Annotated in this window: 47 protein-coding genes and 1 tRNA gene; 17 read left to right on the top strand and 31 right to left on the bottom strand. The window is 42.8% G+C overall.

The window, feature by feature from the left end; translation table 11 throughout:
- Window positions 1-108: 108 nt before the first annotated feature.
- From INF29_RS06320 to INF29_RS06345, 5 genes are read right to left on the bottom strand one after another with little or no spacing between them, the layout of a single operon-like run.
- A complete protein-coding gene (locus INF29_RS06320) occupies window positions 109-1,965 on the bottom strand; it encodes a DUF3991 and toprim domain-containing protein (RefSeq protein ID WP_243184110.1) in 1,857 nt (618 codons plus the stop codon).
- Window positions 1,966-1,977: 12 nt separating this feature from the next.
- On the bottom strand, window positions 1,978-2,838 hold the full coding sequence (locus INF29_RS06330; protein ID WP_193485331.1) for an amidoligase family protein: 861 nt from the start codon (window positions 2,836-2,838) through the stop codon (window positions 1,978-1,980).
- A 12-nt stretch (window positions 2,839-2,850) separates the two neighbouring features.
- Window positions 2,851-4,212 carry a MobP3 family relaxase gene (gene mobP3 / locus INF29_RS06335; protein WP_193485333.1) on the bottom strand — a complete coding sequence of 454 codons (1,362 nt, stop codon included), beginning with the start codon at window positions 4,210-4,212 and terminating at the stop codon, window positions 2,851-2,853.
- An 8-nt stretch (window positions 4,213-4,220) separates the two neighbouring features.
- Window positions 4,221-4,784, bottom strand: a complete 564-nt coding sequence (locus INF29_RS06340; RefSeq protein ID WP_193485335.1) for a hypothetical protein — start codon at window positions 4,782-4,784, stop codon at window positions 4,221-4,223.
- Complete coding sequence (locus INF29_RS06345; RefSeq protein WP_193485337.1) at window positions 4,781-5,191, bottom strand: hypothetical protein; 411 nt, start codon at window positions 5,189-5,191, stop codon at window positions 4,781-4,783. The genes INF29_RS06340 and INF29_RS06345 overlap by 4 nt, the downstream gene beginning before the upstream one ends.
- A 531-nt stretch (window positions 5,192-5,722) precedes the next feature.
- Here INF29_RS06345 and INF29_RS06350 point away from each other — a divergent pair.
- A complete protein-coding gene (locus tag INF29_RS06350) occupies window positions 5,723-6,337 on the top strand; it encodes a hypothetical protein (protein ID WP_193485339.1) in 615 nt (204 codons plus the stop codon).
- Window positions 6,338-6,370: 33 nt separating this feature from the next.
- On the opposite strand, the gene INF29_RS06355 is transcribed toward INF29_RS06350, so the two are convergent.
- Entirely contained in the window at window positions 6,371-7,237 is an 867-nt protein-coding gene (locus INF29_RS06355; protein WP_193485341.1) for a hypothetical protein, read from the bottom strand.
- A 16-nt stretch (window positions 7,238-7,253) separates the two neighbouring features.
- Window positions 7,254-7,724, bottom strand: coding sequence for an RNA polymerase sigma factor (locus INF29_RS06360; RefSeq protein WP_193485342.1), 471 nt, complete (start codon window positions 7,722-7,724; stop codon window positions 7,254-7,256).
- 147 nt (window positions 7,725-7,871) lie between these two features.
- Here INF29_RS06360 and INF29_RS06365 point away from each other — a divergent pair, with 147 nt between their 5' ends.
- Window positions 7,872-8,090 carry a helix-turn-helix domain-containing protein gene (locus INF29_RS06365; RefSeq protein WP_054330012.1) on the top strand — a complete coding sequence of 73 codons (219 nt, stop codon included), beginning with the start codon at window positions 7,872-7,874 and terminating at the stop codon, window positions 8,088-8,090.
- A gap of 118 nt (window positions 8,091-8,208) precedes the next feature.
- Window positions 8,209-9,375, top strand: coding sequence for a site-specific integrase (locus INF29_RS06370; RefSeq protein ID WP_193485343.1), 1,167 nt, complete (start codon window positions 8,209-8,211; stop codon window positions 9,373-9,375).
- 62 nt (window positions 9,376-9,437) lie between these two features.
- On the opposite strand, the gene INF29_RS06375 is transcribed toward INF29_RS06370, so the two are convergent.
- A tRNA-Ser gene (locus tag INF29_RS06375) sits at window positions 9,438-9,525 on the bottom strand.
- Between the two features lie 452 nt (window positions 9,526-9,977).
- On the opposite strand from INF29_RS06375, the gene INF29_RS06380 reads away from it, so the two are divergent.
- From INF29_RS06380 to INF29_RS06390, 3 genes are all read left to right on the top strand, one after another.
- On the top strand, window positions 9,978-11,906 hold the full coding sequence (locus INF29_RS06380) for a DNA gyrase/topoisomerase IV subunit B (RefSeq protein ID WP_330608299.1): 1,929 nt from the start codon (window positions 9,978-9,980) through the stop codon (window positions 11,904-11,906).
- Between the two features lie 16 nt (window positions 11,907-11,922).
- Complete coding sequence (locus tag INF29_RS06385; RefSeq protein WP_193485347.1) at window positions 11,923-14,142, top strand: DNA gyrase/topoisomerase IV subunit A; 2,220 nt, start codon at window positions 11,923-11,925, stop codon at window positions 14,140-14,142.
- 473 nt (window positions 14,143-14,615) lie between these two features.
- Window positions 14,616-15,728 (top strand): aminotransferase class I/II-fold pyridoxal phosphate-dependent enzyme, encoded by a 1,113-nt coding sequence (locus INF29_RS06390; protein WP_072849419.1) that lies wholly within the window; start codon window positions 14,616-14,618, stop codon window positions 15,726-15,728.
- A 120-nt stretch (window positions 15,729-15,848) separates the two neighbouring features.
- On the opposite strand, the gene INF29_RS06395 is transcribed toward INF29_RS06390, so the two are convergent.
- Window positions 15,849-16,976, bottom strand: coding sequence for a YkvI family membrane protein (locus INF29_RS06395; RefSeq protein ID WP_193485349.1), 1,128 nt, complete (start codon window positions 16,974-16,976; stop codon window positions 15,849-15,851).
- A 321-nt stretch (window positions 16,977-17,297) separates the two neighbouring features.
- Here INF29_RS06395 and INF29_RS06400 point away from each other — a divergent pair, with 321 nt between their 5' ends.
- On the top strand, window positions 17,298-18,638 hold the full coding sequence (locus INF29_RS06400) for an aspartate aminotransferase family protein (RefSeq protein ID WP_072849423.1): 1,341 nt from the start codon (window positions 17,298-17,300) through the stop codon (window positions 18,636-18,638).
- A gap of 606 nt (window positions 18,639-19,244) precedes the next feature.
- Here the strand turns inward: INF29_RS06400 and INF29_RS06405 are convergent.
- The 4 genes from INF29_RS06405 to INF29_RS06420 all read right to left on the bottom strand — a co-directional run bounded on the left by INF29_RS06405 (window position 19,245) and on the right by INF29_RS06420 (window position 23,762).
- Window positions 19,245-20,525 carry an L-cysteine desulfidase family protein gene (locus INF29_RS06405; RefSeq protein ID WP_193485351.1) on the bottom strand — a complete coding sequence of 427 codons (1,281 nt, stop codon included), beginning with the start codon at window positions 20,523-20,525 and terminating at the stop codon, window positions 19,245-19,247.
- 308 nt (window positions 20,526-20,833) lie between these two features.
- The gene (locus INF29_RS06410; protein ID WP_162609867.1) at window positions 20,834-22,258 is read right to left on the bottom strand and encodes a sigma-54 interaction domain-containing protein; all 1,425 of its coding nucleotides are present in this window, start codon (window positions 22,256-22,258) and stop codon (window positions 20,834-20,836) included.
- A 129-nt stretch (window positions 22,259-22,387) separates the two neighbouring features.
- Window positions 22,388-23,491, bottom strand: coding sequence for an iron-containing alcohol dehydrogenase family protein (locus tag INF29_RS06415; RefSeq protein WP_193485356.1), 1,104 nt, complete (start codon window positions 23,489-23,491; stop codon window positions 22,388-22,390).
- A 16-nt stretch (window positions 23,492-23,507) separates the two neighbouring features.
- Window positions 23,508-23,762, bottom strand: a complete 255-nt coding sequence (locus tag INF29_RS06420; protein WP_022254616.1) for a hypothetical protein — start codon at window positions 23,760-23,762, stop codon at window positions 23,508-23,510.
- 121 nt (window positions 23,763-23,883) lie between these two features.
- Between INF29_RS06420 and INF29_RS06425 the strand changes: the two genes are divergently transcribed.
- Entirely contained in the window at window positions 23,884-24,681 is a 798-nt protein-coding gene (locus INF29_RS06425) for a 3'-5' exonuclease (RefSeq protein ID WP_193485358.1), read from the top strand.
- A 385-nt stretch (window positions 24,682-25,066) separates the two neighbouring features.
- Complete coding sequence (locus INF29_RS06430) at window positions 25,067-26,341, top strand: adenylosuccinate synthase (RefSeq protein ID WP_193485361.1); 1,275 nt, start codon at window positions 25,067-25,069, stop codon at window positions 26,339-26,341.
- A 241-nt stretch (window positions 26,342-26,582) separates the two neighbouring features.
- Here the strand turns inward: INF29_RS06430 and holA are convergent, their stop codons facing one another.
- The 6 genes from holA to INF29_RS06460 form a co-directional block, all read right to left on the bottom strand.
- Window positions 26,583-27,590, bottom strand: a complete 1,008-nt coding sequence (gene holA / locus INF29_RS06435) for a DNA polymerase III subunit delta (RefSeq protein ID WP_191344325.1) — start codon at window positions 27,588-27,590, stop codon at window positions 26,583-26,585.
- Window positions 27,547-29,784 (bottom strand): DNA internalization-related competence protein ComEC/Rec2, encoded by a 2,238-nt coding sequence (locus tag INF29_RS06440; protein WP_193485363.1) that lies wholly within the window; start codon window positions 29,782-29,784, stop codon window positions 27,547-27,549. The genes holA and INF29_RS06440 overlap by 44 nt, the downstream gene beginning before the upstream one ends.
- A 119-nt stretch (window positions 29,785-29,903) precedes the next feature.
- Window positions 29,904-30,872 (bottom strand): GerMN domain-containing protein, encoded by a 969-nt coding sequence (locus INF29_RS06445; protein WP_087989684.1) that lies wholly within the window; start codon window positions 30,870-30,872, stop codon window positions 29,904-29,906.
- A 51-nt stretch (window positions 30,873-30,923) separates the two neighbouring features.
- A complete protein-coding gene (locus tag INF29_RS15050) occupies window positions 30,924-32,396 on the bottom strand; it encodes a sensor histidine kinase (protein WP_193485366.1) in 1,473 nt (490 codons plus the stop codon).
- Window positions 32,344-33,033 (bottom strand): response regulator transcription factor, encoded by a 690-nt coding sequence (locus INF29_RS06455; RefSeq protein ID WP_072849439.1) that lies wholly within the window; start codon window positions 33,031-33,033, stop codon window positions 32,344-32,346. The genes INF29_RS15050 and INF29_RS06455 overlap by 53 nt, the downstream gene beginning before the upstream one ends.
- Window positions 33,034-33,058: 25 nt before the next feature.
- Window positions 33,059-33,394 (bottom strand): ComEA family DNA-binding protein, encoded by a 336-nt coding sequence (locus INF29_RS06460; protein ID WP_072849441.1) that lies wholly within the window; start codon window positions 33,392-33,394, stop codon window positions 33,059-33,061.
- 153 nt (window positions 33,395-33,547) lie between these two features.
- Between INF29_RS06460 and INF29_RS06465 the strand changes: the two genes are divergently transcribed.
- Window positions 33,548-34,975 (top strand): D-alanyl-D-alanine carboxypeptidase family protein, encoded by a 1,428-nt coding sequence (locus INF29_RS06465; RefSeq protein WP_193485370.1) that lies wholly within the window; start codon window positions 33,548-33,550, stop codon window positions 34,973-34,975.
- 216 nt (window positions 34,976-35,191) lie between these two features.
- Here the strand turns inward: INF29_RS06465 and INF29_RS06470 are convergent, their stop codons facing one another.
- The 3 genes from INF29_RS06470 to sigG form a co-directional block, all read right to left on the bottom strand.
- Complete coding sequence (locus INF29_RS06470) at window positions 35,192-35,797, bottom strand: DUF5662 family protein (protein ID WP_072852964.1); 606 nt, start codon at window positions 35,795-35,797, stop codon at window positions 35,192-35,194.
- Between the two features lie 67 nt (window positions 35,798-35,864).
- Entirely contained in the window at window positions 35,865-36,407 is a 543-nt protein-coding gene (locus tag INF29_RS06475; protein WP_072852966.1) for a hydrolase, read from the bottom strand.
- A 117-nt stretch (window positions 36,408-36,524) separates the two neighbouring features.
- Window positions 36,525-37,301, bottom strand: coding sequence for an RNA polymerase sporulation sigma factor SigG (gene sigG, locus INF29_RS06480; RefSeq protein ID WP_022254463.1), 777 nt, complete (start codon window positions 37,299-37,301; stop codon window positions 36,525-36,527).
- Window positions 37,302-37,458: 157 nt separating this feature from the next.
- Here sigG and INF29_RS06485 point away from each other — a divergent pair, with 157 nt between their 5' ends.
- Window positions 37,459-37,626 carry a hypothetical protein gene (locus tag INF29_RS06485; RefSeq protein ID WP_022254464.1) on the top strand — a complete coding sequence of 56 codons (168 nt, stop codon included), beginning with the start codon at window positions 37,459-37,461 and terminating at the stop codon, window positions 37,624-37,626.
- A gap of 49 nt (window positions 37,627-37,675) precedes the next feature.
- On the opposite strand, the gene sigE is transcribed toward INF29_RS06485, so the two are convergent.
- The 5 genes from sigE to INF29_RS06510 form a co-directional block, all read right to left on the bottom strand.
- Window positions 37,676-38,407: an RNA polymerase sporulation sigma factor SigE gene (sigE, locus tag INF29_RS06490; RefSeq protein ID WP_072852968.1), complete on the bottom strand. Its 732-nt coding sequence runs from the start codon at window positions 38,405-38,407 to the stop codon at window positions 37,676-37,678.
- Window positions 38,404-39,267, bottom strand: coding sequence for a sigma-E processing peptidase SpoIIGA (locus INF29_RS06495; protein WP_193485372.1), 864 nt, complete (start codon window positions 39,265-39,267; stop codon window positions 38,404-38,406). Before INF29_RS06495 ends, sigE begins: the two co-directional genes overlap by 4 nt.
- 108 nt (window positions 39,268-39,375) lie before the next feature.
- Entirely contained in the window at window positions 39,376-40,164 is a 789-nt protein-coding gene (locus INF29_RS06500; protein WP_193485374.1) for a nitroreductase family protein, read from the bottom strand.
- Window positions 40,165-40,180: 16 nt separating this feature from the next.
- Complete coding sequence (locus INF29_RS06505) at window positions 40,181-40,726, bottom strand: putative ABC transporter permease (RefSeq protein WP_193485376.1); 546 nt, start codon at window positions 40,724-40,726, stop codon at window positions 40,181-40,183.
- 168 nt (window positions 40,727-40,894) lie between these two features.
- Complete coding sequence (locus INF29_RS06510; protein WP_193485379.1) at window positions 40,895-41,266, bottom strand: hypothetical protein; 372 nt, start codon at window positions 41,264-41,266, stop codon at window positions 40,895-40,897.
- A 136-nt stretch (window positions 41,267-41,402) separates the two neighbouring features.
- On the opposite strand from INF29_RS06510, the gene INF29_RS06515 reads away from it, so the two are divergent.
- Complete coding sequence (locus tag INF29_RS06515; RefSeq protein WP_193485384.1) at window positions 41,403-41,930, top strand: hypothetical protein; 528 nt, start codon at window positions 41,403-41,405, stop codon at window positions 41,928-41,930.
- A gap of 99 nt (window positions 41,931-42,029) precedes the next feature.
- Here the strand turns inward: INF29_RS06515 and INF29_RS06520 are convergent, their stop codons facing one another.
- The 3 genes from INF29_RS06520 to INF29_RS06530 all read right to left on the bottom strand — a co-directional run bounded on the left by INF29_RS06520 (window position 42,030) and on the right by INF29_RS06530 (window position 45,494).
- Window positions 42,030-42,884: a GDSL-type esterase/lipase family protein gene (locus INF29_RS06520; protein WP_193485386.1), complete on the bottom strand. Its 855-nt coding sequence runs from the start codon at window positions 42,882-42,884 to the stop codon at window positions 42,030-42,032.
- 11 nt (window positions 42,885-42,895) lie between these two features.
- Window positions 42,896-44,230, bottom strand: a complete 1,335-nt coding sequence (locus INF29_RS06525) for an MBOAT family O-acyltransferase (RefSeq protein WP_193485388.1) — start codon at window positions 44,228-44,230, stop codon at window positions 42,896-42,898.
- Between the two features lie 298 nt (window positions 44,231-44,528).
- Entirely contained in the window at window positions 44,529-45,494 is a 966-nt protein-coding gene (locus INF29_RS06530) for a LacI family DNA-binding transcriptional regulator (RefSeq protein ID WP_087990275.1), read from the bottom strand.
- Window positions 45,495-45,788: 294 nt separating this feature from the next.
- Here INF29_RS06530 and INF29_RS06535 point away from each other — a divergent pair, with 294 nt between their 5' ends.
- From INF29_RS06535 to INF29_RS06555, 5 genes are all read left to right on the top strand, one after another.
- Window positions 45,789-47,102 (top strand): Na+/H+ antiporter NhaC family protein, encoded by a 1,314-nt coding sequence (locus INF29_RS06535; RefSeq protein ID WP_193485390.1) that lies wholly within the window; start codon window positions 45,789-45,791, stop codon window positions 47,100-47,102.
- A 139-nt stretch (window positions 47,103-47,241) separates the two neighbouring features.
- Window positions 47,242-47,538, top strand: a complete 297-nt coding sequence (locus INF29_RS06540; RefSeq protein ID WP_022254475.1) for a thiamine-binding protein — start codon at window positions 47,242-47,244, stop codon at window positions 47,536-47,538.
- A gap of 10 nt (window positions 47,539-47,548) precedes the next feature.
- Entirely contained in the window at window positions 47,549-48,184 is a 636-nt protein-coding gene (locus INF29_RS06545) for an HAD family hydrolase (protein WP_072852984.1), read from the top strand.
- Window positions 48,185-48,964: 780 nt separating this feature from the next.
- Window positions 48,965-50,866 carry an OPT family oligopeptide transporter gene (locus tag INF29_RS06550; protein WP_193485392.1) on the top strand — a complete coding sequence of 634 codons (1,902 nt, stop codon included), beginning with the start codon at window positions 48,965-48,967 and terminating at the stop codon, window positions 50,864-50,866.
- 2 nt (window positions 50,867-50,868) lie between these two features.
- Window positions 50,869-51,231 (top strand): PqqD family protein, encoded by a 363-nt coding sequence (locus INF29_RS06555; protein ID WP_072852988.1) that lies wholly within the window; start codon window positions 50,869-50,871, stop codon window positions 51,229-51,231.
- Window positions 51,232-51,327: 96 nt separating this feature from the next.
- Here the strand turns inward: INF29_RS06555 and INF29_RS15055 are convergent.
- Window positions 51,328-51,408: IS3 family transposase (locus tag INF29_RS15055; RefSeq protein WP_330608303.1), on the bottom strand; the 81-nt coding region annotated here is incomplete at its 5' end.

Here is a 51,408-nt window from a genome sequence, read left to right on the forward strand (position 1 = left end):
GACGGATGTGATTAATCCAAAAAGAGCCTCGCCAGACCAATTACTCCCTTATCATAAAAAAATAAGTGCAGAGGGTAAAGCACAAATGATATGCTTTATCTCTTACACTTATATGGTACTAAAAAGAGATGGTTTATCTTGAACCGCAAGGGTTTTAAAGTGTTCCATCTCTTCTTTCATTTCCTGTATGCGTCGATCCATTCTCGCTTTATCCAAATATGGTTTATATGCCTTTTCCAATTCTTGTATGGTGGTTTGGTACATAGTCAGTTCTGGCAAGCTGTCCTTTCCTTTGACCTCATACATCAGGCATATTGATAAATCTGCCATACGCAAGATGCTGGCAAGGAGTGGTTTCGTGTCATCATCTCCCTTCTTCACCAGTTTTTCCGCTTGCTTGAAATCTCTTTTGATCTGTTCCAGATAAAAAGAACGACCTGATTTTTCGTATTCCTGTTTACGCCATTTCATATATGGGCTTTCTGTGTTGGCATTTAGGATACCAAGTTTTCTGACTGCAACATTGTATGCTATTTTCTTCGGATGGGACTGCGGAAGGATAGCTTCCACACCATGTTCTGCCTTCAGCTGCTCGTTCCAGTCTTTATAGAGAGGGTATTTCCTTTTGATTTTTTCTCCATCATAACCCTTTTCAATGAGGATATCATTTAATTTATCACAAGCTTCAATGCCTGCTGCATCGTAATCCAGACAGATAAAAATCTCCTGGATGTTTTTTTGATCCTCCAAAAATTGCAGTAATGGTTTCGGTGAAAGTCCATCCAGTGCCAGAAAGCTGTCTGCTTTCCATTCATCATTTCTTAATGTAATAAACGATATCAAATCAATGGCAGCTTCAAACACATAGAGCTTGCTGCTATCCCCTCTCCAGCAGAAACCGTACCTGCAGTCAGAACCGACAACAGTCATTCGAAATCCTTTTGCCTGCTCTGCTGTGGATTTTTTGCAGGCTGACTTTGATACTCCATCTTTATCTGTTCTCACAAAAACAATGTTGCCATGTTCTTTTTCCTGATAAAGTATTTTCTGTTCCACAAAACTTCTCACCACATCTTTATCCAGAAATCTTGTTTTTAAAAGATAGGCAAACAATCGTTTCATATTATTGTCTTTTTCAGGAAGTATGAATTCAGATTTTTCCATTTTATTTTCGAAAGGATTCACATCATTTTTGACTGCATTTTCTTCCTTTTCTTTTGCCTTATCCTGCTCTGCGTTTTTCTTCCTGCCAAGTTCTGGTTCTTCTCCATGCAGAAGTTCTTTCATAGCAGTGCGAAAGTTCATGCCGTAAAACTCCTGCATAAATTTCAGTGGATAGCCGCCTCGCATATTTTTATGGTCATACCAACGGTTTCTTCTGACGGAAATGCTGTCATGCTCTCCTGTGGAGTCTTTGTAGATCAGCACTGACTCGCTTCCCGTTTTTCTGAGGTGTTCTCCTTTTTGCTGAAGGAATTCCTCCAGATTTGTCTGGTTTGCCTTATCGATCTGTTCCTGGGTATAAAGTGCCATATGCTTCCTCCCTGTCTTTTGCCCTGTCCAGAGCATTTTCCACACAGCTGTAATCAAAGCTGTGTTCCTCATACGCCTCTCCATTGCTTCCACTTCTTTTTCTTTTGGGAATGCAAATGGTGTTTCTCTCATCAGAAAAACCGTTACATCCAAAACACCTTTTTCTGTTTTCAGGTTCCAGTTTGTCTTTTGATAGATTTCATTGGGATAAATTGCTTCTATGTTCTTTAAATCAGATTCTTCCAACTTCCAAATAACTGCTGGCACGATTTCATCTCCAACCTCCAGTGTGGGCATGGCAGTTTCATAAAATCTGCGGAATTCTAATACACAGTCTTTCAGACCGCATTGCATAAATAGTATTGCTGATGGACAAATCTCCTGTAGCTTTTCTTCCTTCATATATCCATCGTAAGTCAATAAATAAACCATATTTCATCCCCCTCATACTTCCAATTCCAAATCACTAACTACTTGTTCCTCTACATGGTTATCCATCATTTCTTCTTCTGATTGAGTCTGATTGCAGACTTTTTTTGATTCGATTTCCGTTGGTTCCATCATCTTCTGCCATGCGGAGTTGCCTTCCAAATTTTTTGTCAGCATTTTTCTTGCAAACTTATATTCTTCGCCAACCATGCCAGCTCGCACCAACCAAGTACGCATCATGAATTTATCATTTTGATTCTCACTTTTCTTTTGGCTGACAGTACGGTTGTTTTCCACAAAGCTGCTGACGATCTGTGCAAACTGAATATCACTGAGCAGTTCTTTTTTATTGAGTGTGCTTTTGAAGTAAGGAAACGAAATGACACCGTTCTCTTTGCCTTGACTGGTGTCTGCCACTTGTGAAAAGGGAATGTCTAACGCTTTTTGAAATAATTCCCCTTTGCTCTCATAAAGATTTTCCAGATTGGTCTGGTACTTCTCCCAGTTCTCAATACAACTTACATCCAGAAGCAGATTCATTTTCGTGGAGTCATTGACGATAGCACCTCTTAGTTCCAACTGTTCCAAGGCTTTTTCCAGCATTGGAAACTCATTTTCATATAAAAATGGTGAGAGCAGTTTCACTTGGTACATATAGTTTGCTCCCACCACTTTTTCTCCGTTATATTTTTCTGCTTTGATGCTGTCAGAGGGAAGGATACGCCACAGCCTTTGATTTTGATCTGGAACGTTATATCCATTGTCCGACAGACAGAAAACGACTTTTGTATCAAACTGTTCCGCCAAAATCTCTGCCACAACTTTCCTTGTAATCCCCGTCATATCCATCTCAACACCATATTTTTTCCATCTCATACGCTTCCCTCCTTACATTTTCTGTCCATGGGCTTCTTTCTTTTCCATGATTTTACGCATCAGCTTCTTATCTACATGAATCTGTTGTTTCTTTCTGTCATAATCCTCTTGAATCATATGGCTGATGTGTTTCATCAGAAGCAGGAACTGTTTTTGCGCCTGCATTTGATGAAACTTTTTTGTTCGTTCTTCCCAGCTTTCTTTTGCATTTACTTTTTCATGATTTTCTTTCTCTGAATCTTTTTTGATTGCTTCATCTATTTCCGAAAGCTCCAACGCAGATTTCAAAACCATGTTTTTGATATTACGGAACTCTGGTTCGTCCGCAAGGGTTCTTCTGGCACGTTCCTGATTCTGATATGTAGAAAGGATATCGTCTTTCAATCCCAGCCAGCTTTCATAGGCTTGTGAAATCTTTTTGTCCTTGCTGATTTCTTTGACGATTTCATCCACCAGTATTTTATTTTCTTTCTCCAGCCTTCCATAGACCTTTTTATGTTTTGTTGTTTTCAGTTTTTGAGATAATTCCCAAAGCAAAGCTTCCGCTTTTGGATGATCTGTATCTTCCATTGCCATTGCCTGTTTCAGTTTCCTGTCAAAGTATTTTTTCAGCTCGTCCCTGACCTCATCTTTCTGCTCATAGATGTGATACAGCTCATCATGGAATATCTCATTGGCAAAAGAACTTCTCAACTTCATTAAGTTCTGTCTGCCCAAATATCCTTCTTTTGGATTTTTGGAATAGCACATCAAATGAATATGAGGATGATGCCCTTCATTATGAAAAGCACCATACCATACAAAATGCTCTACAGGGATTCCCATTGCCTTTGCAATCTCTGGTGCTTTACCTCGCACCAGTTCTCTCCACATAGCGGCATTATCATATCCAAGACGAACTGCATCCTCTCGTTTCAATGACAAAACAAATGTCCAAATGTTGCCGTTATGTTCCGCAACTTCTTTTGCCACCTGATTCAAATCGATTTCTTTATCTGATCCATTCCACAGTGCATGTCCCTGTTTCCCTCGTTCTGCTCTTGGTCTTTTGGCAAGGTAGCCAACATAGTTTTCCATGCTGTCTTCCCTTGCCAAGCCTTCTTCGGCAATTTTATTGATCAGGTCCGTAGCGTTTTCTTTTGTTGGGTTTTGCAAGTAGTTTTCATACTCCCGTTCACAACTTTCTTTCAGTTCTCCGTGTGCTTTCAGTTCTTTTTCGATCCATTTCTTCTGATACTCGGTAGCTTCTGTTTGAGACTGATCCACTTCAAACTTTTCCGCGTTTGGTCTTGTGGCAACATACTTTACATAGTTTTTCACTTGTGACGGCTTTTGCATTTTTAAATATCTTGGTGTAAAAACAAGTCTTGGCATATCATCACCTACATTTCAAATTGCATCTCATTGTCTTGTTTCGCTTCCAAACGATTTTTCAACTCATCCTCTGTTTCAATATAAAAGTCATCTGACCAAAAATCTAAATATAATACACCATAAGAAGTTTCAATTCCTCTTTGGGAAAAGCCTTCACCCCAGCCATCACTGTACTGTCCGTTAAAATAATCTTTCAGAATTTCGATTTCCTGATTTGTCAAAGTTTTTTCGATATCACATACAATAACGCCATATGCTTTGTCCCCTACAGTTTCGACCCTGGGATATGCCGCCGTTACTTTTTTCAGCAAATCTTTTTGGTTTTCTCTGCTTCCATAAGCAAAGTAATGCATCAGCCCCATATCTTCATCTGTTTCATGATCCCATTCCTTACGGATAGCTTGATTGATTTCTTCTTGATAGGCTGTCAGATCTTCTGCTGTCAGAAAATCGAAATCTACTTCTCCCAGTTCCTCCATAGCATCTTCATCAAAATACGAATCGTAATCCATATCTTTGTTGAAGTCATAATCTATGATGCCCTGCACAGGACTATAAAATCTGTATTTCATTCCTCATCGCTCCTTTGATATCTTACGGCTTCTTCCATGGTGAGGATGCCGTTGATCTTTTTCACTTCATTGACGCATCGGATATGAAGCCTCCGCATAGTTGCCTCATCCATGTCGTTGATAGCAGCAAGCATACTTTCCAGCTTTGCCATCTCCACTGCGATTTTGAAAAGCATACGTGCCAAATGGTTTTCTGATATTTTGACGATACCTGCCATAGACTCCAATATCACATCAGATAAAAAATCCGTATGTGTCTGCGACGAAACATATCCAGAATAAAACTCGATGGCTCTTTCGATAAAATCATTTCGTACTTTGCAGTCTGATATACGCATACCTTCCTCGCATTTTCTCAATGTTTCATCGGATATCCGAATAGTTATTTTATTCTTTTTATCATCCATTGATAACTCTCTCCTTTTCTGTAAAAATCGGTTTAATGTCAGTCTTGATGTCAGCCAAAGCAAGGTGAAAATCCCGTTTTGTCTAAGGCTTCTGGTTTATCTCTTCTGAGAAAAACGTTTTTATTGAGGTCAGCCTTCTGATTTTGATGTCAGCTCTGAGAGCCAAAAAATCCCCGCACTGCGGGTGATTTGAGGAAACGCCAGCCCATTTGATGGCTGGCTTTCACCTGCAATCATTTTTCGCACTTCAAACCGCTCAAAATATATCACATTTTGTGACATATAAAAATTCGTTTTTTCGCCGATTTTCTACCTTCATGGGTCAATTACTCTACCTTAGAAAGAAAACTCCACACAGGGGCGTACAAAGGCACACAGGGCATCCTTTACTGTTAATAGCGCCGCCCATATCCTTTCTTTACCCATCGCTCGAAATGCCAGGAAATGTCCAACCCCTCTTGACATCCCTCTCCACAAGAGTTTATATACCACAAGCGGCTCTGCCGACTTCAAATAAACGGAGGTCATGTTATGGACATACTGCAATCGTTTCTTTCTCTTTCTGATCAATCCCCACCTACTTTTCGGGAAATATTTCGTTCTGCACAGGAGCTGCGTTCTGCTCTTGGCATGAAATCTTACTTACTGGATCACTATTTATCTTTGTTTTTCCAGATGGTGTCCCAAATTGATTTCATTGTTTTGCAGGACGAAGCTCAGACTGCCATGGGAGAAATGCATCATCTATTCTCTGATACCAACGGAAAAACGTCACCAAAAATTTCTGCCATCATGGAGCAATTCCCATGTCAGGAGGCATCCACAAAACAAAATCTCTGCCTGATATCCACAGCGGATTTTATTTTTGAGCAGTCCCTTTTGGATTTTCTTGCGAAAAAAAATTCTCTTTTCTCTTCCGTGGACACCATAGAACTCCAGCAGACAGAGAACAAAATCAGAGAGTACATCGGCAAAGAAAAGATGGACGCCTTTCAAAATATCCTGCTTCGTCGATTTCTTCCCTGTTCTCCACTTCAACTTTTCTCCCAAACCATCACCTCAGAAATAGCCAAACGATTCCTAACCAGAGATTTGGAAACGGATCAGGAGGTCTTTCGATTATTCTTGAATCGTTTTCACCCATGAAAAAAAGCGGCTATCCAGCCGCTTTTTTACGTCTTAATCATTTTCTTCCAGTCTTTTTCGTTTCCTACTCCGATAAACATGATACTGATTCCTGCACCGATGAGAGCAGTAAGCACTCCGAACATCCTCCCGATAAAAATATTTTCCGCAATGTTTACAAGACGCAACCGGATTTTCCTCCTGTCCCAATGCCACAACGCAGGCAGTTTCCACCACCATTTTCAGGCTATCGAACACCCAGCAGGCACCCGGTACAGGATCATAACGCAGCACATAATGGACGCCTGGATGATAAAAACTTTCTATCCTTTTTCGCAGAATCATTTTTTCCCAAGGCTCATAGTTGGGATCTTCCAGCATTTCTTTGGTACGGAAGTGTTCAAACATCTCCTGCAGAAAAGGGATGATCCAGTTTACTGGCTCACAATAATTTTTGGAAAATACCAAATCATATATGGGAGAACGCCCTTGCTCTTGCCCAGCTCCCAAAAGTTTTTCTCCATTTGGTTCCACTTGAAACTGCTCCAAATATTTTTCTGTATCTTTAGTGATGCTGGAAAATAAAAAATATTCATTTTCCGGCAGCAAAACTTTGGACTCCAAATAAAAATATGGATTCACCGGTAGCGACGGCATCCACCCCAGCAAGCCATACTTGGAAACAAAATCCAAAGCCACCGCTGTTATTTTTTCTCGACTTTCTGCATTCGCAATCGCTTTTCCTGTATTCAGCACATCAGAAATCAACATTTCTTCCTTTTCCACAGGGTCATACCACATCAGCACCGCATTTTCTTCAGGGGCAATATAGTCTTGTCCATGGCGTTTGATGATACGATAACCAGAATATTTCGCCCATGTGGAGATTCGGTTCTCATAGATTTCTTTTATTTTTTTCATGGCTTCTGCCGCCTTTCTAGCACGATATTTTCATATGTTCCCTTGCACGTCCCCTTAGTTTTCGGATATTCCGCTCGCTGCTCCCCAACAGTGCGGCAATATCTTTCACGGAAAACCCATGGATATAAAACAAAAAAACAACTTTTCTCTGCATTGCCGTTAGCGTTTGCAATGATTTTGCCAGCTCAATATTCCCAGTCAGCTGGTACAGGTCTGCGGAACTTCTGGAGAAAATCCATTCCAGCCAATTCTCATCTGTATCGGATAACTTCAATTTGATTTCAGAAGAAAGATATTCTTCCTTTTCATTCTGGCACTCACAAAGAGTCATATCCAGCATATCCCGTTTTTCTCTGTGCCTTCTGTTGTTGCAGTTCTCCATACGATCCAATTCATCCAACACAGGTTTCCATTGTTCTATCACCACTTTTTCCTGTTCTGTCAGTCTTTCTTGCTCCATTAAATCACGATACGTATCAATAATCAACACCTCCCACAAAAATATTTTCGATTTGTGATACCGTTTTTCGTATTTTCATCGTCTTTATGATATAAGTAATAGTTTTATATGTTTCTCCTATTACATATCTATAACTAAATGGTACTACACAACAATGAAAGTGAGGGATATATCATGACGCAAGGTTCAGCAAAAAATGACTATTTTCGTATGTTCCACTCTTATCCAGATGTGGTTCATGTGGACGAATTACGTGAGATGTTAGGCGGTATTGGCAGGACAACTGCTTATTCTCTTTTGAAAAGCGGTCGCATCGAATCGGTGAAAATTGGACGAGTCTATTTGATTCCCAAGATCAATGTCATTCGTTTTTTATATGAATCAGAAAAATAAACTGCCACAACGGATTTTATAGAAAAGAAAATCCGAAAAAGAGTGGCAAAAGTCATCCGACCATGGTAACATACCCAAACACCTGAGACAGATGATTTCTAAAGAAAGGAGAGATTTTATGGTAACAGGAAGTATTTATGAAAGAAAAGGCATCTATTACGCCATCGTCAGCTACTATGTAGACGGCAGAAGAAAACAGAAATCTGTCAGCACAGGCTTGCCAGTGAAAGGAAACAAACGTCGTGCTTTGGAATTTCTGGAGAACCTAAAACGGACATACGAAACGAAAGAATCCATGGAAAATATGGACGGCAGTCGGCTTTTGATGACGGATTACATGGATGAATGGCTGAAAATCGTAAAGCCTTTGGTAGAACGAGCCACCTATAAAAGTTATGACAATATGGTCTCCGCTCGTATCCGACCCCATTTTGAAAAACTGAATCTGCTTTTGACAGAAGTAGAACCGAAACACATCAAAATGCTCTATGACGAAATTTTAGAACAAGGCTACACCACCAATACGGTCATCCATTATCACGCAGTTCTCCATCAGGCACTTGCCTATGCTGTGAAAAATGATTACATACTCAGCAATCCTGCGGATCGGGTAAAACGTCCCAAGAAGAACAAACACATTTCGAGTTTTTATACCAAGGAGGAAATTTTGACCTTGCTGGATATTGCAAAAGACGATCCCATTTACATCCCCATCGTTTTAAGTTCCTACTATGGATTCCGCAGAAGCGAAACTTTAGGGATGCGTTGGAGTGCCATTGATTTTGAAAACAAGACCATCACCGTCAATCACAAGGTCACAGAGCTGACAGAAAACGGAAAAACCATTGTTTACGCAGAGGACAAGCTGAAAACAAAGTCCAGCTATCGTACTCTGCCCCTGATTCCTGTCGTGGAAGAAAAGTTATTGGAACACAAAGCAAAACTTGAACGAAATCAGAAATTATTTGGAAGCAGTTACTGCAAAGAATATATGGATTATGTTTGTGTAGACGAAATGGGCAAGCTGTTCCGCCCTAATTTCGTCAGTGACCACTTCGGATGGTTATTGAAAAAATACGGATTGAAAAAACTCACATTCAAAGAACTGCGTCACAGCTGTGCAAGTATGCTGGTAGCAGAAGGCATTCCCATGAAATCCATCCAGGAATGGCTGGGACATTCTAACTTCTCCACTACGGCAGACATCTATTCTCATATCGACTACCACGCAAAACAGCAGTCCGCTGCCGCTATTGGTAATGCATTGCAGAGTAAAAAAGATTGAAAAAACGCATAGGGACGTACCGAAATAAAAAAAGAAACCTTGATTTCTCAAGGTTTCCAGAGCGGAGACGGTGGGATTCGAACCCACGGACGGTTTGACCCGTCAACTGATTTCGAGTCAGCCTCGTTATGACCACTTCGGTACGTCTCCGTATTAACGCATGAAAGTATTTTCAAATTTTTAGTAAATTTTCTTTTGTTAGCAATTTGTTAGCATTTCTGCTTTTTTCGTTTGGCTGCTTGGACAGAAAGCCTGATATTTCCTGACTTTCTGGCATCGGGGACGAAATTCACCGCCTCGATTTCGAGTCAGCCTCGTTATGACCACTTCGGTACGTCTCCAAAATAACCATCTTTACAGAATTGCCTATATAGTATACCAGCCGGCAATCAAAATTGCAATCTTTTTTCCACAAATCTACATTCTTTTCCCTCCAAATCGAACATTCTTTCCCCTTCTCCCCTTGACACTCCCCTGGAATTTCTGTAAAGTAGAGAAGATGAGCATATAAAAATAGGATTCTTTCCTATTATAATATAGAAACAGGTGAAACGATGCAATCGAATCAAAATTCTAACTATAATAATGAGAGTATTACCTCTTTGAAAGGTGCTGACCGTGTCCGTCTGCGTCCCGGGGTTATTTTCGGGTCTGACGGGCTGGAAGGCTGTGAACATGCTGTCTTCGAAATCCTTTCCAACTCCATTGACGAAGCAAGAGAAGGCTTTGGCAGCAAAATCGAGGTAGTGCGTTACAAAGACCAGTCTATTCTTGTAAAAGACTATGGTCGCGGTATTCCCGTTGACTACAATCCCAAAGAAGAACGATATAACTGGGAGCTGGTTTTCTGTGAACTTTATGCAGGCGGCAAATACCAGAACAATTCCGGTGAAAACTATGAATTCAGTTTAGGTCTGAATGGTCTGGGCACTTGCGCCACACAGTATGCCTCTGCCTACATGGATGCTACCATCTACCGTGACGGCATGCGTTATGACTTACACTTCGAAAAAGGCGAAAACATCGGTGGTCTGGTAAAAGAACCCACACACAAACGTGTCACAGGCACACAAATTCGCTGGCTGCCCGATCGGGATGTATTCACAGATATTGCCATTCCCCTTTCCTATTTTCAGGATATTCTGCGCAGACAGGCAATTGTCAATGCTGGTCTGACTTTTGAATTTTTTGATGAAGAAAGCGGCGAAACTTTTACCTATTACTATGAAAACGGTATCCGGGACTATCTGGCAGAACTTGCTGGCAACACTTCTTTGACAGACGTTCACTACCTTCAGACAGAAACCAGAGGACGTGACCGTGAGGACAAGCCAGAATACAAACTGAAATTTGAAGCGGCTTTCTGTTTCAACAATCAGATAAATCTGTTGGAATACTATCACAATTCCAGTTTTCTGGAATATGGCGGCGCGCCTGACAAAGCAGTGAAAAGCGCTTTTGTTTCCGCTATCGACAAATATCTGAAAACAAACAATCTGTATAAAAAAGATGAGAAAAAGATCACATTCTCTGACATTGAGGACAGTTTGATTTTGGTCATCAACTCTTTCTCTACTATCACAAGTTATGAAAATCAGACCAAAAAATCCATCACCAACAAATTCATCCAGGATGCTATGACAGATTTTTTCCGGGAACAGTTAGAAATCTATTTCATCGAAAACAAAATGGATGCGGATAAAATTGCCAATCAGGTACTGGCAAACAAACGCAGTCGTGAAACCGCAGAAAAAACCCGTGTTTCCATTCGCAAAAAGCTGACAGGCTCTCTGGATATGAATAACCGGGTAGAAAAATTTGTCAACTGTCGTACCAAAGACGTCAGCCGTCGGGAAATCTACATTGTAGAAGGTGACTCCGCTTTGGGTTCCTGTAAACAGGGACGTGATGCGGAATTTCAGGCAATCATTCCCATTCGCGGCAAGATTTTGAACTGTTTGAAAGCAGACTACAACAAAATTTTCAACAGCGACATTATTACAGACCTTTTGAAAGTGCTGGGCTGTGGCGTGGAAATCAAATCCAAGCATAACACTGGTCTGAATTCTTTTGACATCAATCAGCTTCGCTGGAGCAAGATCATTCTCTGCACCGATGCGGACGTGGACGGATTCCAGATTCGTACTCTGCTTTTGACCATGCTGTATCGTCTGGTACCAACACTCATTGAAGAAAAGAAAGTTTACATTGCCGAATCCCCTCTTTATGAGATTGTCAACGGCAAAGACACTTACTTTGCGTACTCCGACGCAGAAAAAGCAAACATCGTCAGCAAGCTGAAAGGCAAAGTAAAAATCAACCGCTCCAAAGGGCTAGGTGAAAACCAGCCGGAAATGATGTGGGAAACAACCATGAATCCCGAAACCAGACGTTTGATTCTGGTAACCCCTGATGATGTACAGCGCACACAGGAAATGTTTGAACTTCTGCTGGGTGAAAATCTGGCAGGACGAAAAGAATTTATTGCCGAAGAAGGCTACAAATATCTGGACTTAACAGATATCAGCTAAGAAAGGTAAGATTGTTATGGCAAGAAAGAAAAAAACAGTCATTGAACGAAAAGATAATTTCATACAGGAGCAGCCTATCACCCAGACACTGGAACAAAACTACATGCCCTATGCCATGAGTGTTATTGTTTCCCGTGCCATTCCTGAAATTGATGGGTTCAAACCCTCTCACCGGAAACTCCTTTACACCATGTACCACATGGGGCTTTTACGGGGCGAACGCACAAAATCCACCAATGTAGTTGGTCAGACCATGAAACTGAATCCCCATGGGGATGCTGCTATTTACGAAACATTGGTACGTCTCACAGAAGGCAACGGTGCACTTCTGACACCTTTTGTAGATTCCAAAGGGAATTTCGGGAAACAGTATTCCCGTGACATGGCTTACGCCGCCTCCCGTTACACGGAAGTCAAACTGGCACCCATTTGTCAAGAAGTTTTTGCGGACATTGACAAAAACACTGTCGAATTCGTGGACAACTACGATGGTTCCATGCAAGAACCCGTTTTGCTGCCCACCACATTTCCCAATATTCTGGCAAATCCTAACATTGGGATTGCCGTTGGTATGGCAAGCTCCATTTGCAGTTTTAACTTAGCAGAACTTTGTGAAGCAACAGCTGCTTACATCAAAGATAATTCCATTGATCTTTGCGATGTGCTTCCTGCTCCCGATTTCTCTACAGGCGGACAATTGATATACAACCGTTCCTCTTTGGAGCAGATTTACCGCACTGGTCGTGGCAGTTTGAAACTTCGTGCAAAATACCGCTATGACAAAGATGCGAACTGCATCGAAATTTACGAAATCCCTTACACTACCAATCTGGAAGTCATCATTGACAAAATCATTGCATTGGTAAAAGGCGGAAAAATTCGTGATATTTCCGATATCCGTGATGAAACCGACCTGAATGGTCTGAAAATCACCATCGACATCAAAAAAGGCACCAACCCGGATTTACTCATGCATAAACTCTATGCCATGACGCCGCTTTCCGACAGTTTTAGCTGCAACTTCAACGTGCTGATTCAAGGAAAGCCCATGACATTAGGCGTTGGGGGCATTTTACAGCACTGGACAGAATTCCGTATGGAATCCATCCGCAAACAGCTGGCTTTTGATATTCAGAAAAAACAGGAAAAATACCACCTCTTACAAGGTCTTGCGGAAATTCTGCTGGATATTGACAAAGCTATTTCTATCATCCGTCATACAGAACTGGAATCTATGGTTGTGCCCAATCTGATGGAAGGCTTCTCCATTGACGAAGTACAGGCGGACTATATTGCGGAAATGAAACTGCGTAACATCAACAAGGAATATATCCTCAAACGTACGCAGGAAATGAAAACTCTGGAAAATGAAATTGCTGATTTGAAAGCAACATTGGAAAGCAACACCAAAATCAAAAATCTGATCTGTCGTCAGCTGAAAGCCGTTGCAAAAAAATACGGCAAACCTCGTCTGACAGAAATCATTCAGGAAGAAGAAATCGTGACTCCTACCAAGGATGATTTCATCGAAGATTATGGTGTACGCCTGTTCTTGACAGAACAGAACTATTTCAAAAAAATCCCTCTGATTTCCCTGCGTTCTGCCGGTGAACAGAAAGTCAAGGACGACGACTATATCATGCAGGAGCTGGAAAGCACCAACCGCGGAGAAATGCTGTTCTTCTCCAATCAGTTCAACGTTTACAAAATGAAGCTCAGCGACATTCCCGACAGCAAAGCAAGCTCTATGGGGGAATATCTCCAGAACCTTCTGGGTATGGATGCAGAAGAAAAAATCCTTTACATGACTGTCACACAGGATTACAGCGGTTTTATGGTATTTTTCTTTGAAAACGGGAAAGGCGCAAAGGTACAGCTTTCTGCTTATGCTACCAAAGCAAACAGACGGAAATTGGTTAATGCCTACTCCGCTCGTTCTCCGTTAGTATACATGGAAAAACTGGATGCAGACGCAGATTTCCTGCTCATGCGCAACCACGACAAAGCCACGCTGCTGAACACAGAACTGATTCCGGCAAACGCTTCCAAAAGCGCATCTGGTGTGCAGCTTTATACCCTCAAGAAAAACAGCAGCATCACCAAAGTCTGCCCTGCGGCTGAGTTCCAGACAGACAATCCAGAATACTATCGAACACGAAAAATTCCAACAACCGGGCATTTCATTCAAGAAAAAGACAAAACTTCCAATGACGTTCCTGGACAAATGGAATTATAAATTATTACAAAAAAAGGATTTCTTTCCCCGAAAGAAGTCCTTTTTTCTTGTATTGGGTGCTTTAGCTTAACAAAACCCCTAGTTCTACTAGGGGTAAATAAAATACTTTAGTATATTTTTTGAATGATAATTACTATGGATTTACTAATTATCAAATGAAGGATAGATATGCAATATTAAATTAACATACTGTATTCTCAATTATAGTACCTGTTTACAGGTTGCAGTGCAAATAAATGCGATGATATTTTTCGATGCCCCTTTTAGGGGTCGGCACGTAATACCCCTTCTAGGGGTTGATCAAACCACTAGTTTACTAGTGGTTTTGATTGTGAAATGTTCCACTTTTCTTTTCCCTCCTTCGCCTTTCATTGACTTATCTTTCACAATGGTGTTATAATGCTTTTAGGGTTTTTTATTAAAATTTCATTTGAAAGCAAAATCAGGGATTATCACAGAAAGAAGGATGCAACATGTACAGAACCCTTTATGGACCTCAGGGTGCACACATCAATCTGGACGGCAGAGAAATCATCAATATGGCCTCCAACAACTATCTGGGTCTGGCTAACGACCCCGATCTGGTAGCCGCAGCAAAGGAAGCCATTGACAAATATGGTGTTGGTCCCAGTGCCAGCAGAAACATTGTCGGTAACTTCGCAATCCATGATGAACTGGAAGAAGCACTGGCAAAATTCAAAGGCGTAGAAGCTGTTCTGGTATTCAACAGCGGCGTAGCGGCAAACACAGGCGTTATTCCTGTACTGGTAGGCAAAGGCGATACCATTTACAGTGACGAACTGAACCACGGCAGCATCATTGACGGTTGCCGCCTGTCCCGCGCAAATGTAAAAGTATATCCTCACATGGATCTGGCAAAACTGGAAGAAATGCTGAAAGAACCCACAGAAGGCAAAAAACTGCTGGTTGCTGACGCAGTATTCAGCATGGACGGCGATCTGGCTCCCCTGCCTGAAATGGCAGCTCTGGCTGAAAAATACGGCGCTATGTTCATGGTTGACGATGCTCATGGCGACGGCGTAATGGGTCCTTACGGCAAAGGTACTGTTGAACACTTTGGTCTGCGTGACAAAGTAACAGTAGAAACAGGCTCCCTGTCCAAAGCTTTCGGTGCAGCCGGCGGTTTTGTAGCAGGTACGAAAGAATTTATCGAAGAACTGCGTCCCAAGGCTCGTAGCTTCATCTTCACCGCTTCTCCTCTGGCTCCCTGCCTGACAGCAGCAGCACTGGCTGCCATCAACAAAATTGCCGATGACGACACACTGGTAAAACGTCTGTGGGAAAACAGAGAATATTTCGCAAAACGTATGGAAGAAGCAGGTCTGAACACAGGCTCCACTGTAACACCTGTTATCCCCGTTATCGTTGGCGATGCAGAAAAAGCAGAAGAACTGAGTGCTCGTCTGTATGAAAAAGGCGTTTACGCACAGGCAATCAAATTCCCTGTTGTACCCAGAGGTACCGCTCGTCTGCGTGTGATGATTTCCGCAGCACACACCAGAGAAGATCTGGAAAAAGCTGCTGATGCCATCATTGAAATCACAAAAGAAATGGGCATCATCTAATTTTGATACCACTCCCCCGCTGCTCTTGCAGTGGGGGTTTTCTTTTTTCAAAGCATATAAAAAGCCTCATGTGACCAAGAGTCCCATGAGGCTTTCTTTTAAACCTAATTTATCGTTAGATTACTGCTGCTGTTCCAACTTTTTGTATTTTGCATTCAGGGCTGCGCCCACTTCTTTCTTATCTCGTTTGTCACACAGCATATGATACAGCACTACAACCATCAGGATAATACCCATGTAACCACTGAAAGGATAGATAGTATTTACCAGAACTTTGAAGTCTGTCATACCCAGGAAGAAAGCGATCACTGTCAGAACCAGAGCAACCAACATAAATTTCTTTGTTTTTTCCTGTGCGAACTGACTGGTTACACCCCACAGCATAGGTACTGCTGTTGTATAGATACCACAGATCAGGATAACAGAGAATACAACACCAACTGCACGATGGATATTGTCTGCCAGCACCAGAGAGGGTACCGCTTTGTCATAAACGCTTTCGATGTTTACCAGCAGACCCAGGTTCATGCACAGGATTGCCAGACCGAAAAGCACGCCGCCCAGCAGACCGCCATACAGAGCTTCTTTACTGCTGTTTGCACTAGCACCGATACCAGCAGAGAAAATCAATACAGCAATGGCATTAAAACCAGGATACAGGATACTGGAGAAAAGCCAGCCGCCGCTGTTCTTCGTGATTTCCAATGTAGGAATGACTTCAGCCGCATGACCCAATCCGCCTGCATTGCCCAGGAAGCTGATCAGACCAACGCCTACAGAAAAGACGATGATAACTGTACCAAGGCTGCCCAGGATATCTGTCAGTTTGTGCAGACCCAGAATAACTGTAAAGAATGCTGCCAGTGTCATACCGACACGACCTACATAAGGATTGATTCCATAATATTCTGCCAATGTAGCGCCTGCACCAGAAATCATGATAACAAAGATCGCATACAGGAATGCCTGGAACAGAATTTCAAAAATCTTACCAACTGTATGACCAAAATAATAACGTACAATCGCACCAGGAACTTTCAGCTGCAGCTCCTTCCCGTGCTTCATAAACATACCGCCTGCCCAAGCAAAGACTACCATCGTTATAATACTGCCCAGGATACTCATAATCCCCTGTGCTGTAAAGAACTGCATAATCTCTTGCCCTGTTGCAAAGCCTGAACCGATGGCGCATGCCACATATGCGCCGGCAAATTTTACCACATTTGCCATACTCACCTTGTTTTCCATACCTTGTTCCCCTTTCTCTTTTGCATTTTCCAGATTCTTCTTTTGAAACCAGAATTGTATCGATTTAAGTACAACAAATCGAATATGGAAGATTGTACCATATTGTCCTATTTTTTGTAAAGAAATAGATTACACAATTTTTTCCATGTTTATGCAAAAGCTTCCCATCTTTTTTCACAATAATAATCTGTTTTTTTCCCTCGTTTTTTTATGATTTCTGCCATTGTCAAAAAACATGAATGGTGTTACAGTATTGAACAAGATTTATTTCTATACGTTGTATCTAATAAAAAACATACAAAAGATAGGGGTGTAGCAACTATGAACACAGAAAAATGTACTTCGTGGGTAGAAAGAGATAAAAAGGTAATCGCTCCTACCCAGCATCTTTCTTACTTTCCACTTGTTGTAGAAAGCGGTAAAGATTCTATTATCCGCGACTTGGATGGCAATGAATATATTGACTTCCTCAGCAGCGCTTCTTCCTTAAACCTTGGTACATGCAATGACCATGTAAAAGCTGCTGTACAAGAACAGCTGAAAAAATATTCACAGTATACCATTGCTTATACATATAATATTCCTGCCATTGAATATGCAGAACGCCTTGTCAGCACATATCCTGGCGGTGTAAAAGCAAAAATCCTCTTTGGTAACTGTGGTTCTGACGGCAATGACGCAGCTGTAAAATTCGCCAGAGCATTTACTGGACGCACCAAAATCATCACATTCATCAATGGTTATCATGGCAATACCTACGGTTCTTCTTCCATGACAACTGTTACAACCCGTATGAGAAAGAAAATGGGACCTTTCCTGCCGGAAATCTATCCTTTCCCCTTCTTCGGGTCTGACACACCAGATGATGTATGTGAAAAAGAATGTCTGAAAGAAATGCAGCGTGCTTTTGACACTTATCTGCCTGCAGACGACGTGGCAGCAGTGATCATCGAACCTGTTCAGGGTGATGGCGGTTTGATCCCCGCACATCCTATCTTCATGAAAAAACTGTATGAACTTTGCCAGAAACACGGCATTCTGTTTATTTCTGAAGAAGTACAGCAGGCTTTCTACCGTACCGGTAAAATGTATGGTATCGAACATTATGACATCGTACCTGACGGCATCATCTTAGGTAAATCTGTTGGTGCAGGTTTAACCCTGGGTGCTTTCATGGCTAGAGATGAAATCATGGACTGCCTGCCTGCTCCTGCCCATCTGTTTACACTGGGCGGCAACGCATTGGCATGTTCCGCTGGTATTGCAGCCTTTGACTATATGCAGACAGAAGAATTCCAGAATATCCTGAAAACAAACTGCGAAATCCTGCAGGAATCCTTCGCAATGCTGAAAGAAAAACATGGCGATATCATCAGCACAACCAACGGTTTGGGCATGTCCTGTGGTATCGGTATTGTAAAAACAAATGCTGACGGTACCAAAGAACCTGATTTAGACGGTACTTTCAAAATCCTCTACCGCGCTTATGAAAAAGGTCTGCTGGTAATCTCCGTTGCCGGCAATATCCTGAGAATTCAGCCGCCTCTGAACATCGACCACGATCTGTTCCGTAAAGCTTTTGCAATCTTGGATGAAGCTATGGCTGATTATGAAGCAGGCAATATCCCTGACGATGTACTGCAGTTCCAGAATGGCTGGTAATATTGATATTACAAGAGAGAAGCAATTTATGCTTCTCTCTTTTTTGCTCTTATAAGACTTCTGAAAGCTTTCACATCCGTTTTTCCATTCTTTGCTTTCTTCTTTGTTCCCTGCCAAATTCCTCGTTAAAAGCTCCAAAATAACGCACAAGATAAGGCTGTTATAAGAACTCTTATGCCTATCCACAAAAAAGCTTGTAAGCCCTCAAACTGGCAAAAAACAGTGAGATTTATTGAGTAGTCACCGCTTGAAAAGTATGGTGATTTTCACCTATTCTTTCTACATATTCATTTCACACCACTGCTTTTTGCATGTTTTTCTCCTCCTTTTTTATCGTTTGCATAACAATATAGCACCGAAAAACATTTTCTTTTGCTGCAAATCCTTATTGGCTGCATACAAATTGCAATACAATGCCATCAAAAACCATTTTCCGTCTGTCACTTTTCAAAGGAGAAAGTCTTTTTCGCACAAAAAAATTGGATACCAGTATCCAGTATCCAATCTTTTTACAGAAAATGACCATTTTCTTTTGTGCAATTTTTTGTGCGATTTATTCGCTAAATTCCACTTTTTGCTATGATGTATGACATCAAGTGCAATTTTTTATTTTTTATTCTGCATAATTTCGATTACTTTCATGTCTACATCAGCCAAACCTTCGTGAGAAAGTTTCATCAGGTTTTTGGTTGTATCTTCAACTGCAGTGCTGATGATACCATCTGTTGCCTGTACAATGGAGTTATCCATGGCATACAGTGCTGCATAAACAGCTTCGCCTGCGCAGATTGACAGTTTTAACGCACAACCGCCCTTTGCACCGTCACAGAACATACCTGCTACGCCGCCCATCATATTCTGTACAGCACCGGAAATCTGTTCCAGATTGCCACCCATCATATATGTGATAGCTGCTGCGGAACCGGAGCCAGCCAGTGTTGCGCCACAGATAGGAGAAAGTCTGCCAACGTGTTTTTTCATATACATAATGATCAGCATACCCAGCAATTCTGCACGTAACAATTTTTCGGAAGAAGCATGCAGATGTTTTGCTGCAACCGCTGCAGGAAGCATGGTTTCCAGACCCTGATTCCCACTGCCCAGATATGTCATAACGGAACCGTCACCACCGCTCATACGGAAGTCACAAGCTGCTGCTGTAGTCAATTTTACATCTGTAACCATATCATTGGACAGTGTGCCATTGAGAACCATTTTCTGCATGCAGGGACCAATACCGATGGCATATTTCTTTTCCAGACCTCTTTTTGCAATTTCCAGGTTCATGTCGATACCTTCCTGGATGAATGCCAGATCTTTCACATCTACTTCTTCTGCCATTTTCAGGAAATCTGCAAATGTGTACTGTGTGATATCAAAATCTTCATGTGTTTCTTCTTCAGCAACATCTTCTTTGCGGTTATCCAGCAGAACTTTGCCATCTTTTTCAGAATATACCAAATTATCATGCGCGTCTTCCGTGATGGTATGTGCACGTTCTGTTTCGTTTGTTGCGACACATTCAATATAGAACTGGCTGCTCTTCAGAACTTTTACAGTTACAAAACCTTCTTCTACCAGTTTCTGACCTTTTTCCACATGTTCGGGTTTTACTTTTGCGAAAATTTCCATGGTGTTTTCGGGATCAGCCAGCAGACAGCCCAGTACGCAGGACAGTTCAATACCATTTGTGCCAGCGTTAGGAATCTGTACGCTGTAAGCGTTTTTAAAGATGTTGGAACTGATAACCATATCCAGATGTGTTGCAGGTTTTTCCAGCAGTGCACATGCTCTGGAAACTGCCAGACCAATTGCTACAGGTTCTGTACAGCCCATGCTGGGTTTCATTTCACTTTTGATTGCTTCCAATGCCTTTTTCATATCCATTTGTATATCCTCCTTGAAGAAAGTCTCGTTCGTTTTTACTTGCCCCATTATAGAGCAAAAAGCGTGCCAAACAAAAAATCCCTATTTTCCGCATTTTTTGACACACTGATTCTCATTTTTGAGAAATCCAGATTGTTTCTCTTACTTTATTTTTCAGATACAAATAAATAATGTCCTTTTTTTCATACATTTTTTCTGTTTTTTGCAATTAAAAAAGCCCCTTTGGTATACGGCATACCAAAAATCGGGCTTTTTTCTTCACTTATATGTATTTCTCATTTTTGAAAACAGTTTCTCAATAATGAGAACTAGATAAGGTCATATTTTTTCAGCTTGCGATACAATGTGGCACGGCTCACCTGCAACGTATCTGCGAGGTGATTTTTTTCTTCCAGAGAAGCGCCGGGCTTGACCATACGCATCAAAATTCGTTTTTCATAATCGGACATCATTTCATCCAAAGAACGCGGGGCAGCACCTCTGCTTCCGTGGAGCGCAATATGATCCGGCAAATCCGAAAGAGTCACATGGGTACCTTCCACAATATTTGCCAGATACTCCACAATGTTTTTCAATTCTCTGACGTTCCCCGGCCAATCATAAGCAATCATGGCATCCAGTGCTTCTGGTTCCATTCCTTCCAGATGTTTATTCAGCTTCTGATTATAATACCCAATGTAATGGGTAATCAACGCTGGCAGGTCTTCCCGTCGCATCCGTAAAGGCGGCAATTCAATGGGAATGATATTCAAACGGTAATACAAGTCTTCTCGAAAGGTACCTTCTGCTACCATCTTTTCGATATTCTTATGCGTAGCACAGATAACGCGGATATCCACCGGAATGGGTTTCCGTCCGCCGATTCGTTCCACCTGCTTTTCCTGCAGGACGCGGAGCAGTTTTGTCTGAACCGGCAAAGGCATATCCCCGATTTCATCCAGAAAAATAGTACTTTTATCTGCCAGTTCAAATTTCCCCACAGAGCCATGCTTCCGCGCTCCAGTGAATGCCCCTTCTTCATAACCAAAGAGTTCGCTTTCCACCAGATTTTCTGGAATGGCAGCACAGTTTATGGAAATCATCAGTTTTTCCCGGCGGTCGCTGAGGTCATGAATCATTTTTGCCATGATTTCTTTCCCTGTACCGCTTTCCCCACGGAGAAATACCGTAGAATCGGACTTTGCTACCTTTCTGCCAATACGCAGTGCCTCCTGCATTTTCGGACTATCCCCTACGAAAGACCATGCGCTTTCTGCTGTATGTACCGCCTTTAACTGTTCTTCCAGTTTGCTTTTGGCTTCATCTGTATAAAGCTTGCTTTCCAGCAGCATACTCATATACTTGAGGAATTCTTCTAATTTTCCCATATTTTCCAGAACATTTTTCCGCTGCTGTTCCCGGAAAGCAATGATGGAAATAATGCCTACCACTGTCTGATTCTGAAAGATGGGATAAGCCAGATTGGCAAGCTCCTTGCAATATGCCCGTTTCTCACAGCCTACACAGTTAGAGTCATCATTCACATCCCGAATGATACCGCCTTTCCCTGTCTTAAGAATCTTCTCAAAAAAATTGGCATGGGAAACAGCATTGCCGATTTCATTGAGATAATCCCCTGTGCCTGCCACACGAATGAGTTCATGGTCAACAATGGTAACATCCGCTTCCAGAATAGAAGCAATGGCCTGTACATATGCCTGAATAAAAGGTTGTATTTTCATCAAAGGTGTCAAGCCTGTCATCTCCCAGCTGTTCTCATCTCATTCCAACATCGTTTTACCAATTTTCATACGAAACTCCAGAAAACAAGAGCCGGAAACTCTCATCAGTTCCGGCATCTGTTTTTCTCTATCTTGATTATATCACAGCAGACTTTTTCTGTAAACTTCCAGAATGTCCTTCTCTTCCAGACCATATTCGGGGAATGTAGCCAGTTTTTTGGGATTTTCCATGGAGCGTTTTGCGTAATAAGCAATATCTTCTGCTGTAAATGTTTCGGAAATATCCAGTACATCTTTCATGAGCTGACCCATATCTTCTGTGGTTTCCAGACCCAGATAGCCAAGAACTTCTTTCACTTTCTGATGATCTTTTCCAAAGAGTTCCATATACGCCTGCATTACCATACCGTTTGCACGACCGTGAGGAATCTGTTTTTCGTATGTCAGGAAATAGCCCAATGCATGAGGAATGGAAGTGCTTGTCTGGGCAATGGCAACACCGCCGATGGTGGATGCCAGCATCAGTTTTTCACGTACTTCCGGAGTGTATTCTCTTGCTTTCAGCGCAGGAATACATTCTTTCCAATAGGACAGACCCATGGCAACGATTTTTTCACTGATTGTATTGGCATTGGCGCTCAAATAGCTTTCTACCAGATGGCTCATAGCATCCACTGCTGTATTATTGGTTACTTTTGCAGAAAGGGTATCCATATATTTAGGATCTAAGAAAGATACAGTAGCAAAAATAGGCTGACAAATTCCGTTTTTCGTCCGTTTTTCATGGAGTGTCAAAATGGCATACTGTGTCACTTCAGAGCCTGTACCTGCTGTTGTAGGGATTTCCACAACAGGCAGCGCTTTTGCAGAAGGATCTGTAAAGAGGATTTCTGCATCCGCTTCCGGATTTGCAGTCAGTACCGCAATGGCTTTGGAAGCATCCATAGGAGAGCCACCACCAATACCGATGACAAAATCAACCGCTTCTTTTTTTGCCAGCTCAGCCGCACGTACAACCGTTTCCACATCAGGATTTTCGCCGATTTCATCAAACAATACCCACTGCATACCCAATGCTTCCAGGGCGTCTGTCACATCTTGCTGGGAACCATTTTTCTTTGCGGAAGTTCTGCCAGTCACAATCAGGGCTTTCTGTCCCAGTTTTTTCATAACATCCTTATGTTCTGCAATACAGTCCCGTCCAAAGTATGTATCTACGGGCATAAAATAACGAAATGTGTTCATGTTTCCATTCCTCCTTTTAGCATAAAAAATCATACCAATCCCAGTCCACAGACAAAATGCCTACGGCTGTCTGTTCCTGAGGGTCTTCCAACAATTCAAATTCTATTTCAAATTCATGATAACGTTCGCCTTCAATGGTTGCGACACCAGAAATGATGTAATGGCGTCCTTCACCTTCCAGCCATTCCCCTTCCATGAGAAGATCGTCTTCTTCCAGATAGATTTTATTCAGTTCCTGCTGGATTTCCTGTTCCGTAAATGTCAAACGCATAGCAATAACCTCCTTTATGATGATTTTACCATTGACAAAATAGATATACAAGAAAATTTCTCTTTGTCGCAAAGGCATTTCATGGTATACTAATTGAGTACAACAAACAGGAGGCTTGGAGATGCATTACATTGTATTAGACTTGGAATTTAACCAGTCCTTTCCATTCAAAACAGGAAAAAAAACAGAGCCTGTGGCAGAATGCCCTTTTGAAATCATTCAGATCGGCGCTGTAAAGCTCAATGAAAATTTTGATATATTGGAAGAATTTAACTACATGATTCGTCCCCAGATCTATCCCCGTCTGCATCCCTTTGTGGAAAAAATCACCGGGATACGGGAAGACGACTTAAAAGGACAGCCCTCTTTCCCGGAAGCATACGAAGCATTTCTGCGCTTTATCGGCAAAGAAGATGCCATCCTCTGCACATGGGGTCCTGACGACATCAAGTCTTTGTTCCGCAATATCCTTTACTATAATCTGGATGAGGATGCGCTAACTGATCAATATCTGAATATCCAGCCTTTTGCTTCCACTTATCTGCATCAGGAAGCGGGCAAAGCCATTGGTCTGAAAAACGCCGTAACAGAACTGGGCATCGAAATACAGGAGGCTTTCCATAATGCTCTGAACGACGCGGTTTACACAGCAAAAATTTTCCGCATTGTTCATCCGGAAACCATTACACCGGATATCTTCCAGCCACTGACTATGCTTGCGAAAAAACCGAAACGTTTGCGGACAGATAAAAAAGCCCTGTTCCAGCATTTTATGACACAGCTGAACCGGGAGTTGACAGAAAGCGAAAAGAAACTCATCAAAGCTGCTTATACCTTAGGTCGCAACCACGCTTATGACATGGCTCCCGCGCCTAAGAAACACAAAGAGAGCAAAACCGAAAGCAAGAAAAAATCTTAAATTTTATGCCAGAAAACCAGAAGGATATGAATCTTTCTGGTTTTTATTTTGCGCTGCAATTTTCCGCATGGGAAGGACAAATATACCATTCTTTTCAAATTTGTTTTTATTTATTTTATATTTTTATAAAAGGTATCAAATATTTCTATAACTCATTTTTCTAAAAGACTTTCTTAGGAAATGCATAAAATTACACTGTTTTACGAACGATACGCCACATTTTACCTGTTTTCAACATTTCTTTTTTACAGAAAGCGAATTTTTATCACAATATTACGTATAATAACGAATAAGTGCGCATTTGACGCAAAGCATTTATCATACTATAATCTTATAGTAATTTATAGGAAAATCAACTACACTTATATATATCAGGAGGTATTTTATGCTTACTTCTATTGTTGGTATTAACTGGGGTGACGAAGGCAAAGGTCGTATGGTAGACTTGCTTTCTCAGGAATATGATATTGTTTGCCGTTATCAGGGCGGCAACAATGCAGGACATACTGTTATCAATGATCGCGGCAAATTTGTGTTGAATTTGCTGCCTTCCGGCATTCTGCGCAGTGATGTAGTCAATGTCATGGGTAACGGCATGGTGATTGACCTGGAACACTTGCACAAAGAAATTTCCCGTCTGCGGGAAGCTGGTGTATCCATTACACCGGAAAACCTGAAAATCAGTGATAAAGCAGTCATTTGCATGCCTTACCACGTTATGCTGGACTGTCTGGAAGAAGATCGTCTGGGTGATGCAAAATACGGCTCCACTCGCCGCGGCATTTCTCCCGTTTATGGCGACAAATACATGAAAAAATGTCTGCGTATGGGTGATCTGAAATACCCTGCCATCTATCACGATACACTGAAACATGTTCTGGAGTACAAAAATCTGATCATCGAAAACGTTTATCATGCAGCCCCTGTAGAACTGGCTGAAATGACAAAATGGCTGGATACTTACGCTGCTGAATTTGCAGATTATATCATCGACACAAGCCTGTATCTGGATCAGGCTGCAAAGGAAGGCAAAAAGATCATGTTCGAAGCACAGCTGGGCGCACTGCGTGACATCGACTTCGGCATCTATCCTTTCACCTCTTCCTCCTCTACCATTGCAGCTTACGCTCCCATTGGCGCAGGCGTACCCAATCATAAACTGGATCAGGTAGTAGGTATCATGAAAGCATACTCCAGCTGTGTAGGCGAAGGTCCCTTCACCTGTGAATCCTTCGGCAAAGAAGCAGAAGAACTCCGTGAAGCTGGCGGTGAATACGGCGCAGCAACAGGTCGTCCTCGTCGTGTAGGTCCCTTTGACGCAGTGGCATCTCGCTACGGCATCCGCGTACAGGGCTGCACAGAAATTGCTCTGACAAAACTGGATGTTCTTTCTTATCTGGAAGAAATCCCCATCTGCGCGCAGTACGAACTCAATGGCAAAATCATTGACGAATTCCCTTATGCTGCAATTCTGCCAGAAGCAAAACCTGTGATCCGCAAGGTAAAAGGCTGGCATTGTGACATCAGCAAATGTAGAACAAAAGAAGAACTGCCCAAAGAAGCACTGGACTACATTCAGCTGCTGGAAGAAATGGCTGGATGCTCCATCCGGTACGTTTCCGTAGGCGCAGAACGTGACGCTTATATCCGTATGTATTAAACAAAAAGGCATAAAATCTCAAATACAAGAGGTTTAGGGGCATCTTCATAAGAAAACAAAGAAAGCCAAAATCCTTATCATGACAAAGGATTTTGGCTTTCTTATTTTATGAAGATTCTCGTCGTTATGTTTTCTTATGAAGACAGCCGTCGCAATTCCCCTTAAGAAATCAAGGAAAAGGAAAATCAATGTTTTCTTAAGGGGAAGTTGCTTTCATGCCTTTTTTTATTTCAAATACATTTTAGGAAAAAGATGGGCTGCTGTATTTCACAAGCAGCAATTCCACCGCCAAGTCTTCTGCTATACGGCCGCTTTTGATATCCAGATCTGTTTCCAAACAATCTGCCAATGCCTGCTCCAGTTCCTTTATGGAAAAACTTTTGCTCTGGCGGAGATAATCCCGTACCGCAAAATCCCGCACTTCCAGTCTGCTTGCAATCTCTGCCTGCGCAGCCCCTTCTGCCGAAAGCAATGCACTGCCCAAAATCATGCGGAACTGTCTGGTCAGCAATGACAGCACCATATAAGGCGATTCTTTCAAAGATAGCAGATTAGAATAAATGGAAATGGCTTTTTCTGTCTTTTTCTCCCCCATTGCCCGCACCAGCTCAAAGACTTTTGCTTCCAAGGAAACAGAACATACAGCGGAAATATCTTCCTGGGTGATTTCTCCTGTGCTATCTTTATAGGCAATGAGTTTATCCATTTCCCGCTGGAGGTTTTCCATGCTGTTATCAGTTGTCCGCAGCAACAATACTGCCATGGCTTCCGAAAGCTGCACACCACCGGAAGCACATGTTTTCCGCAGCCAGGTGATGATTTCTTTTTCTTTCAGAGGTGCAAACTCCACAACCTGCCCTTCTTTGGCAATGGTTTTATAGAGTTTGCCTGTCTTTTCCGCTTTTTCCTCTACAAAAAGAATACAGGTGCTTTCCGGGCTATCCTTCAAAAACTCAACCAACCGTTCTCCCTCTTCTTTTCTGCCGTTTCTATGGAAAAACTCACTATTTCGAATGAGAACCAGACGCTTGTCATTGAGAAAAGGCAGTGTTTCCGCAGCGTCCATAATGGTAGCCGCGGTTGCCTTTTTCCCTTCCAGTATATCCGAGTTCATACTCTCTGTTCCCGGCGGCAAAAGTGCCTGCACCAACGCTTCTTCATAATTTTTCATGAGATACGTTTCCGTACCATAAAACAAATAGCATTTATGGAATTGGTGTTCCTTCCATTGCTTCTTTAATTCTTTCATAAATCGGTTTCCTTTCTGCCGCCGTTGTCACTTCCGCCGTACCTTCAGGCGGTATGTTCACAACAACGCTTCCCATTTCATCGGTGCGGAGAATTTCTGCACCACAGGCAGACAAACGTTCCAGCACTTCCTTGTGGGGATGTCCGTACAGATTATTGGCACCACAGGAAATCACTGCTGTTTCAGGAGTTAATGCCTGCAAAAAAGATTCTGTGGACGCCGTTTTAGAACCATGATGGCTGACTTTCAAAATATCTGTTTCCTCAATCAGATTATTCCGTTCCAGCAATGATTCTTGTTTTGCCTCCAAATCTCCCGTAAATAAAACAGATGTATCGCCATAAACATAACGCAGAACCAGAGAACGTTCGTTTTCAGATTCCGCTGTCTGATCCACATAAATAGGAAACAGACATTTCATTTCTCCAAAAGCTTCACTGCGGATCATATCCCCATGCTTCATAGTATATAACGAAATCTGTTTTTTTTCCACGATTTCCTGCAACTGCTCCTCCATCTGCACATCCACAGCTTCCATGGCAGAAACATAAACGCCCTCAACCGGCATATCATTCAGCAATTCCAGAATACCCATGCTATGGTCACTGTCCAGATGGCTGAGGAAAACAGCATCAATCTGTGTTACACCTTTTGATGCTAAATAAGGCTCTAATATGGTCACACCTGTATTTTCACCTAATTCTTTATTATACTTTCCGCCTCCATCAATAACAATGGCACGATGGTCGTAAGTCGTCAAAACAGCGCAGTCCCCCTGCCCCACATCCAAAAATGCCAGTGTATTTCTATGCCACAAGAGCCGGTTTCCTAACAGCATCACCAAAAGTAAAGCGGTACACGCTGCTGTTCCCACGCGAAAACGCATTTGCGGGCGATAAAAACAAATCAAACAAACCAAGCCATAAAAACACAAAATCCCAATGACAGGCGGCTTTCCAACTGCCACATAACTATAGGGAATCATAGTTACCAGCTGGCATACTTTTTCGTAAATCTGAAAGATCACATAAACTGGTCCAGCCATAAAAACCCCCGCCGGCAGAAAAATCATACCACACAATGCTGCCAACATGGTACAGCCAAGCAATATCCCACTCAAAGGCAGTATCACAAGGTTAGCCAATACGCTGACTGTGGAAATATAGTAAAAGTGATACGCCGCTACAGGCATGCCAAAGAGTGCGGCGAAAAAGGAAATCCCCATCATTTCCCCAATCTTGCCATACCATGTATGACCTTTGGGTATCACCTGTGAACCCACATAAATGCCCAGAACTGACAGAAAAGATAATTGAAAACCGGCGCTCCACAAATAAAAGGGATTTACCAGCAGAATCACCAGCGCCGCCAATGCAATGGAATTGAGCCATTCATGACGTTGGTATATTATCTGCCCCAAACAAACCAGAGAAATCATGACCATCGCCCTTACAGAGGAAGGTGAAAAACCTGTGAGAAACAGAAAAGCCATGCAGATACACAATGTCACTGCCGCTGTTTTCCGTTGGGATTGATGCAATATCCGCCGCAATATGACAGATATGTAGAACGCAAGCAATGACATATGCAAACCAGAAATACATAATATATGAGTCACACCCGCCTGCGTATAAAGTTCCTCTATACCAGCATCGATGTCATCCCGATCTCCTGTAATCATAGCTTCTGCCAATGCCCTTTCTTTTTGCGGCAGTATGGTTTCTAAAACATTTTTTACTCTATGGTTCCAAGCCGCCGCAATGGTGCCTGCTGTATTATGATGTTCCCCTGTTTTTTCCAGAGATTCCGGGAACATTTTGCAGTCATATCCTTCTGCATTCAAATACAGATATTCGTTATACCCACTAAAAATATCTCCATGGTCAAAGGGCTGTGCACTGCTGGAAAACGTGATTTCTTCCCCCTCTGTAAATGTCCCTCGATCCATATCAATCATATAAACCTTTTGATCTTTGTGAATCTCGCCCGTTGCTGTTTCTGTCAAATCTGCACGAACTGTCAGCTTCGGATAACCGCCGGAAGTTCTCTCCACTTTTGCCACATATCCTTCTCCTGTCACAGAAACGGGCGAGGCTGATACAAAATTTTCCGCCCCATGATAGCTTGTCAGCAGAAATCCCAGAGGAAATGCCAGCAGAAGAAGCAAATACCCTTTTCTTTTTATCTTTATCACAATATATGACCCACAAACAATGCACAAAAAAATACAGACCAGGCATACCAATAAAGATATACCCAGTCTGCAATAAATGCCACATATCATGAAAATCAATATCCAAAGTGCCGGTCGTTTCATTGCTTATTCTGTAAACGGATGGTCTGTAAACTTTCTACTGCCGTAAAAGGTGTACTAAAATCCAATACACCTTTATAATCTTCTATTTTTTCCCCTTCCATAAGGAACTGAACTTTATCCACTTCTTCCAGCTCACAAAGGGAATTTACAATGGAATAAACTGTTACAACATCGTTGATATTCGCCGTTGCGGTTTTCGTCAGGAAATCCTGACTCAAGTTCACATAACAAATACCATCTTTCGTTGTGGTAACATCCCGAATCTTTGTATCAGCCGGAACCGTAGGATAATATCCTTTTTCCAAAGGACCTGCGATGAGCTGTTCCAAAATGGTTTTTTCCCTTGCCTGGTTGGCATTGACTTCCACCACGCGGTCCTCAATCTGAAAATCTGTGCCATCTGCATTGGTAAAATATAGTTTCAAGATGGCATATTCCGTTGTTTCCGCCGGAACATCTCCGTCAATGCGGACATTCTCCCGATTCATAACACCAATCTCTTTTCCCTGCTGGTTCCGCAAAGAACGTCCTTCCACTGTCAGTTCCACATTATCAATCATATCCAAAGAAGTCAACGTCCAGACGATTGCAGAACGGCAGACAACTTCCTGCGCATTGTCCAATGCTAGATAAGAAGAAGAAACATCTACCACTGCTTTTTTATCCTCCAGTTGTACAGACAAAAACTCCACTTCCGCCGGAACAGCAGTAACCATTCCGTCCTTTTTCGGGTCTTCTTTCATACGTTCCAGCAAATGAAATGCCATGTTGGACGTTTCTGTTTCCTGGGGTACATTTGTACGCACTTCCTTTAAGGAATTATTCGCTGATACCAGATAATACACTTCTGCATCTGCCATACCGGAGGTGCCTAATTTGCTTCCCAGCAAAAACAAACAGGGAAGCAGGATTATGCAGACAATCACGACAAGTGCAAGATGCAAAAGCCATTTTTTCTTTTTCATCAGCCGCAATCACTTCCTTCCCTGTAAAGTCTGCTGTATCTCTGTTTCTGATTAGCTATTTTGGTGCAGAGGAATCCGCATCTGGATAGAAGTACCTTCCTCTTCCTTACTGTTGACCTTGATGCTGCCGTTATGCATCATCACAGTGGCGTAAGTAATGGAAAGCCCCAGACCTGTTCCTCCGGTTTCTCGGTCACGTGTCTTATCCACGCGATAAAAACGTTCAAAAATACGATTGATTTCATCCTCAGGAATGCCAATCCCTGTATCAGTAACGGTAATAAATGCATTTTGATGGTCTGCATCCAATACCACTGTCACATTGCCGCCTTCCGGTGTATATTTGATGGCATTATCCACCAGATTGGAAATGGCAAGGGTCAGTTTCATCTCATCTGCTTCTGCCAGCACCTCTTTTTCCTTGCTGTAATGAATCTGGATTTGTTTCGCCGCTGCAAGGGGTGTCATACGTTTGATGATGTCCTCCATGACCTTATTCAGATCTGTTTCCGCAAAGTTCAGCGGAATTTCTTTCTGATCCAGTTTTACCAATGTCAGCAAATCATTGATGATGGCAGACATACGGTCGATTTCGGAGTTTATGTCATGCAAAAATTCTACATACATTTCCTTAGGCACTTCTTCCTGAAGGAGAATGGATTCACTCAATACCTTGATGGAACTCAGTGGTGTTTTCAATTCATGGGATACATTGGAAACAAACTGCTGACGACTGGAATCCACTTTTTCCAGCTGGTCTGCCATATGGTTACATGCAAGCGCCAGATCCACAATTTCGTTATGTGTCTGATTTTTGATTTCCAGACGCTGTTCCAAATGACCTTCTGCCATTTTCTGAATGACTTTGATCATACGTTTCAGCGGCTCTGTAAACATTTTGGACATGATAATCATCACAATGATGACAATAACCAGAAGCGTAATCATCATGATATAGGCTTTGCTTGCAATATCGCCTACTGTCGCATCCACGTCATGCAAAGAGTCCGCAATAAAGACAACACCATCATGCTGACTGCCACTGCCCACAATTGATGCAGCCGCATAAACAGTGCCGTTTCTCTGTTCTCTGGCAACATCCTTATCCTGAAGGGCTTCCAAAACTTCTGGTACCAGATAGGTTTTGCCTACTTCTTCATACCCGGTATCATATACCACCCGGGCGGAAGCATCCAGCACAAGCACACGAAAATCCTCATCCTGACTGGTCTTCAGCACCATCTCTTCCAGACTTTCCTGATTTTCCGCGTTGGTAAAAAAGTCATAAGAAGCAAGCTGCCCAGCAATGACATTGGCTTCGCTGAGAAGTTCTTTTTTTCGTTCTTCTACAAAATATCCCTGAATGGAATGCAGTATGGTGTTTGCCATCAGAAGCAGAGGAATGACCCCGATGATAACATAAGTCACCAACAACACCCATCGCAGGCTGATAAAAGGTGCCTCTCGTTTCTTAGTTAAAATAGTAACCAACTCCCCATTTTGTAAAGATATATTTGGGTTCACTTGGATTTGCTTCTATTTTTTCGCGCAGGCGACGCACATGTACATCCACTGTACGCACATCGCCGGGATAATCATATCCCCATACGGTATCCAGCAGTTTTTCACGGCTGTAAACCTTTCCGGGATTTTCCATGAGCAGTTCCAACAGGTCAAATTCTTTGGCTGTCAAATTCACTTCTTTACCATTGATGAATACCCGGCGGCTGTCATAAGCCAGTTCCAAATCACGCGCTTTCAGCACGTTTTTTGCCTGTGGTTCCGCTGTCACCTTCTTTACGCTGCGGCGCAGAATTGCTTTGATTCTCGCTTTCAGCTCCAGAATATTAAAGGGTTTTGTGATATAGTCATCAGCGCCGTATTCCAGCCCCATAATCTTGTCCATATCTTCCCCTTTTGCTGTTACCATGATGATGGGAATCTGAGAAAATTCACGCACCTGCTGGCAAACCTGCAAACCGTCCATTTTGGGCAGCATGACATCCAGCACCACCAGATCGAAATTTCCTTCTTTGATATATTGCAGCGCTTCTTCCCCATCGTAAGCTGCTGTTACTTCCATTCCATCCTGTTCCAATGAAAATTTGATTCCTTTGACAATCAGTTTTTCATCGTCCACTACCAAAATATGATACGCCATTTTGCCCTTTCCTCCTGTTCTAAATCTAATCTACGGTAAGCTCTCCTGCAATCTTCGCATAAGTCTTTTCCCCGATGCCTTTTACATTTTGAATGTCTTCGATCTTCGTAAAAGGACCGTTTTCTTCACGATATGTCAAAATCCTTTCTGCCATTTTCTCACCAATGCCATCCAAAAGCATCAATTCTTCTTTGCTTGCCGTATTTAGGTTAATCGCATCATCCACTGCAATTTCCACTGTTTCCACCGCCGGTGCCGTTTCTTGTATCACCTTTCCGTCATAATACAAATGACTGTACCAGAAGCCCGATGCCAGCAGAAAAATCGCAGCCAGTGTCACTTTCCATCTTTCTTGTTTCATAAAACATACCCTCTTGGCAATATTTTAAGAAAAAATTTGTTTTTATTTTTGGTTGTTTTCTGGTATACTTTTAAAGATATGGTATGCAGAACACATTCCCATACTTTTTTTATTTTACCACAAAAACAAAAATTATCAAAGTAGGAGAATTTTATGAAGCACAAAATTTTCAGCCTGATCCTTGCAGCGACACTTCTTTTCACCGCTGCGTTTCCAGCATATGCAACAGAAACAGAAGGAACCGAAACAGAAACGACTGAATCCACAACAAATACCGATGGAACATCCACAGATATCACTTCCGATGAACTGTCGCTGACAGCGGAATCTGCCATATTGATGGATGCCACCACCGGTAAAATATTGTACGAGAAAAACAGCCGCACCAAACAGTATCCTGCCAGCATCACAAAGCTGATGACCATTCTGCTGGCACTGGAACATGGCAGTCTGGAGGATGAGATCACCTTTTCTCACGATGCCGTATTCAGCATCGAACCTGGAAGCGCTCATATTGCCATTCAGGAAGGGGAAATCCTGACACTGGAGCAAGTGCTTTATGGTATCATGCTCCGTTCTGCCAATGAGTGTGCCAACGCTGCAGCAGAATATGTAGATGGTTCTCTGGAAAAATTTGCGGAGCATATGACAGCCAGAGCCAAGGAATTGGGATGCGAAAACACAAACTTTGTCAATGCCAACGGTTTGTTTGACGAAAACCATTACACCACCGCTTATGATATGGCACTGATCGCACAGGAACTACTGAAAAATGAAACCTACCGCAGCATGATGTCCAACACTTATTATGTGATTCCTCCCACCAACAAACAGCCGGAGGAACGCCCCCTTCACGGACAGCATCAGATGCTTAACGAAAGTTCCCTGTATTATTACGAATATGCCGAAGGCGGCAAAACAGGCTACACTGTAGAAGCCCAGAACACACTGGTGACCTATGCCAAACAGGGAGACACAGAACTCATTGCCGTTGTACTGAAATGCAATGGCGCACAGCATTATGTAGATACAAAAGCACTGTTTGATTACGGCTTTGCCAATTACCAGACAGTAAAAGCATTCTCTGCTGCAGATTTGACACAGAATGTGGCAATCACAGAAACATACAAAGACAAAACCACTACACTGGATACCATCACAGTGGCACCTGCCAGTGACGTTTATGTGACCATTCCCAAAAATGCAACCATTGAAAACATCACAAAAGCTGTTGACTGTCCAGAAAGTGCTTCCGTTCCCGTTGCTGTCGGCGACAAACTAGGTACCGTTGTACTTTCCATGGATGGAGAAGCTCTTGCCACTGTCGATCTGACTGCACAAAAGGAAGTAAAAGCAACCACTGACGAAGAACGTGCGGCGCAGGCAGCGGCAGCCAGAAATAAAATCTTGAAACGCATTGCCATTGGTGTTGGTATTGTATTTGGCATTTTAGTTGTTGTTTTCTGCTGCTGCAGATACATCGGCTACCAGAGACGGGAACGCCGCCGTGCCATGAAAAAAGCCAAACGTCAGGAACGTTTGAGACAACATCATTCCCACACTTTCAGACATAAAAGATAACTAAATGATAAAAAGAAGGCTCCATAAGTGCCATCTTCATAAGAAAACAAAAAAGCTGAGATCCTTATCATAACAAAGGATTTCAGCTTTCTTATTTTACGGAAAATTTACTTGGTATGTTTTCTTCTAAAGACAGCCATCGCAATTCCCTTTCAGAAATCAAAAACAAGAAAATGCAATGTTTTCTTAAGGAAAATCAGCTTATATGGAGTCTTTTTATCTTTTCTTTCTGATTTCATTCCGATGCAGAAATTCCCGCAGTCTTTGCTGTCGATCGTGGCGCAGGATTTTTCTTACATAAGCAAATGTTTCATCTTCCCCACGCACTGCCAGCATTTTCAGCAAACGTTCCAGCAGCCGCAAAGAATCTGGATGCATCAGTGTATGCACCCTTCTGCTTTGTTTATGATACAGCCAAGGGCTGGCATCTGTATAGTTTTCTTTCTGATATACCTTGCATGCCGCAATACGGTCCATAAACATTTCTACAACGAAATGTACAGGCATTTTCATGCCGCCCAGAATTTCTCCCGGCTTCAAAGTATAATCAATCCAATATTCAAAGTGGTGCTTATTCCGTCCTTTGTGATGGAGCCAAGAGGAGGAATAGCCCTTTGCTTCACGTTCCGCATTATTGGGGCTGCGGTCTCCCTGAAAATATCTTGCACCCACTAGAAATTCTGTCGGAGAATATTTGGAAAGGTCATGCATCAGTCCCTGCCGGTACAAACCGACACGAAAACAATTCTGCCGAACCAGTTTTCGATGGTATGTAATGGTGCGAAAATGTTCTTTGCCCTTCCAGTTTTTCCAGAAACCCATAAGCCGCCTTCTTTCTGTTTCTCATTGTTGGAAAGGACACCCCCGCAGGAGTGTCCTGAAAATCCTTTTATTTTACCAGTTTGGAAATCACTTTGAAATGAGGGGATTTTGCGCCGCCTGTCAGTTCAAAGAGAACTGCTTCACAAGTTGTCAGGTATGCGCCTTCTTTTTCCAGACGTTTGATGCCCATTTCTTTGTCGTACAGTTTTCTGGAACCAATGCAGTCTGCAGGAACGAATACGTTCAGACCTGCTTCCATCAGATCCAGTACAGTCTGCAATACGCAGATGTGCGCTTCTACGCCGCAAACGATGATGTTTTTCTTGCCCAGCGCTTTTGCCCAGGAAGCAAATTCTTCGCATTCACAGCAGGAAAAAGATGTTTTTTCCATATAATTAAAATCAGCAAAAGCTTCTTTTACTGCAGGAACAGTATCGCCCAGACCTTTTGTGTACTGCTGAGTCACAGCCACAGGCACACCAAATTCCTGCAAACCTTTTGCCAGGATTACTGTTTTTTCCACAATGGCTTCATTGTCATGGATGGCAGGAACCAGACGTTCCTGAAAATCGATAAAAAGTGCTGCTGTATCTTCTGCACGCAGTTTCATAAACAAATTCCTCCTTGATTCAAAAATATTTTCGTTTTACTCAAAAATATTTTACTCTAAAAAAGGACGGTTGTCCATAGAAACCACATCCACAAAAAGGAAACCTTTTTCTATAAATCACACATACTTCCGCATCCGCTTCAAAGCAGATTTTTCCAGACGGGAAACCTGGGCCTGACTGATGCCAATTTCACTACTGACTTCCGTTTGTGTTTTCCCTTCAAAAAACCGCAGTGCAACGATTTTCTTTTCCCTCTCTGATAAATGATGCATGGCTTCCTGCAAAGAAAGGTTTTCCAGCCAAAGCTTATCACCGTTTTTGTCGTCACTGACCTGATCCATCACAAAGAGCGTATCTCCGCCGTCATGGTATACTGGTTCAAAAAGAGAAACCGGGTCCTGTATGGCATCCAATGCCTGCACCACGCTTTCTTTGGGCAATCCCATTTCTTTGGCAATTTCATCCACAGAAGGTTCTTTGGATTTCTCTGCCGTGAGCCGTTCCCGCACCTGCAAGGCACGATATGCCGTATCCCGCAGGGAACGGGAAACCCGAATGGTATTATTATCCCGCAGATACCGCCGCACTTCCCCGCTGATCATAGGGCAAAGGTAACTGGAAGGCATCACATCCAGATCCGGATTGAAATTTTCAATGGCTTTCAAAAGCCCCACGACGCCTACCTGAAACAAATCGTCCATATCTTCATTGCGATTCTCAAACCGCTTAATCACACTCAAAACAAGACGCAGATTCCCCTCTATGAGCAATTCTCTGGCGCTTTCGTCACCGTCATGATACCGACGGAACAGTTCCTTTGCCTGCAATGCACTCAACACTGGCAATTGCGCTGTATTCACGCCACTAATCTCTACTTTTTTATAATATCCCATTGCCTACACCCCCGCTCGAATTCTTTCGAAATTCTATGAAAGAATTTTCCCTGCGGGCAGGCAAAATATACCTCGCAAAAACTGCCATATTCTTCTATGGAAACAGGAGCATACTTTTTTAGAAAAAGGATATGCTGTTGAAAAAGGAGTTGATTTCATGCGCAGCAAAGAACAGACGGAAGCCATCACCAACTTACAGGAATGTCGAGACAGCACCAGACGCATTTCCTTTCAGAGCCATGGACAGCCGATGCAGGCATTTGAAAACGGCTGTGGCAGAACGAAAAATACGGACTTTGAGCCCCTTCATTATCTGGACACATGAAAAATCCCCCGTGCATGGCACAGGGGTTCTCACCTTCTTTCTCTCTCCATTACATCAATTTATTCATTTCTTTTTTCAGCCGCCCCATAATTTTCTTTTCCAAACGGGAAATATAGGACTGGGAGATACCTAAAATATCTGCCACCTCCTTTTGGGTGCGTTCTGTGGTTTCCGGCAAAATTCCAAAACGCATCTGGACGATCTGCCGCTCTCTGCCGGAAAGTTTCTCCATAGCTTGGTGGAGCAGGTCTTTATTGACCTCATCTTCGATACTCTTGTAAATGGCATCGCTTTCCGTTCCCAAAATATCAGAAAGCAGCAGTTCGTTTCCCTCCCAATCCACATTAAGGGGCTCATCTATGGAAACCTCTGCCCGGGTTTTGCTATTCCGGCGCAGATACATGAGAATTTCATTTTCAATACATCTTGAAGCATAGGTTGCCAACTTGATGTTCTTATCTGTTTTAAACGTATTGATGGCTTTGATAAGTCCAATGGTACCAATGGAAATCAAATCTTCCACATTGATACCTGTATTTTCAAATTTTCTGGCAATATATACCACCAGACGCAGATTTCGCTCGATGAGTACGGATTTCACCTGCAAATCATCCTCACCGCCCAGCTGCTCCAACAGCAAAGCCTCTTCATCCGGCTTCAGCGGCGGCGGAAATACATCACTTCCTCCAATATAAAAAATCCCTGTGGCTTTCTGCCACTTCTTCAACCAGCTTTCCAGACGATATTTCCAGAAAAACAGTTGATACTTCCATGCTTTCATATGCCTTCCTCCTCCAACAAAACAGGCGGAACCAGTGCAGCTGACCCACCTGTAAAACGATCCATATAAATGCCAATGGGCATCTGTTCATATTTCCTGCTGATTTTGCCTTGTGTTACCGTCAAGTGTTCCGCCATAAACAATGTCAGCATACCGGATGATGTTCCTACGGCAGCAAAAGGTATTTGAGAGAAAAATGCCGCATCTTTTTCTGGCAGAGATTTTCCCAAAAGCAGACAAAGGGCACTTTCCTTAGGCAGCAGAGGTACACATCTGGCAAGTTCCAAAACCACCACGGGTTTTCCCCCTTCTGTGCGCAGTTCATTGCCCGTATCCAGAAAACCTGTGCAATTCACTGTTTTTCCGCCGGATTCCACGGTTATCCTGCAATACTGTCCTCTGTTTTTGCCGTGACATTCCAGCCATCCAGCCCCTGCTTTCAGGAGTATGTAAAACAGCAGACAGCCCCAGAGCAAACGCTGCCATGGCATCATGGAAACGGAAATGGTCAGCCCTTTCCCCAGAAATCGCTGGGCATCCGTAAAAGCAAAAAGCATCTCCAGAAAACCACCCAACAGAAAAGAAGCTATCCCCAACGCTGCCAGAAGCTGGAAGAATCCTGAGAAGCTTTTGGGGAAATACGTAATTTCCAGCCCCAGAAGCATCATGACAGCAGACAGCACAAATCCCGTTTTTATACCAAATACCAACAAAAGGCAAAAAAACAGTGATGGAACAAATCCGCCTAAAATGAGCTGCCACCAACGGCATTTTCTGGACAAAAGCCTTCCGGCAGTCCATAGTGTCAGGCAGGAACAGATGCCATTGACGAAAAACACCACATCTATGTAAAGTTCCACATTGTTCCCTCCTGTCCTTATTATAAAAAAATAGGCAGGCAAAACTTGTCGCATCGGCTGAATGGCATAAAAAAAAGACTGTCAAAATACGACAGTCTTTTTGATTTCTTATTTCCATGTAACGTTTGCTTTTTTCCGTGGAACGGTACGGCGATATTTCACAGCAGGATATCCCATGAGCATACAAACTGCTACCTGTTCTCCTGCGATACCAAGGAGTTCCTGTACTTCCGGGCTGTAGAAAATTCCTCTCTGGATAAAGCCACTATACAAGGAGCCCAACCCTTCTGCTTCTGCCATCAATTCCATACTTCTGGCAGCCAGCGGAGCATTCCAAGGTCCTTCACATGTCAATACCACCAGTACAGGGGCACCAAAGAACAGCGCATCCTTTGTTTTATCCGCTTTTCTGCGGTCAATAAACCGCTGGAGCATGCCACGGTAATGGGGAATTTCGCCTGCTTCCAGCATCCGTTCCAAACCTTCCCAGATCAGATCTTTTACCCGTTCCATCTGTTCCTGCACTACAACAAAATGTACATTCTGTCCGTTGCTGGCAGTTGGTGTATAGCGTCCTGCTTCCACAACACGTTCCAGTTTTTCCTGTTCCACAGCTTTGGGCTGATACTGTCTTGTGGAACGGCGGAATTTCAGGAAATTCAGGAAGTTTTCCGCAGGTACTTTGAATGTTTCCGCATCATAAGGCATCACATCTGCCATGTCATAAGCGCCATCCATGGTAACTGCTCCCACAGGACAGACTGCCACACAATGCCCACATTCCATACATTTCATTTTCACTTTGGCTTTGCCATCTTCCACACGAATGGCACTTGCCAGACAATCTTTTTCACACATACCGCAGCCGATACATGTTTCTGTATTCACACGAATCATATCTTACACCTCTTTATTACACTGTCAAAAATATATGATAGAAAAAATCTACACAAATCAGTACAAACAGGCTCCCCGACAACAGACTTCTCATTTTTTCTGTCAAAGCGCCATTGGCTTTTTCCAGCAGCGGCTGTACACAATAGAGGAAAAACATGCCACCAATGCCAAAGCGAATACTTGGATTGAGAGCAATTCTGCCTTGAAAATTCCACGCAAAGCGGTCATAATCCCAAAGCCATCCTCCTGTGGTCCATTCCATGATGTAACTGGTCAAAAGTTCCAGCCCCGTTGTCAAAGCCACAATACCCAAAAACACCAGTATGGGTGTGACATTGATTTTTCCAAAGGTAATCCGTTTCTTTTTCAAGGGCTGTAACACCAGCAAAATAATGACAGCACCAAAACCATAAACCGGCAAATATGGTCCAAATAAAAAACCCCTGTTTGAAAATCCCCAGCGGTATACCACCACTTCTAAAAAGACTTCGTAAATCCAGCCAATGACAGCATAAGCCATAAAATACAAAAACAAAGCCTGTCCCTTTTTGAATGCCCCCATTTGCGCCTCCTTTTACCTAATATATTTCTATTGCAGACTTATTTTAACATAAATCCTACAAAAATACCAGAAATTTCATAGGATATAAAAACCCCTTAAGAAATGGAGGTTTGCACACATTTCCTAAGGAGCAAATTTACTTTATCCTATATTGAATGGAAGCGTCCGTTAAGCATCCACGCCGGGAACCATGGGATCAGGAACAACCGGTTCTGTTACAGGCGGAATACCAGCGCAGTCTGTGCAGACATCATCGGCTGTTGCGCCTTTGCAGTTTACATAGCTTTCGCCAACCGTTGCCACAGCGCCAAAGGCTACAGGTACTGCCACACAAATATTCTGGGAAATGGTGAAAGAACAAGTACCGTTTTTCACACCTTCACAAGTATCTCTGCCGGATACGACTACCGGATCGCCACGGCATTTTGTAACTGTTTTCCCAGCCTCTGCAAAAGGTGTTACTGTAACGGGTACACATACGGAAGCCGCCTGATACCCCACTGCGGGACAAGTCTGATTTTCCATTTCATTGATTTCCATTGAAAAGCACTCCTTTAATTTTTTATATTGACAAGATATGCCCACATTTCTTTTTGGTGACTGTAAGGCAAAAACTTTTTCACAGTCCTCCAATCCACTCATACTATAAACCAACAAAAGAAAATCAGGTGATTCTATGAAGAAAAAGTGTCTTGCCCAGCGGCTCCGTCATTCTCCGCGGCATATGCGTCATTCTCTGCGGCATATGCGTCTTTCGGACCGCTGTCTTTGCCTGTTTTTGCTGTTTTTATTATTACAATCAGCTTGGCATATTTTTTTGCCGCCTGATCTCACAAAGGAATTTGATGCTATGGATGCCATGATCCGCAGTTCCGCTGCCACCATATTTGGTTATTTCATCAGCAATGCTTTTGGGAGCATGCCAGAGAAAAGCGAAAATGAAATTCCTCTGGAAAGCCGCGAAAAAATCCCCGCAGAATCCCCCTCTGAGGAAGGTCCTCTGCCATCTGGCACAAACTGCCGTATCCGACAGCAAATCCTCATCGTTGCTGGCGTAGGTTTTTTCTCACTGGTCATCCTCACCTTTGTCCGTATGTGTACTTCTCCATCTCAAGATGCCATTGCTTCCCTTTCTCAATTTCAGGATTTTTTGGTTGGCAGTATTGGTTTTTTGGTTGGACATGCAAAATATGAACGGGCGTAATACAAAAAGCTGCTTTTCCTTAAGCAAACATTCTGTGATAATAAGAAAGCTGAAATCTATCGCATAGACTTCAGCTTTCTTGATTATCTTATGAAAATTTCAGCTCTCCGGCGGCGTTGTAACAATCCCGTGCTCCATCAGGAAGGTTACCCACTGATCATAGCAGGCTGCCTTCAAATGGGCACTGTCAAAGGTATATTCTGTAGAAAGATTTCCTTTGCCATCGGAATATACCGTATTGACGTCAATATAGAATGTACGCCGTTGATCTGCCAATTTGGAAATATCCATATTACGCAGCTGGATATTTAGATTGTTGATATACTCATCTTCTGCAGAACGTTCTTCTGTTACATACAAGATACCCTGAATGAAGATGATGGCATTGGGCTGCAATTCTTTGATGTGATCCACCGCAGCCGAATATGTTTCCAAAAACTTTTCTCTGGTACCGGTACCCAGTTCATTGATACCGACCATCAGATAAATCTTACCAAACTGTTTTTCACGCAAAGCCTGTTCCAGTGTTCCCATACTGCCGTCTGCCAATGGCGCAATGGGTTCATCAAACAGCGAATAAATGGTCAGCCCAACTTCCGCATAGTATGTTGCGTTATCCAAACCGGAATATTCTGACATACCTACCATACGGGAATCACCGATAAACAGCGCATCGTCAAAATAAGACTGATCTACCGTTTCAAATTCACGAACAGGCCATTCTTCCGCTTCTGTTTCCTGTTCCTGCCCAACAATAACATTCCAAGCAGATTCTGTTTTGCCGCTATTCTGCATGCGGTTTTTCAAATCCATACAAGCATAGGCAACGCCGGGATGAAGTTTTCCATCATTCATTTCAACCGCTCCCTGGACACGCACATACTGCCCATAGCCTTCTGCTGCAACAACAGACAAAGCCAGCAGCAACAGCAGCGGATATTTGAATTTTCTCATTGTGCATCACCTCAAAACGAAAAATACATAAAGGGGTTATTCAATCCCATGGCAAGCTGATAAACAGACATCCAGAAAATCACCAGCAGTACCAAAATCCCCAAACCACGGCGGTAATTTCGTTTCAGCCACTTTTCTCCAAAGGGGAAAGCAAAGAAGATACCTGCCACCAGGAAAGGCCAATACATACTACCGTATTTCAGATAATCTCCTGCTGATACATTGATGCCTTCATAAGGCACAATAGGACCAAAGAGCCGCAGGAAACACCATACGATATCTGATAATTCCGGCAATGCGAAAAATACCCAGGACAAAGGAATCACCAACAATACATAGATATGCGCCAGCCATGGCTTGTTTTCCAAAAATTTACGCAGCCAGATTTTTTCCATAGCAATCCAGAAGAACAGGAACATCCCCCACATCAAGAAGTTTACACCAAAGCCATGCCACAATCCGGTCAAAAGCCATACGGCGAACAGATTGATGATGGTTCTGCCAGTTCCCTTTCGGCTGCCTCCCAGAGGGATATAAACATAATCCCGGAACCACGCACCAAGGGTAATATGCCAACGGCGATAGAATTCAGATACGGATTTGGACAAATAGGGGCTGTCAAAGTTGTTTGGCATGGTGTAGCCCAACATCTTCGCAATACCGATTGCCATCAGGGAATACCCCTGAAAGTCGAAATACAGCTGCAAACTATAGCCAATGACACCCATCCATACCAACTGCGTAGAAACACTGGGAAGCCCAATGGTCTGAATTTCTCGCCAAAGTCCTGCCAGCTGATTGGCAAGAAGCACTTTGTAGCCCAGACCAATGATAAAACATGCAGCACCATATTCGATGTTCACACCATTACGGGTAGGTTTTTCCCCCATGAGCCGCACTTTTCTTGTTTCCATCTGCTCCAGACGGGCAATAGGACCAGAAAGGAGTTTCGGGAAAAACAGAATATAAGATACCAAATCCAGCAAACTTTTTTCTGTGGGTTTGCGATACGTATCCACAAGCAGTGCCAGAATGGTAAAGATTACGAAGCTGACACCGGGCATCAGCTGATCTGATGCTTTATTCCAAACCAAAAACGCTGTAAATGCCAAAACAGATACGATCAAAGCCGGCTTACCTTTTTTCCGCACCCAAAACGCAGCTGCAACGGCACATACAGTCAATCCCAGCAGATATGGCAGCCAAGACAGGCATGACACGCCATAAAAGAAAATACTGCCTACGATAATGGCAGCTTTTTTCCCCTGGGCTGAAGGTATCAAATAATATATCAATACAAATACAGGCAAAAACCATATGATAAACGGAATACTTCCAAAATCCAATGCACTGTTCCTCCTATTTCTTACTCTCTATATAGACAAAATAAACGCAAAAAAAGTTGCATTTTGTCGAAATTGTTTCCAAAAAAATCCGACGCCTGCCAGCGGCAGACATCGGAGCCCCTTTGGTTGACAGAATATCGACCTATATTATACGGCACAACGTACCCAGAAACAAGCCCTCAAGACAGTTTCCTCCTTTTTTTCCATTTTACACAAAATAGGGAAAAAGTTTGGTGATACGTCTGTCTTTTTTTCTTATGAAACTGTAAAAAAATAGAAATTATGTCACTTTTTCTCCTCAAATTGTTGCCCTGTCCGTATAACTAAAAGGCAGCACGATTTTCTTTCCCTTTGACCCTAAAGCATACTGCTGTTCCAGACAGGAAAGCAAAATCGCAACATACTGACAAATGTCAAAGTCAATGGTGGAAAACAGCGGTTCTGTTCCCGGATTGGTAAAGAAACAATTCAGTGTTAGAATACCTGCTTCTTCCGGCACTTTCTTTCCGCTTCCCCAGATAGCCGCTGCAATGCTCATTGCCGTGCGCTCGTCTACAGCAAAAATAGCTGTCCGCTGTTCTTCTGCTTTGAGATACTCCTGTAAATTTTCCTGCATTTCCATTCGGTTATTGCAGGTCAGGAATTTCTCTGTAAAACCACGTTTTTCCGCCATATACTTCCAGTAGTGATATACCATACCTTCTTTTGCTTTCGCTTCATTTTCCGCAATGCCCGCATAGATCACACGACTATATTCCCGTTCCACAAACTTTGTCTGAATCATATCCACAGCCATGCGATAATCCGGTGAGATGCTGGTATATTCTGCCAAATCTGGTGAATCTCCTAGAAAAATCACATTGCTGTTACATTCGGAAAGCTGCTTTGCGCTTTGCGTATCAAACTGTCCAATGGCTGCAATCCCTGTCAAATGCGGCATAGGTTCCAGCTTTTTATTCTGGTCTAAAGAAATATTGAACAATCGGATTTTTCTTTGCCTGCACAACTCTTCCAAATATGTTTTCGCCTGCATTGCCATATAAAAAGCCGGTATAGACAGCCCTGCCGTTTCATAGGCAATGCCGATGACCTGCTCTTTCTGCTCCTGCTGACGTTCCTTACGATATCCCAACGCTTCTGCTGTTTCCAAAATACGGCGACGTGTTTCCTCTGTCACATGCATGTCCGGTTTTTCATTCAGCACACGCGATACTGTGGATAAAGCAACATTCGTCTGATCTGCGATATCTTTTAATGTTGCCATACAATCCCCCCTTTTTAGGCAAAAAGAATGCATATTCCTTCTTTTTACCCTATTATATCTGTTATTTTCTATTTCTCCTATACCTATTTTGTAGAATATTTTCTATTTTTATGGATTTTTGTAAGAACACAAAAAAAATTGCTTTTTTTCTCACATGTTTTTTCCGTATTTTCGTCAAAATTATTTTTATATTTCAAAGAAAATTTATATTTTTGCATCTATCTTGTATTATAACGAATGCTGTTGTATGATTACAGTAAGGTAAAAAAATAAAAAAAGAAAGTAGGTCTCAGTATGAAAAAAGGCAACCCTTTCGCACTGATTCCCATTGTGGTGTTCCTTGTGCTGTTCATCGCAGTGGGTATCATCGACAACTCTCATGGCGGCATGTTCGGCGATTCTCTGCCTGCCATTGTGGGCTTCGTCATTGCACTCGTTGTGGCTTTTCTCCAGAATCCAAAAGGACAGAAACTCTCCTTTGAAGAAAAGCTGAACAACATGGCCCGTGGTGCCGGTGACGAAAACATCATGATCATGTGTCTGGTATTTATTCTGGCAGGCGCATTCTCCGCTTCTGTAAAAGCGGCTGGCGGTGTAGATTCCACCGTAAACTTTGGCTTATCCATCATGCCCGGCAGCGTTGCCGTGGTCGGGGTCTTTGTGGTAGGCTGCTTCATCTCCACTTCCATGGGTACATCCGTTGGTACCATTGTTGCACTGGCACCCATTGCCATCGGTATCAGTGAAAAAACTGGTATTGCAATGCCGCTGTGTATCGGCGCTGCTGTCTGTGGTGCCATGTTCGGGGATAACCTGTCCATGATTTCTGACACAACCATTGCTGCTACCAGAACACAGGGATGCGATATGAAAGACAAATTCCGTGAAAACTTCAAAATCGCATTGCCCGCAGCAATCCTGACAGCTATTTTACTCTTCCTGCGCACCAAAGGCAATGATTATGTCATGGAAGAAGCACTGGAATACAACTTCATCCGTATCGTGCCTTATCTGGTGGTACTCATCGGTGCACTGGCTGGTCTGAACGTATTTATGCTGCTGGTAGGCGGCACATTTCTTTCTCTGTGCATCGGTATCGCTTACGGCGACTTCACTCTCATTGAAAGCTTCGGCATCATGGGCGAAGGTATCATGGGCATGTACGATATTACCGTTATTTCCATCATCGTTGCCGGTCTGGTTTCTCTGGTACGTCAAAATGGCGGTATCGACTGGCTGCTGTACATTATCCGCCGCTGCATCCGTGGTCCCAAAGGCGCACAGATCGGGATTGCCGCTCTGTCCTCCGTTGTAGACTGCTCCACAGCAAACAATACTGTTGCCATCGTTATTGCAGGTCCCATTGCTAAGGAAATCGCTAGCGATTACGACATTTCTCCTAAGAGAACCGCATCCCTGCTGGATATTTTCACATCCGTTTTCCAGGGGCTGATTCCTTACGGTGCACAGATGCTGTATGCTTCTGCCGCAACAGCCACCGCAGCAGTCAGCGTATCTTCCGTAGAAATCGTACCTTTCTGCTATTACCCCATCCTGCTGGGTATCTGTGCACTTGTATTTATCATTTTTGAAAAGAAAAAATCCTGATTTCTTTCGTCCTTACCCATCTGGGTAAGGACTTTTTTCTGCTCAAAAACCATCAAAAACTGTGTCTTTTGCCCCTTCTGCTGCCCTTGCCTTTTTTTCCAAAAAGTGCTAAACTGACGGAAAAAGGAGGTTTTGAAAAATGTATACAACAAGTATTGCAGTTCAGGTACTGCCTGACGTTACAGAAACAGAAAAGGTTCTTGCCATTGTAGATAAAGTCATTGCCTACATTGACAGCACAGGTTATCACTATGTGGTTGGTCCTTTTGAAACCACCATCGAAGGCGATCTGGAAGGTCTGATGGCTATCGCAAAACGCTGTCAGGAAATCCCCATCGAAGAAGGCGCACCTTCCACAAAAACATATATCAAAGTATTCCACAACCCTACTGGCGTACTGACCATCAACGAAAAAATCGACAAATTCAATAAATAAGGATACGCATATGACAAAACATATTATTTTCGATCTGGACGGCACACTCATCGATTCCATGCCCGTCTGGAGAAACACAGGAAAACGCTATCTGGAAAGCCACAACATTCCCATTCCCCCCAACCTGCTTTCCGTGATGAAAAAACAGACATTGCCACAGACGGCAGAATTTTTCCGTCAGGAATTGGGGGCAACACAGACTGTACGGGAAATCTGTGACGAAGTCATTTCTTATGTTGCAGACCAGTATGCAAATTCCATTCCACTGAAGCCTTTTGTAAAAGAATTTCTGGAACAGGAAAAAAGCAAAGGCACAAAGATGTGTATTCTGACTGCTTCCGAAGCGGATTATATCCATCTTGCGCTGAATCGTCTGGAACTGCTGCCCTATTTTGAATTTGTGGCAACATGCACCGAAGTAGGCGCATCCAAAGATAGCCCCAAAGTGTTCCAAATGATGATGGAACGGTTAGGCGGAACTTTAGAAGATACCATTGTCTTTGAAGATGCTTACTACGCAATCAAAAGCGCAAAAGACGGCGGTTTTACTGTCTATGCCATTGCAGACCCTACCTCTGACAGTGAAAAACAAGCCATTTCCAGCACTGCAGATCGGTATATCCAGAGCTACGAAGAATTGCTCTAAACTTACACAAAATCAAAAGCAGTACATCATCTATAACTGCTGCACAAAGCAATTTAGCCGGAATCTTTAAAATACAAAGAATTCCGGCTATTTTATTTTTATCAGAATTGTTCTACATCACCCCATATTGTTTTCATTTTGTAATCAGGAAAAAGATTATATGCTTAGGAGCATTTTCATAAGAAAACAGAGAAAGTCAAAAGCCTTATTATGACAAAGGATTTGGGCTTTCTTAATTATATTGAAATTCTATTTGATATGTTTTCGTCTAAAAAAAGTCATCGCAATTTCTCTTAAGAAATCAAGGAAATAGAAAATCAATGTCTTCTTAAGGGAAAGTTCCTTTGTGAACCTATTTTGTGTATGCTTATTTGTCGGTCATTTGTCAGATATATCGGTATACATTTTCTTACGCTTTCTTGAAAATTACTACACAAAAAGTGTAATTTCATTTTTAATTTTCAATTTATTTCATCTTTCGCAAAGATTGTCTTTTTATGCAACCATACATTTTTATATTCACGCCATGTAATTAGCCACTTTTTAAAGCTTCATATCCGCAAACCATTGATTTTCCGTCTTTCTTATCATACAAGGTATTTAAAAATGTACAATTTAGATAAAAAATTTCAAAAATCTTACTGTAAATAAATGGAAATAACGATAATTTCACGAAAAAACATATGAAAATATGCATAAAACACTTGTCGTACATATCGTTTTATACTATACTGATACATGTTGGCCAATCAAAAAGAATTATAAAGAAGGAAGAGAAACATGAGCGAAAACAAAGATTTCAAACCGTACATTCCGGCGGAGAAAGTTACCCCGGAAATCACAGTGACATCTGTTATCGTCGGTGTCCTGTTAGCGATTATCTTTGGTGCAGCAAATGCATACTTAGGTCTTCGTGTTGGTCTGACAGTATCTGCTTCCATTCCTGCGGCAGTTATTTCCATGGCAATTATCCGTATCGTCATGAAGAAAAACTCCATTCTGGAAAGCAATATCGTACAGACAATCGGCTCTGCCGGTGAATCCCTGGCAGCCGGTGCAATTTTCACTCTGCCTGCTCTGTTCCTGTGGGCAGCGGAAGGTAAAGGGGAAAACCCTGGTCTTCTGGAAATCACAGTCATCGCACTTTGCGGTGGTATCCTGGGCGTTATGTTCATGGTACCCCTGCGTAACGCGCTGATTGTAAAGGAACACGCAACTCTGCCCTACCCCGAAGGTACAGCATGTGCAGACGTACTGCTGGCTGGTGAAGAAGGCGGTTCCAACGCCTCCACCGTATTCAAAGGCATGGGCTTTGCAGCTATCTTCAAATTCATTGTAGATGGCTTGAAACTGGTTCCCAGTGAAATCAACTACACATTCAAAAGTCTGGGCGGTCAGATTGGTACCCAGATTTACCCTGCGCTGATTGGTGTTGGTTACATTGTAGGCCCCAGAATTTCCTCCTACATGTTCGTAGGTGGTCTGTTCGGCTGGTGTGTACTGATTCCTATTATTCTGCTGTTCGGCAGCGACATTGTTATGTATCCCGGTACCACAACCATCGCGCAGATTTTTGCAGAAAGCGGTCCCAGCGGCATTTGGGGCAGCTATGTTCGTTACATCGGTGCAGGTGCCATCGCTACTGGTGGTCTGATCAGCCTGATCAAATCTTTCCCTCTGATCTGCCGTACTTTCGCGCAGGCAATGAAGGGTCTGAAAAACAGCGGCGCACACGGCACAGCTCGTACAGATCAGGATCTGCCTATGAACGTCATCCTGATCAGTATCGCTGCAGTTGCACTGGTTATCTGGCTGTTCCCTGCAATCCCTGTTAACCTGGCAGGCGCAATCATGATCGTTGTATTCGGTTTCTTCTTTGCAACCGTTTCCGCACGTATGGTTGGTCTGGTAGGCAGCTCCAACAACCCTGTTTCCGGTATGGCAATCGCAACACTGCTGATTGCAACACTGCTGCTCAAATCCATGGGCATGACAGGTATCGAAGGTATGACAGGCGCCATTGCCATCGGTTCCGTTATCTGTGTTATCGCAGCTCTGGCTGGTGACACTTCTCAGGACTTGAAAACAGGTTACCTGCTGGGTGCAACACCTAAAAAACAGCAGATCGGTGAATTGATCGGTATCCTGGCTTCTTCCCTGGCTATCGGCGGCGTTCTGTATCTGCTGCACAAAGCATGGGGCTATGGCACAGCGGAAATCCCTGCGCCTCAGGCAACACTGATGAAAATGATCGTAGAAGGTATCATGGGCGGCGACCTGCCCTGGTCTCTGGTATTCATCGGCGTATTCATTGCCATCGGCATTGAAATCGTTGGTGTACCTGTAATGCCTTTTGCTGTTGGTCTGTATCTTCCCGTTCAGCTGAATGCATGTATCATGATTGGCGGTATCATCAATCTGCTGATGAACAGAAGAAAGAACGTAGACCAGAAAACAAAAGACGCACAGCTCAACGACGGTACTCTGTACTGCGCTGGTATGATCGCCGGCGAAGGTCTGGTTGGTATCGCACTGGCAATTCTGGCAGTATTCACAATCGATCCTTCCAATCTCCTGGACGGCTTCAGCCTGGGCGTCATCGGCAGCATCGTTGTACTGGCTCTGATCATTCTGACACTGTTGAAATCCTCCCTTTGGGGTAAAAACAGGGTGAAGAAATAAGCATGAAAAAGAAAAAAGAAACACCACAAATCAATTATCTGGATATGATTCCATCCCATAACATCGAGAATTGGCAAACAGCAGAGGATGGTGTCGTAACCCTGATGGTAGAAAACAGCGGACTGTTCAACAGCATTGCACAGAAGGTATTCAAAAAACCGAAATACACACAGGTTCATTTGGATACCATGGGCAGTTTTCTCTGGCCTCGTATGGATGGACAGAAAAGCGTTGCGGATCTGGCACTGGAAGTAAAGGCAGAATTCGGAAAAGAGGCAGAACCCCTCTACCCCCGTATTGCCAAGTATTTTCAGATTTTAGAAAGTTATCACTTTGTAAAATTAGCTCCAAAGAGCAACCCTTGATTTCTACCTGATTGTTTCATAAAAAACAAATATAGCCGGAATCCTTAAAGTGAACTGAACCCAAAAAGTTAGACAATATTTTCAAATTAAAATTGTTTAAGAAGCCAGAAGGGCTTGTTGTCTGTAAATTGCAGGTGGCAAGCCCTTTAACTTTGCTTTGATTCGATGGTTATTATA

The organism is Anaerotignum lactatifermentans (assembly GCF_014982935.1).
In the GTDB taxonomy this organism is placed as follows: domain Bacteria; phylum Bacillota; class Clostridia; order Lachnospirales; family Anaerotignaceae; genus Anaerotignum; species Anaerotignum lactatifermentans.

Excerpts from the sequence above, each read along its gene's own strand:
- INF29_RS06320 (WP_243184110.1), bottom strand. The coding sequence starts at position 1,965 with ATGGTTTATTTATTGACTTACGATGGATATATGAAGGAAGAAAAGCTA.
- INF29_RS06330 (WP_193485331.1), bottom strand. The coding sequence starts at position 2,838 with ATGAGATGGAAAAAATATGGTGTTGAGATGGATATGACGGGGATTACA.
- mobP3 (WP_193485333.1), bottom strand. The coding sequence starts at position 4,212 with ATGCCAAGACTTGTTTTTACACCAAGATATTTAAAAATGCAAAAGCCG.
- INF29_RS06340 (WP_193485335.1), bottom strand. The coding sequence starts at position 4,784 with ATGAAATACAGATTTTATAGTCCTGTGCAGGGCATCATAGATTATGAC.
- INF29_RS06345 (WP_193485337.1), bottom strand. The coding sequence starts at position 5,191 with ATGGATGATAAAAAGAATAAAATAACTATTCGGATATCCGATGAAACA.
- INF29_RS06350 (WP_193485339.1), top strand. The coding sequence starts at position 5,723 with ATGGACATACTGCAATCGTTTCTTTCTCTTTCTGATCAATCCCCACCT.
- INF29_RS06355 (WP_193485341.1), bottom strand. The coding sequence starts at position 7,237 with ATGAAAAAAATAAAAGAAATCTATGAGAACCGAATCTCCACATGGGCG.
- INF29_RS06365 (WP_054330012.1), top strand. The coding sequence starts at position 7,872 with ATGACGCAAGGTTCAGCAAAAAATGACTATTTTCGTATGTTCCACTCT.
- INF29_RS06370 (WP_193485343.1), top strand. The coding sequence starts at position 8,209 with ATGGTAACAGGAAGTATTTATGAAAGAAAAGGCATCTATTACGCCATC.
- INF29_RS06385 (WP_193485347.1), top strand. The coding sequence starts at position 11,923 with ATGGCAAGAAAGAAAAAAACAGTCATTGAACGAAAAGATAATTTCATA.
- INF29_RS06390 (WP_072849419.1), top strand. The coding sequence starts at position 14,616 with ATGTACAGAACCCTTTATGGACCTCAGGGTGCACACATCAATCTGGAC.
- INF29_RS06395 (WP_193485349.1), bottom strand. The coding sequence starts at position 16,976 with ATGGAAAACAAGGTGAGTATGGCAAATGTGGTAAAATTTGCCGGCGCA.
- INF29_RS06400 (WP_072849423.1), top strand. The coding sequence starts at position 17,298 with ATGAACACAGAAAAATGTACTTCGTGGGTAGAAAGAGATAAAAAGGTA.
- INF29_RS06405 (WP_193485351.1), bottom strand. The coding sequence starts at position 20,525 with ATGGATATGAAAAAGGCATTGGAAGCAATCAAAAGTGAAATGAAACCC.
- INF29_RS06415 (WP_193485356.1), bottom strand. The coding sequence starts at position 23,491 with ATGAACACATTTCGTTATTTTATGCCCGTAGATACATACTTTGGACGG.
- INF29_RS06420 (WP_022254616.1), bottom strand. The coding sequence starts at position 23,762 with ATGCGTTTGACATTTACGGAACAGGAAATCCAGCAGGAACTGAATAAA.
- INF29_RS06425 (WP_193485358.1), top strand. The coding sequence starts at position 23,884 with ATGCATTACATTGTATTAGACTTGGAATTTAACCAGTCCTTTCCATTC.
- INF29_RS06430 (WP_193485361.1), top strand. The coding sequence starts at position 25,067 with ATGCTTACTTCTATTGTTGGTATTAACTGGGGTGACGAAGGCAAAGGT.
- holA (WP_191344325.1), bottom strand. The coding sequence starts at position 27,590 with ATGAAAGAATTAAAGAAGCAATGGAAGGAACACCAATTCCATAAATGC.
- INF29_RS06445 (WP_087989684.1), bottom strand. The coding sequence starts at position 30,872 with ATGAAAAAGAAAAAATGGCTTTTGCATCTTGCACTTGTCGTGATTGTC.
- INF29_RS06455 (WP_072849439.1), bottom strand. The coding sequence starts at position 33,033 with ATGGCGTATCATATTTTGGTAGTGGACGATGAAAAACTGATTGTCAAA.
- INF29_RS06460 (WP_072849441.1), bottom strand. The coding sequence starts at position 33,394 with ATGAAACAAGAAAGATGGAAAGTGACACTGGCTGCGATTTTTCTGCTG.
- INF29_RS06465 (WP_193485370.1), top strand. The coding sequence starts at position 33,548 with ATGAAGCACAAAATTTTCAGCCTGATCCTTGCAGCGACACTTCTTTTC.
- INF29_RS06470 (WP_072852964.1), bottom strand. The coding sequence starts at position 35,797 with ATGGGTTTCTGGAAAAACTGGAAGGGCAAAGAACATTTTCGCACCATT.
- INF29_RS06475 (WP_072852966.1), bottom strand. The coding sequence starts at position 36,407 with ATGAAACTGCGTGCAGAAGATACAGCAGCACTTTTTATCGATTTTCAG.
- sigG (WP_022254463.1), bottom strand. The coding sequence starts at position 37,301 with ATGGGATATTATAAAAAAGTAGAGATTAGTGGCGTGAATACAGCGCAA.
- INF29_RS06485 (WP_022254464.1), top strand. The coding sequence starts at position 37,459 with ATGCGCAGCAAAGAACAGACGGAAGCCATCACCAACTTACAGGAATGT.
- sigE (WP_072852968.1), bottom strand. The coding sequence starts at position 38,407 with ATGAAAGCATGGAAGTATCAACTGTTTTTCTGGAAATATCGTCTGGAA.
- INF29_RS06500 (WP_193485374.1), bottom strand. The coding sequence starts at position 40,164 with ATGATTCGTGTGAATACAGAAACATGTATCGGCTGCGGTATGTGTGAA.
- INF29_RS06505 (WP_193485376.1), bottom strand. The coding sequence starts at position 40,726 with ATGGGGGCATTCAAAAAGGGACAGGCTTTGTTTTTGTATTTTATGGCT.
- INF29_RS06510 (WP_193485379.1), bottom strand. The coding sequence starts at position 41,266 with ATGGAAATCAATGAAATGGAAAATCAGACTTGTCCCGCAGTGGGGTAT.
- INF29_RS06515 (WP_193485384.1), top strand. The coding sequence starts at position 41,403 with ATGAAGAAAAAGTGTCTTGCCCAGCGGCTCCGTCATTCTCCGCGGCAT.
- INF29_RS06520 (WP_193485386.1), bottom strand. The coding sequence starts at position 42,884 with ATGAGAAAATTCAAATATCCGCTGCTGTTGCTGCTGGCTTTGTCTGTT.
- INF29_RS06530 (WP_087990275.1), bottom strand. The coding sequence starts at position 45,494 with ATGGCAACATTAAAAGATATCGCAGATCAGACGAATGTTGCTTTATCC.
- INF29_RS06535 (WP_193485390.1), top strand. The coding sequence starts at position 45,789 with ATGAAAAAAGGCAACCCTTTCGCACTGATTCCCATTGTGGTGTTCCTT.
- INF29_RS06540 (WP_022254475.1), top strand. The coding sequence starts at position 47,242 with ATGTATACAACAAGTATTGCAGTTCAGGTACTGCCTGACGTTACAGAA.
- INF29_RS06545 (WP_072852984.1), top strand. The coding sequence starts at position 47,549 with ATGACAAAACATATTATTTTCGATCTGGACGGCACACTCATCGATTCC.
- INF29_RS06550 (WP_193485392.1), top strand. The coding sequence starts at position 48,965 with ATGAGCGAAAACAAAGATTTCAAACCGTACATTCCGGCGGAGAAAGTT.
- INF29_RS06555 (WP_072852988.1), top strand. The coding sequence starts at position 50,869 with ATGAAAAAGAAAAAAGAAACACCACAAATCAATTATCTGGATATGATT.